Source organism: Mumia sp. Pv4-285 (genome assembly GCF_041320275.1).
GTDB lineage: Bacteria > Actinomycetota > Actinomycetes > Propionibacteriales > Nocardioidaceae > Mumia > Mumia qirimensis.
Genome location: NZ_CP162023.1, coordinates 3,963,607 through 4,021,277, shown reverse-complemented (window position 1 = coordinate 4,021,277; position 57,671 = coordinate 3,963,607). Strand labels below are relative to the sequence as shown.

General features: G+C 72.4%; 45 protein-coding genes (2 of these 45 only partly in view). 29 read left to right on the top strand and 16 right to left on the bottom strand.

Annotation, left to right across the window (positions count from 1 at the left end; all coding sequences use genetic code 11):
* The 6 genes in view from hemL to ccsB are tightly spaced (at most 26 nt apart) and all read left to right on the top strand, a layout consistent with a single transcriptional unit that may run on beyond the window.
* Positions 1-1,281, top strand: partial view of a glutamate-1-semialdehyde 2,1-aminomutase gene (gene hemL / locus AB3M34_RS19350; protein ID WP_370616398.1) — the 3' portion only. 33 nt of this gene lie to the left of the window's left edge; only the last 1,281 of its 1,314 coding nucleotides appear in the window; its start codon lies beyond the left edge, outside the window; its stop codon occupies positions 1,279-1,281.
* A gap of 26 nt (positions 1,282-1,307) precedes the next feature.
* Entirely contained in the window at positions 1,308-1,964 is a 657-nt protein-coding gene (locus AB3M34_RS19345; RefSeq protein WP_370616396.1) for a histidine phosphatase family protein, read from the top strand.
* The gene (locus AB3M34_RS19340; protein WP_370616395.1) at positions 1,961-2,557 is read left to right on the top strand and encodes a TlpA family protein disulfide reductase; all 597 of its coding nucleotides are present in this window, start codon (positions 1,961-1,963) and stop codon (positions 2,555-2,557) included. Before AB3M34_RS19345 ends, AB3M34_RS19340 begins: the two co-directional genes overlap by 4 nt.
* A complete protein-coding gene (locus AB3M34_RS19335; protein WP_370616393.1) occupies positions 2,550-3,311 on the top strand; it encodes a cytochrome c biogenesis CcdA family protein in 762 nt (253 codons plus the stop codon). The genes AB3M34_RS19340 and AB3M34_RS19335 overlap by 8 nt, the downstream gene beginning before the upstream one ends.
* Entirely contained in the window at positions 3,311-4,990 is a 1,680-nt protein-coding gene (gene resB, locus AB3M34_RS19330) for a cytochrome c biogenesis protein ResB (protein ID WP_370616391.1), read from the top strand. The genes AB3M34_RS19335 and resB overlap by 1 nt, the downstream gene beginning before the upstream one ends.
* On the top strand, positions 4,987-5,958 hold the full coding sequence (gene ccsB, locus AB3M34_RS19325) for a c-type cytochrome biogenesis protein CcsB (protein WP_370616390.1): 972 nt from the start codon (positions 4,987-4,989) through the stop codon (positions 5,956-5,958). Before resB ends, ccsB begins: the two co-directional genes overlap by 4 nt.
* A gap of 12 nt (positions 5,959-5,970) precedes the next feature.
* Here ccsB and AB3M34_RS19320 read toward each other — a convergent pair whose 3' ends face one another.
* Positions 5,971-6,228, bottom strand: coding sequence for a PLD nuclease N-terminal domain-containing protein (locus AB3M34_RS19320; RefSeq protein ID WP_370616389.1), 258 nt, complete (start codon positions 6,226-6,228; stop codon positions 5,971-5,973).
* Positions 6,229-6,289: 61 nt separating this feature from the next.
* On the opposite strand from AB3M34_RS19320, the gene AB3M34_RS19315 reads away from it, so the two are divergent.
* The 8 genes from AB3M34_RS19315 (at position 6,290) to AB3M34_RS19280 (ending at position 15,644) form a co-directional block, all read left to right on the top strand.
* Positions 6,290-7,255: a threonine ammonia-lyase gene (locus tag AB3M34_RS19315; RefSeq protein WP_370616388.1), complete on the top strand. Its 966-nt coding sequence runs from the start codon at positions 6,290-6,292 to the stop codon at positions 7,253-7,255.
* A 72-nt stretch (positions 7,256-7,327) separates the two neighbouring features.
* A complete protein-coding gene (locus tag AB3M34_RS19310) occupies positions 7,328-8,557 on the top strand; it encodes a sensor histidine kinase (protein WP_370616387.1) in 1,230 nt (409 codons plus the stop codon).
* Positions 8,554-9,249 carry a response regulator gene (locus tag AB3M34_RS19305; RefSeq protein ID WP_370616385.1) on the top strand — a complete coding sequence of 232 codons (696 nt, stop codon included), beginning with the start codon at positions 8,554-8,556 and terminating at the stop codon, positions 9,247-9,249. Before AB3M34_RS19310 ends, AB3M34_RS19305 begins: the two co-directional genes overlap by 4 nt.
* A gap of 97 nt (positions 9,250-9,346) precedes the next feature.
* A complete protein-coding gene (locus tag AB3M34_RS19300; RefSeq protein ID WP_370616384.1) occupies positions 9,347-10,126 on the top strand; it encodes an ABC transporter ATP-binding protein in 780 nt (259 codons plus the stop codon).
* On the top strand, positions 10,126-12,558 hold the full coding sequence (locus tag AB3M34_RS19295; RefSeq protein WP_370616382.1) for an ABC transporter permease: 2,433 nt from the start codon (positions 10,126-10,128) through the stop codon (positions 12,556-12,558). The genes AB3M34_RS19300 and AB3M34_RS19295 overlap by 1 nt, the downstream gene beginning before the upstream one ends.
* Before the next feature lie 96 nt (positions 12,559-12,654).
* Complete coding sequence (locus AB3M34_RS19290; RefSeq protein WP_370616380.1) at positions 12,655-14,253, top strand: serine/threonine-protein kinase; 1,599 nt, start codon at positions 12,655-12,657, stop codon at positions 14,251-14,253.
* Positions 14,254-14,288: 35 nt separating this feature from the next.
* Positions 14,289-14,555 (top strand): DUF4229 domain-containing protein, encoded by a 267-nt coding sequence (locus tag AB3M34_RS19285; RefSeq protein ID WP_370616378.1) that lies wholly within the window; start codon positions 14,289-14,291, stop codon positions 14,553-14,555.
* A gap of 6 nt (positions 14,556-14,561) precedes the next feature.
* Complete coding sequence (locus AB3M34_RS19280; RefSeq protein ID WP_370616376.1) at positions 14,562-15,644, top strand: PLP-dependent cysteine synthase family protein; 1,083 nt, start codon at positions 14,562-14,564, stop codon at positions 15,642-15,644.
* Here AB3M34_RS19280 and AB3M34_RS19275 read toward each other — a convergent pair.
* The gene (locus AB3M34_RS19275) at positions 15,634-17,163 is read right to left on the bottom strand and encodes a glycerol-3-phosphate dehydrogenase/oxidase (protein ID WP_370616375.1); all 1,530 of its coding nucleotides are present in this window, start codon (positions 17,161-17,163) and stop codon (positions 15,634-15,636) included. The two genes, AB3M34_RS19280 and AB3M34_RS19275, sit on opposite strands and share 11 nt — an antisense overlap.
* A 4-nt stretch (positions 17,164-17,167) precedes the next feature.
* Complete coding sequence (locus AB3M34_RS19270) at positions 17,168-17,833, bottom strand: TetR/AcrR family transcriptional regulator (protein WP_370616373.1); 666 nt, start codon at positions 17,831-17,833, stop codon at positions 17,168-17,170.
* A 48-nt stretch (positions 17,834-17,881) separates the two neighbouring features.
* Between AB3M34_RS19270 and AB3M34_RS19265 the strand changes: the two genes are divergently transcribed.
* The 3 genes from AB3M34_RS19265 to AB3M34_RS19255 are packed head-to-tail and all read left to right on the top strand — an operon-like array spanning position 17,882 to position 21,028.
* On the top strand, positions 17,882-19,486 hold the full coding sequence (locus AB3M34_RS19265) for an FAD-binding oxidoreductase (RefSeq protein WP_370616372.1): 1,605 nt from the start codon (positions 17,882-17,884) through the stop codon (positions 19,484-19,486).
* Positions 19,483-20,367, top strand: a complete 885-nt coding sequence (locus tag AB3M34_RS19260) for a diacylglycerol/lipid kinase family protein (RefSeq protein WP_370616371.1) — start codon at positions 19,483-19,485, stop codon at positions 20,365-20,367. Before AB3M34_RS19265 ends, AB3M34_RS19260 begins: the two co-directional genes overlap by 4 nt.
* 43 nt (positions 20,368-20,410) lie before the next feature.
* A complete protein-coding gene (locus AB3M34_RS19255; protein WP_370616370.1) occupies positions 20,411-21,028 on the top strand; it encodes a TMEM175 family protein in 618 nt (205 codons plus the stop codon).
* Between the two features lie 9 nt (positions 21,029-21,037).
* Here AB3M34_RS19255 and AB3M34_RS19250 read toward each other — a convergent pair whose 3' ends face one another.
* Both AB3M34_RS19250 and AB3M34_RS19245 read right to left on the bottom strand, forming a co-directional pair.
* On the bottom strand, positions 21,038-21,760 hold the full coding sequence (locus AB3M34_RS19250; RefSeq protein WP_370616368.1) for a dienelactone hydrolase family protein: 723 nt from the start codon (positions 21,758-21,760) through the stop codon (positions 21,038-21,040).
* A gap of 16 nt (positions 21,761-21,776) precedes the next feature.
* Positions 21,777-23,369, bottom strand: coding sequence for an alkaline phosphatase D family protein (locus AB3M34_RS19245; protein ID WP_370616367.1), 1,593 nt, complete (start codon positions 23,367-23,369; stop codon positions 21,777-21,779).
* A 106-nt stretch (positions 23,370-23,475) separates the two neighbouring features.
* Between AB3M34_RS19245 and AB3M34_RS19240 the strand changes: the two genes are divergently transcribed.
* Entirely contained in the window at positions 23,476-24,027 is a 552-nt protein-coding gene (locus tag AB3M34_RS19240; protein WP_370616365.1) for a hemerythrin domain-containing protein, read from the top strand.
* 16 nt (positions 24,028-24,043) lie between these two features.
* Here AB3M34_RS19240 and AB3M34_RS19235 read toward each other — a convergent pair whose 3' ends face one another.
* Positions 24,044-24,916 carry a 1,4-dihydroxy-2-naphthoate polyprenyltransferase gene (locus AB3M34_RS19235; protein WP_370616363.1) on the bottom strand — a complete coding sequence of 291 codons (873 nt, stop codon included), beginning with the start codon at positions 24,914-24,916 and terminating at the stop codon, positions 24,044-24,046.
* Positions 24,917-25,079: 163 nt separating this feature from the next.
* Between AB3M34_RS19235 and AB3M34_RS19230 the strand changes: the two genes are divergently transcribed.
* Positions 25,080-26,390 (top strand): HNH endonuclease signature motif containing protein, encoded by a 1,311-nt coding sequence (locus AB3M34_RS19230; protein ID WP_370616362.1) that lies wholly within the window; start codon positions 25,080-25,082, stop codon positions 26,388-26,390.
* Between the two features lie 10 nt (positions 26,391-26,400).
* Positions 26,401-27,471 (top strand): AMP-binding protein, encoded by a 1,071-nt coding sequence (locus AB3M34_RS19225; protein ID WP_370616360.1) that lies wholly within the window; start codon positions 26,401-26,403, stop codon positions 27,469-27,471.
* A gap of 2 nt (positions 27,472-27,473) precedes the next feature.
* Here the strand turns inward: AB3M34_RS19225 and AB3M34_RS19220 are convergent, their stop codons facing one another.
* Positions 27,474-28,370, bottom strand: coding sequence for a formylglycine-generating enzyme family protein (locus tag AB3M34_RS19220; RefSeq protein ID WP_370616358.1), 897 nt, complete (start codon positions 28,368-28,370; stop codon positions 27,474-27,476).
* Between the two features lie 47 nt (positions 28,371-28,417).
* Here AB3M34_RS19220 and AB3M34_RS19215 point away from each other — a divergent pair, with 47 nt between their 5' ends.
* The 5 genes from AB3M34_RS19215 to AB3M34_RS19195 all read left to right on the top strand — a co-directional run bounded on the left by AB3M34_RS19215 (position 28,418) and on the right by AB3M34_RS19195 (position 34,680).
* The gene (locus AB3M34_RS19215) at positions 28,418-29,350 is read left to right on the top strand and encodes an HAD family hydrolase (RefSeq protein WP_370616357.1); all 933 of its coding nucleotides are present in this window, start codon (positions 28,418-28,420) and stop codon (positions 29,348-29,350) included.
* Positions 29,351-29,414: 64 nt separating this feature from the next.
* Entirely contained in the window at positions 29,415-30,341 is a 927-nt protein-coding gene (locus tag AB3M34_RS19210; RefSeq protein WP_370620067.1) for an o-succinylbenzoate synthase, read from the top strand.
* Positions 30,338-32,074 carry a 2-succinyl-5-enolpyruvyl-6-hydroxy-3-cyclohexene-1-carboxylic-acid synthase gene (gene menD / locus AB3M34_RS19205; protein WP_370616355.1) on the top strand — a complete coding sequence of 579 codons (1,737 nt, stop codon included), beginning with the start codon at positions 30,338-30,340 and terminating at the stop codon, positions 32,072-32,074. Before AB3M34_RS19210 ends, menD begins: the two co-directional genes overlap by 4 nt.
* 54 nt (positions 32,075-32,128) lie before the next feature.
* Entirely contained in the window at positions 32,129-33,037 is a 909-nt protein-coding gene (locus tag AB3M34_RS19200) for an AurF N-oxygenase family protein (RefSeq protein WP_370616353.1), read from the top strand.
* 11 nt (positions 33,038-33,048) lie between these two features.
* Entirely contained in the window at positions 33,049-34,680 is a 1,632-nt protein-coding gene (locus AB3M34_RS19195; RefSeq protein WP_370616352.1) for an FAD-dependent oxidoreductase, read from the top strand.
* Here the strand turns inward: AB3M34_RS19195 and AB3M34_RS19190 are convergent.
* The 3 genes from AB3M34_RS19190 to AB3M34_RS19180 all read right to left on the bottom strand — a co-directional run bounded on the left by AB3M34_RS19190 (position 34,677) and on the right by AB3M34_RS19180 (position 37,998).
* Positions 34,677-36,209 carry an AMP-binding protein gene (locus AB3M34_RS19190; protein ID WP_370616351.1) on the bottom strand — a complete coding sequence of 511 codons (1,533 nt, stop codon included), beginning with the start codon at positions 36,207-36,209 and terminating at the stop codon, positions 34,677-34,679. The genes AB3M34_RS19195 and AB3M34_RS19190 overlap by 4 nt on opposite strands.
* 87 nt (positions 36,210-36,296) lie before the next feature.
* Positions 36,297-36,506: a biotin/lipoyl-binding carrier protein gene (locus tag AB3M34_RS19185; protein WP_370616349.1), complete on the bottom strand. Its 210-nt coding sequence runs from the start codon at positions 36,504-36,506 to the stop codon at positions 36,297-36,299.
* Entirely contained in the window at positions 36,493-37,998 is a 1,506-nt protein-coding gene (locus AB3M34_RS19180) for an acyl-CoA carboxylase subunit beta (RefSeq protein WP_370616348.1), read from the bottom strand. The genes AB3M34_RS19185 and AB3M34_RS19180 overlap by 14 nt, the downstream gene beginning before the upstream one ends.
* Before the next feature lie 295 nt (positions 37,999-38,293).
* Between AB3M34_RS19180 and AB3M34_RS19175 the strand changes: the two genes are divergently transcribed.
* Both AB3M34_RS19175 and AB3M34_RS19170 read left to right on the top strand, forming a co-directional pair.
* Entirely contained in the window at positions 38,294-39,745 is a 1,452-nt protein-coding gene (locus AB3M34_RS19175) for a S8 family serine peptidase (protein WP_370616346.1), read from the top strand.
* 128 nt (positions 39,746-39,873) lie between these two features.
* The gene (locus tag AB3M34_RS19170) at positions 39,874-40,497 is read left to right on the top strand and encodes a TetR/AcrR family transcriptional regulator (RefSeq protein ID WP_370616344.1); all 624 of its coding nucleotides are present in this window, start codon (positions 39,874-39,876) and stop codon (positions 40,495-40,497) included.
* Between the two features lie 13 nt (positions 40,498-40,510).
* Here the strand turns inward: AB3M34_RS19170 and AB3M34_RS19165 are convergent, their stop codons facing one another.
* Positions 40,511-40,903 (bottom strand): holo-ACP synthase, encoded by a 393-nt coding sequence (locus AB3M34_RS19165; RefSeq protein ID WP_370616343.1) that lies wholly within the window; start codon positions 40,901-40,903, stop codon positions 40,511-40,513.
* On the bottom strand, positions 40,900-49,947 hold the full coding sequence (locus tag AB3M34_RS19160) for a fatty acid synthase subunit beta domain-containing protein (RefSeq protein ID WP_370616341.1): 9,048 nt from the start codon (positions 49,945-49,947) through the stop codon (positions 40,900-40,902). The genes AB3M34_RS19165 and AB3M34_RS19160 overlap by 4 nt, the downstream gene beginning before the upstream one ends.
* A gap of 192 nt (positions 49,948-50,139) precedes the next feature.
* Between AB3M34_RS19160 and AB3M34_RS19155 the strand changes: the two genes are divergently transcribed.
* Positions 50,140-51,768, top strand: coding sequence for a GMC family oxidoreductase (locus AB3M34_RS19155; protein ID WP_370616339.1), 1,629 nt, complete (start codon positions 50,140-50,142; stop codon positions 51,766-51,768).
* Here the strand turns inward: AB3M34_RS19155 and AB3M34_RS19150 are convergent.
* The gene (locus AB3M34_RS19150; protein WP_370616338.1) at positions 51,765-52,598 is read right to left on the bottom strand and encodes an alpha/beta fold hydrolase; all 834 of its coding nucleotides are present in this window, start codon (positions 52,596-52,598) and stop codon (positions 51,765-51,767) included. The two genes, AB3M34_RS19155 and AB3M34_RS19150, sit on opposite strands and share 4 nt — an antisense overlap.
* 134 nt (positions 52,599-52,732) lie before the next feature.
* On the opposite strand from AB3M34_RS19150, the gene AB3M34_RS19145 reads away from it, so the two are divergent.
* Positions 52,733-54,307, top strand: coding sequence for an aldehyde dehydrogenase family protein (locus AB3M34_RS19145; protein ID WP_370616337.1), 1,575 nt, complete (start codon positions 52,733-52,735; stop codon positions 54,305-54,307).
* Here AB3M34_RS19145 and pta read toward each other — a convergent pair.
* The 3 genes in view from pta to AB3M34_RS19130 are tightly spaced (at most 35 nt apart) and all read right to left on the bottom strand, a layout consistent with a single transcriptional unit that may run on beyond the window.
* Positions 54,291-56,384, bottom strand: a complete 2,094-nt coding sequence (gene pta / locus AB3M34_RS19140; protein ID WP_370616336.1) for a phosphate acetyltransferase — start codon at positions 56,382-56,384, stop codon at positions 54,291-54,293. The two genes, AB3M34_RS19145 and pta, sit on opposite strands and share 17 nt — an antisense overlap.
* Positions 56,385-56,419: 35 nt before the next feature.
* Positions 56,420-56,938, bottom strand: coding sequence for a GNAT family N-acetyltransferase (locus AB3M34_RS19135; protein WP_370616335.1), 519 nt, complete (start codon positions 56,936-56,938; stop codon positions 56,420-56,422).
* Between the two features lie 30 nt (positions 56,939-56,968).
* A protein-coding gene (locus AB3M34_RS19130) for a DEAD/DEAH box helicase (RefSeq protein ID WP_370616333.1) crosses the window boundary here: on the bottom strand, positions 56,969-57,671 show its end. 1,856 nt of this gene lie beyond the right edge of the window; 703 of the gene's 2,559 nt are visible here — the last part of the coding sequence; its start codon lies beyond the right edge, outside the window — the gene reads right to left on this strand; the stop codon is at positions 56,969-56,971.

The following is a 57,671-nucleotide window of genomic DNA, read 5'->3' as shown; positions in this document are numbered from 1 at the left end:
GAGCGTGCTCGTGCGGTGTCGCCCGGTGGCGTGAACTCGCCCGTACGTGCCTTCCGCGCCGTCGGCGGCACGCCGCGGTTCATGCGTGAGGGGTCCGGGTCGACCCTGACCGACGTCGACGGCAACCAGTACGTCGACCTCGTGGCGTCGTGGGGCCCGATGCTGCTCGGCCACGCCCACCCCGAGGTCATCGAGGCCGTCCGTGAGGCCGCGACCCGCGGCACCTCCTTCGGTACGCCGAGCGAGCCCGAGGTCGCGCTCGCGGAGGAGATCGTCTCTCGTACCCCCGTCGACCTGGTCCGCATGGTGTCGTCGGGCACCGAGGCGACGATGTCCGCCATCCGTCTCGCCCGCGGCTGGACGGGCCGCGACCTCGTGGTGAAGTTCGCCGGGTGCTACCACGGGCACGTGGACGCCCTCCTGGTCGAGGCGGGCTCCGGCGTCGTCACGTTCGGGCTCCCCGGCACTCCCGGCATCCCGTCCGCCTCGACGTCGCAGACCCTCGTTCTCCCGTACAACGACCGCGAGGCCGTGGCTGCCGCGTTCGCCGAGCACGGGTCGCAGATCGCCTGCGTGATCACCGAGGCGGCGCCGGGCAACATGGGCGCGGTCCCGCCGCTCCCGGGCTTCAACGCCTTCCTGGCGCAGACCTGCCGCGAGCACGGTGCGCTGTTCGTCTCCGACGAGGTGATGACCGGCTTCCGCGTCAGCCGCAGCGGCCACTGGGGCCTCGACGGTGCGCAGGAGGGCTGGGCTCCAGACCTCATGACGTTCGGCAAGGTCATGGGCGGCGGGTTCCCTGCCGCGGCCTTCGGCGGGCGCGAGGAGATCATGCGCCAGCTCGCGCCGGAGGGGCCGGTCTACCAGGCTGGGACGCTCTCGGGCAACCCCGTCGCCACGACCGCCGGCCTCACCACGCTGCGGCTCGCGACGGACGACGTGTACGCCCACCTCGACTCGTTGGCGGCCACGATCCAGAGCCTCGCTGCGAAGGCGCTGGACGCCGCCGGCGTACCCCACGTCGTGCAGAGTGCCGGCAACCTCTTCAGCGTCTTCCTCGGCCGCACCGAGCCCGTCGTGAGCTTCTCCGACGCCCAGGATCAGAGTCCCGCCGCCTACAAGGCGTTCTTCCACGCGATGCTCGACCACGGTGTCTACCTCCCGCCGAGCGCGTTCGAGGCCTGGTTCGTCTCCGACGCCCTCGACGGCGACGCTCTCGAGACGATCGAGCAGGCCCTCGCTCCGGCTGCGCGGGCTGCCGCGCAGGCCGTGCGGCCCTGATCAGCGCGACCGGAGACAATGAGGACATGACCCACAGCGACCGCACCATCGTCCACCTGATGCGGCACGGCGAGGTGCACAACCCCGCAGGCGTGCTCTACGGGCGGCTTCCCGACTACCACCTCTCGGACCTGGGTCGCCAGATGGCCGAGCGTGGAGCCGAGTTCTTCGCCGAGGCGGACGTCGCGCACCTCGTCGCGTCCCCGCTCGAGCGGGCCCAGGAGACGATGGAGCCGATCGCCAAGACGCTCGGGCTCAGCGTGATGACCGATCCCCGCGTGATCGAGGCCGGCAACCAGTTCGAGGGCAAGACGTTCGGCGTCGGCGACGGCTCGTTGCGGCACCCAGGGGTCTGGTGGAGGCTGCGCAACCCGTCGAAGCCGTCGTGGGGCGAGCCCTACAAGGAGATCGCAGCCCGCATGTTCGCGGCGATGGCCGACGCCCGCGACGCCGCACGGGGGCGCGAGGCCGTGATCGTGTCGCACCAGCTCCCGGTGTGGGTCGCGCGGCTCACCGTCGAGCGGCGCCGCTACCTCCACGACCCCCGCCGGCGCCAGTGCTCGCTGGCGAGCGTGACCTCGGTGACGTACGACGGCGACGTGCCGGTCGCCGTCGCCTACAACGAGCCGGCCGGCGACCTGATCCCCGCGAAGCTCCGCAAGAAGTTCGTCGGCGGCGCATGATCCCCCGCGCCTCCCGTCGTCTCGGCGTGCGTCTGCTCGCCTCCGCTGCCGCGGTGGTGCTGCTCGCCGGCTGCTCGTCGTCGACGCAGGCGGACGAGACGACAGGGGGCTACGTGGCCGGGGACGGGAGCATCACGGTCCCGGAGGTGTCCGAGCGTGAGCCGGCGCCCGAGCTGTCCGGAGAGACGCTCGACGGCGACCAGGTCGCGCTCTCGGACTTCGCGGGCAAGACCGTCGTGGTCAACGTGTGGGGGTCGTGGTGCGCCGACTGCCGCGTCGAGGCCCCGGCGTTCGCCGCGGTCGACGCCGAGTCCGGCGACGACGTGCAGTTCCTCGGCATCAACATCCGAGACTCGCGCGCGGCGGCGCTCGCGTACGACGAGAACTTCGGCATCACCTACCCGTCGATCTACGATCGTACGGGGCAGGCCGTGCTCGGCTTCCGCGACAGCCTCCCGTCGATGGCCGTGCCGACGACGTGGGTCATCGCCCCCGACGGCACGGTCGCCGCGCGCATGCTCGGGTCGATCTCCGAGCCGACCCTGCGGGGTCTGATCGAGGACGCGAGCGGCGGTGGAGCCGGCGATGAATGAGTGGGTCCAGGAGACCGTCCTCTCGGGATCCTTGCTGGTCGCCGCCGCGGTCGCACTCCTCGCGGGGCTCGTCTCCTTCTTCTCTCCGTGCGTCGTGCCGCTGCTGCCCGGCTACCTGTCGTACGTCTCGGGGATGACCGCGGCCGAGGTCGCCGACGACCAGAAGACGGCGCGTCAGCGGGGTCGCCTGCTGGCAGGGGCCCTGCTGTTCGTGCTCGGCTTCAGTGCCGTGTTCGTCTCGTACGGCGTGTTGTTCGGGTCGATCGGCCTGGAGCTGCGCGAGTACGAGCGTCCGATCACGATCGTCATGGGCATCGTCGTGATCCTGCTCGGTCTCGCGTTCATGGGCTTCGTGCCGTGGATGCAGCGCGACGTGCGCATCCACGCCGTCCCGTCGGTCGGGCTCGCGGTCGCGCCGCTGCTCGGCGTGCTCTTCGCGATCGGGTGGACCCCCTGCATCGGCCCCGCGCTCGGTGCCGTCCTGACCCTCGCGTACGGCGAGGGCACGGCGGGGCGAGGCGCATTCCTCACCTTCATCTACTGCCTCGGCCTCGGCATCCCGTTCCTGCTCGCGGCGCTGGCGTTCAGCCGTTTCGCCCGGGCCACGATGTGGGTGCGTCGGCACCAGCGCGCGATCTCGCTGGTCGGCGGCGGCCTGCTCGTCGTCGTCGGCGTGCTCCTGGTGACGGGTCTGTGGAGCGAGCTGATGATCCGGCTCACCTCGTGGGCCGGCACGTTCGAGACGGTGGTGTGATGGCCGACGATCGACGGGCCCCGACCAAGAAGGGCCGTGGCGGCGCGGCGCCGGCGCTCTCGCTGGTGGAGACCGTGCGCTGGGCGTGGCGTCAGCTGACGTCCATGCGCACGGCGCTGTTCCTGCTGCTGCTGCTCGCGCTCGCCGCAGTCCCGGGCTCGATCGTGCCGCAGCGCTCGGTCGACCAGCGGGCGGTCCAGGCGTACTTCGAGCGCCACCCCGACCTCGCGCCCGTCCTCGACAGGCTCGGCGCGTTCCACGTCTACACGTCGGTGTGGTTCAGCGCGATCTACATCCTCCTGATGATCTCGCTGATCGGCTGCATCATCCCGCGGGTCGGCGTCTACGCGCGGGCGCTGCGGGCCCGTCCGCCGAAGGCGCCGCGCAACTTCTCCCGGCTGCCGGCCTCGGCGACGTACGAGACCACCGACGACGTCGGGTCCGTGCTCACCGCCGCCGGCGGCACGATCGGCTGGGCCCGCAAGGACACCGTCACCGAGACCGACGACGCCGGCGCGGTGGTGGCCGGAGAGGTCCGCGCCGAGAAGGGCTACCTGCGCGAGTTCGGCAACCTCGTGTTCCACGTGAGCCTCACGGTGGTGCTCGTCGGCGTCGCCTCGATGAGCCTGCTCGGCTACCGCGGCAGCGCGATCGTGGCCGAGGGCAAGGGCTTCTCCAACACGCTCACCCAGTTCGACGAGTTCACGTCGGGCGGGCTGTTCGACACCGACGACCTGCCGCCGTTCTCGCTGACCCTCGACGACCTCGACGCGACGTTCGAGCTCGACGGCCCGCAACGCGGCGCGCCCCGCAGCTTCGTCGCGACCGGCGCCGTGACCGACGCGCCGGGCGAGGACCCGCGACCCTTCGAGGTGAAGGTCAACCACCCGCTGCGCGTCGACGGCGCCTCCGCGTACCTCGTCGGCTCGGGGTACGCCCCGGTGATCCGCGTCCGCGACGGGCGAGGACGTGTGGTTTTCGAGGATGCTGTGCCGTTCCTGCCGGCGGACGCGACGTACACGTCGAACGGTGTCGTCAAGGTGCCCGAGGCGAGGCCGGAGCAGCTCGGGTTCCAGGGCTTCTTCCTCCCGACGGCGGTCTCGTTCGGTGACGACGAGATCCCGGTTTCGGCCCATCCTGGCGCCGCGAACCCGCTGCTCGGGCTCTTCGCCTACTACGGCGACCTGGGGCTCGACAACGGTGAGTCGCAGTCGGTCTACGTCCTGGACAAGGACGAGCTGACGCAGCTGACGGGCGACGACGGCAAGCCCCTGCGGATCATGCTGACACCCGGTCAGACGGTGTCGCTGCCCGACGGCAAGGGGTCGATCGAGTTCGTGGAGCTGCGGCAGTTCGCGCGGTTCCAGTTCAGCGCGCAGCCGGGCGTGATGATCCCTCTGTGGGGCGTCTCCATCGGTGTGATCGGGCTGGTCCTGTCGCTGACGATCCGCCCACGTCGTACGTGGGTCCGCGCGCGGCGGCGTGAGGACGGGGTGACCGTGGTGGAGATCGCGGCGCTCGACCGAGTGCCACGCAGCGACGTCGCGCAGAGCGTCGACGACCTGGCTGCACGGCTCGCGGAACGCACGGGGCATACTGAAACCGACTACGACACGGCGTCGGAGACACCGACTGAGACCGCGCCGACTAAGACTGCGCCGACTAAGGACCAGGCATGACACTCGAGGACTGGGCGAACTTCTCCAACGATGCCGTCGCAGCGGCGACGGCCGTCCTGGCGCTGGCCTGGCTGGCCTCGGTGGCGCAGTGGGCCTTCGGGTCGAAGGCGGTCCGCGTCGAGCGTGCCGTGGCCGCGGCGGAGCCCGCGCTGGTGGGTGGGGGCTCGAGTGGCGCCACCCCGGCGATCTCGCCCTCGGCAGCCGAGGGTGAGGCCGCCGAGGAGCGCTCCGACCTCTTCGGTCGGATCGCGTTCTCGCTGACCGTGCTCGGGTTCCTCGTCCTGCTCGCGGCCGTGGTGACTCGCGGCCTCGCCGCCGAGCGGGTCCCGTGGGGCAACATGTACGAGTTCTCGATCACCGGGATCTGCGTCGTGCTCGGTGGCTACCTCGTGATGGTCGCACTGCTGAGGGTCCAGTGGCTCGCGCCGATCGTGCTCGGGTTCTCCGTCGTGGTGCTCGGGCTGTCGATGACCGTGTACGTCCCGGCCGGTCCGCTCGTGCCGGCCCTCGACTCGTACTGGCTGGTCATCCACGTCATCTCCGCGATGGTCGCCGGAGCCGGCTTCCTCGTCGGGGCCGGCGCCTCGGTTCTCTACCTGGTCCGGACCCGCGCCGACGCCCGTGGCGGCGCGAAGGGCTACCTGGGGCGGCTGCCGAGCGCGGCGTCGATGGACCAGCTCGCATACCGTGTGACGGCATTCTCGTTCCCGGTCTGGACGTTCGCGGCGCTGATCTCCGGCCCGATCTGGGCCGAGCACGCGTGGGGTCGCCCGTGGGGCTGGGACCCGAAGGAGGTCTGGGCGTTCATCACCTGGGTCGCCTACGCCGGATACCTCCACGCCCGCGCGACCGCCGGCTGGAAGGGGAAGGCTGCGGCCATCCTGTCCCTGGTCGCTTTCGCCACGTTCCTGTTCAACTTCGTCGGCGTCAACCTGTTCTTCCCCGGCCTGCACTCGTACGCGAAGTAGGCCGCGTCCGGCTCAGAGGCCGCGCAGGAAGTCAGGGTCGTCGTCGGGACCCCGGGCGAACGGGCGCTGCGGGCGCGGGGGACCGGCCGGCTTGGTGCGGACCTTGCCGAACACGAGCCAGGCCGCGACGCCGAGCGCCGGGATCAGGACCACCAAGACCCACAGCGGCTTCGGCAGGTAGCGGACGCGGTCGCGCGGCGTGGCGATGACGTCGAAGAGGGCGTACACCGCGAGCGCGATGACGATGATGATCGGTATCGCCTTCCCCATGACTTCACCCTACCTGCGCGCACGAAGCGGCGGGGCCCGTCAGCGGACCTAGGGTGGGTGCATGAGCGACTCCCGTGCCCTCGTCTCCCTCGACGACGTCCGCGCCGCCGCCGAGCGCATCGCGTCGAGCTGCCTGCGCACCCCCGTGGTGCCGCTCGTGGCCGCCGACGGGTCGGTGCCGTTCCTGCTGAAGGCCGAGGGGCTCCAGCCGACGGGCGCGTTCAAGCTCAGGGGCGCGACCAACGCGATCGCGCTCCTCGACGACGAGCAGCGGCGTGCCGGTGTGGTGACCCACTCGTCCGGCAACCATGCACAGGCCGTCGCCTACGCGGCCAGGGCCGCCGGCGTCCAGGCCATCATCGTCATCCCCGACTCCGCGCCGGACATCAAGGTCGCGGCGACCGCGCGGTGGGGCGCCGAGATCGTCCGGGTCCCGGCCGCGGAGCGTCTCCAGCGGGCCGAGCAGATCGCCTCCGACACCGGCGCCGAGCTGATCCCGCCGTACGACGACGCCCGGGTGATCGCCGGCCAGGGGACGGTCGGGCTGGAGGTCGTCGAGCAGGTACCCGACCTCGACGTGGTCGTGGTCCCGGTCAGCGGCGGCGGCCTCGTCAGCGGCATCGCGGCAGCGGTGAAGGCCCTGCGACCCGACGTGCGCGTCGTGGCGGTCGAGCCGGAGCTCGCCGGCGACCTCGCCGAGGGCTGGGCGGCCGGTGAGCGGCGGGTGTGGCCGGTCGCCGACACGCAGCGGACGGTGGCCGACGGACTCCGGACGGACTCGGTCGGCCTGCTCAACTGGGACCACATCACCGCCTTCGTCGACGACGTGGTCACGGTGTCCGACGACGACATCCTGACCGCTGTCGGGACGGTCGTCCGCGGCTCGCGGCTCGTCGTGGAGGCGAGCGGAGCGGTGGCTGCGGCAGCGCTCCTCCACGACCGGGTCGACGTGGGGGACGGGACCGCCGTGGCGATCGCCTCGGGAGCCAACATCGACCCCGACGTGCTCGCCCGGCTGATCGGCTGACCCGTCCACCACGGGTCGCAGATCCGACCGTGGTCTGATGGGCGGCACCGGATCGGCGCATACCCTGGCGGGGTGAGGACCCTGACGGCGTGGACGCGCGCGCACCCGTTCGCGATGGACGTGGTTCTCGCCTGTGCGCTGGCACTCCCGCTGGTCCCGTTCGCGCTGTTCGACGGCTCCATGCGCAGCGACGCCGCGTACCAGATCGTCATCTTCGTCCCGTTGGCCTGGCGGCGTACGGCGCCGGTCGCCTCGTTCGCCGCGGTCGCCGTCCTGCTGGCGGGGCAGCTGGTCCTCACCGATGTGCCGCTCTACGGCGACGTGGCGCTGCTGTTCTCGCTGTACGCGATCGCGGCGTACGGCCCGGTGTGGGCCCGTCGGGCGGGTCTCGGTGTCGGCCTCCTGGGGGCCGTGCTCTCGACGATCGACTGGTACCGCGTCTCGCCCGACGTCAACGAGATCGCCACCGTCGTGATGATGAGCCTGGTCGTGCTCGCTCCGTGGGCGTTCGGGGCCTACCTGCGCACCCGGCGCGACTACGTCGCAGGGCTCGAGGAGCGGGCCCGTCAGCTCGAGCGCGACGCCGCCCAGCAGGCACAGATCGCGGCTGCCGCCGAGCGTGCCCGCATCGCGCGCGAGATGCACGACGTCGTCGCGCACAGCCTGTCCGTGATCGTCGTGCAGGCCGACGGTGCCCTGTACGCGTCGCGCACCCGCCCCGAGGTGGCGACCGAGACGCTGGAGACGATCTCGCGGACCTCTCGCCAGTCGCTGGCGGAGATGCGGAGACTTCTCGGGCTGCTCCGCGACGAGGACGACTCCGGCGACGGTGCGACGTCGCGGGCGCCGATGCCGACCGCTGCGGACGTCCCGACGCTGATCGAGCAGGTCCGCGAGAGCGGGCTCGACGTCCGCATCGAGGCCCACGGGGATCCGAGACGCGTCGACACGGCGTCGGGTCTCACGGTGTACCGCGTCGTGCAGGAGGCGCTCACCAACACGCTGAAGCACGCGGGTCCGGACGTCCGGGCACGGGTCCAGCTGACCGTGGCAGGCGACCACGTCCTCGTCCGGGTCGAGGACGACGGGGGGTCCCGCGGTCTTCCGGCCGGCCCGGCCGGAGCGAGCGCCGGAGCGAGCGCCGTCCCCGCCGTCGCGACGACCGTGCCGCCGGGCGGGCACGGCATCCGAGGCATCCGCGAGCGCATCGCGATCCACGACGGCACCGTTGAGGCGGGCCCGCTCAGCGGTGGCGGGTTCCGGGTGGAGGCCCACATCCCGTACGGCCCGGAGGCGAAGTGACCACACCGCACGACGACGTGGTGAGGACCCGCCCCCTCAGGGTGTTCCTCGTCGACGACCAGCAGCTCGTACGCGCCGGGTTCCGGATGCTCGTGGACTCGCAGCCGGACATGGAGGTGGTCGGCGAGGCTGCCGACGGTCTCGAAGCGGTGGAGCGGCTCTCGGTGACGACCGCCGACGTCGTGCTCATGGACGTACGCATGCCCCGGCTCGACGGCGTCGCCGCGACACGGGCGCTCACCCGACGCGGCATCACCGCGCGCATCGTGGTCCTGACGACGTTCGACCTCGACGAGTACGTCCACAACGGCCTGCGCGCAGGTGCGTCGGCGTTCCTGCTCAAGGACACGCCGCCCGAGGTGCTGCTCGCCGCGATCCGTGACGTCCACCGCGGCGAGGCGGTGGTGGCCCCGAGTGCGACCCGGCGGCTGCTCGAGCGGTTCGCCGACCAGCTCCCGGGTGCCACGCCGCCGGCCGAGCCGAGGCTGGCGGCGCTCACGGACCGGGAACGGGAGGTGCTGCTCCTCGTGGCGCAGGGCCTGACCAACCCGGAGATCGCCGCGCGCCTCGTGGTGGCCGAGCCGACCGTGAAGACCCACGTGGGGAGGCTGCTCTCGAAGACCGGCAGCCGCGACCGGGTCCAGCTCGTCGTCCTCGCGTACGACGCCGGGCTCGTGCGGCCCGCGAGCTGACCGGTCCCGCGACGTCCGACCACGGTATGACCTCGCGGCCGCGAGACCGGCCCGCAGGTCGACGCCCGCGGTGCCTCCTCGTTCCTAGCGTGGTGGCATGGCAACGATCCCTGCACCCTCGCTCGGCGGAGCAGCCGCCGCGACACCCACCTCGACGGTCGCCGCCCGCACCCGCGACCTGACCAAGACGTACGGCCGCGGGCACGCGGAGGTCCGCGCGCTCAACGGCGTCGACCTCGATGTCGAACGGGCGCGGCTCACGGCGATCATGGGGCCGTCGGGCTCCGGCAAGTCGACGCTCATGCACTGCCTCGCGGGCCTCGACACCCCCACCTCGGGAGCGGTCGAGGTCGCGGGGGTCGCGCTCGCCGACCTCGACGACACCGCGCTCACGCGATTCCGGCGCGAGCACGTCGGCTTCGTCTTCCAGGCCTTCAACCTGCTCCCGACCCTCACCGCGCGGCAGAACATCGTGCTGCCGCTCGACCTCGCCGGCCGCGACCCCGACTGGGACCGTCTCGACACGCTCGTCGACGTCCTGGGTCTCGCCGACCGGCTCTCCCACCGCCCGTCGGAGCTGTCCGGAGGGCAGCAGCAGCGGGTCGCGATCGCGCGCGCGCTCCTCTCGTCGCCGGACGTGGTGTTCGCCGACGAGCCGACCGGCAACCTCGACAGCCGCTCGAGCGGGGAGGTGCTCGGGTTCCTGCGGCGCTCGGTCGACGAGCTCGGTCAGACGGTCGTGATGGTCACGCACGAGCCGACGGCTGCCGCGTACGCGGACCGCGTGGTGCTCCTGCGCGACGGGCGGCTGGCGGGGACCCTCGACCGGCCGAGCCCTGAGGACGTCGTCGCTGCGATCGCCGGGCTGGGTGGCTGATGCGTACCGTCCTGTGGGGCTCGCTGCGGGCCCATTCCCGCCGGTACGTGACGGCGGCCGCCGCGATCGTGATGGCGGTGGCGTTCATGGTCGCGGTCAACGCGCTGAGCGGCGCGGCGCGTGACGGTCTGCGGGCCGACGTCGTGGCGCAGTACGCCGGTACCGACCTCGTCGTCGACGTGTCGTCGGACGACCGCGGAGAAGCCGACCGGTTCGGGCAAGCGGTCCGGGAGGTCGACGGAGTGGACGCCGCCGTCGTGAACGCGACGGGGTACGTCGACGTGGCGGCCGGGTCCGGCGCCCGCATGATGAGCGTCGGCACGCTCGCAGCGGACGCGGACCTGCGGTGGCAGGAGGTCGTCGAGGGCACGGCGCCGCGGCGACCGGACGAGGCGATGATGGCGCGGTCGAGCGCCGAGCGGTACGGCGTCGCGATCGGCGACGTCGCGGAGCTGGAGGGCGAGCGGGTCGTCGTGACCGGATTCTCGGGGAGCCCCAGTGGCGCGCTAGGTGCGTCGGTCTACGTGTCGGAGGCGGTCGCGTCCCGGCTCGGCGACGCGCTGCTGCCGGTCGACGTGTCGGTACGCACGGACGCCGACGCCTCCATGGACACGGTCACGGCATCCCTCGACACCGCCCTGGGATCTGGCGGGACGCACACGGTCGTCGACCGTGACTCCTGGGTGGACACCACGATCCTGGAGGCGACCAAGGACGTGGACGTCCTGCAGCGCCTCGTCCTCGTGTTCGCCGCCATCGCGGCGTTCGTCGGCACCCTGGTGATCGCCAACACCATCACGATCGTCCTGGCTCAACGCCGCCGCGAGCTCGCGCTGCTGCGCTGCGTGGGAGCCACACGCCGCCAGATCGTGCGGGCGCTCCGGTTCGAGTCGGTGGTGCTCGGGGCAGGAGCGGCGGCGACCGGCGTCCTGCTCGGGTGGATGCTCGGGCTCGGTGCGGTGGCCGCGTTGAAGGCGTCGGGGTCCGGGCTGGCGCTCGGGGCGGTGTCGGTGACTCCGGCGGGGGTCGTCGTGCCGTTCGTCATCGGCGTCCTCGCCGCGGTCGGCGCGACCGTGCTGCCGGTGCGACGCATCGCGCGCGTCGCCCCGCTCGAAGCGCTCCGGCCCCACGAGACGACGGGGCTGACCGGTCGACCCGGCCGTGTCCGCGTCGTGCTCGGCACCGTACTGCTCGCGCTGGGCGCGGCAGGTCTCGTGGTCGGGACGGGTGACCTCCTCGTCGTCGGGCTCGCCGGGGGCATGGCGGCGTTCCTCGGCGTCGTGGTCCTGGCACCGCTCGTGGTGCCGGCCCTGCTCCGGCTCGCCGGTCCGGTCGTCGCATCGACCGGCGTCGCGGGGCGGCTCGCCTCCGCGAACGTCGTCCGAAACCCGCGACGTACGGCGTCGACGGCGACCGCGCTCCTGGTGGGCGTCACCCTCATCACGATGGTGGTCGTCGGTACGGCGTCGCTGCGCACGACGGTCGACGGCGAGCTCGACCGCGACTACGCCCTCGACGCGGCGGTCGTCGCGACCGAGGCACCGCTCGCTCCCGAGGTCGAGGACCGCGTCGCCGACGTCGAGGGGGTCGACGCGGTCGCGACGCTGCCGGGAGCCGACGTCGACCTGGACGGCCGTCGTGTCCTGGTCCTCGAGGTCGGTCCGGAGGCTGCCGCGGTCCTGCACGGCGGGCAGGCCCTGCCGCGCAGCGGTCAGCTGGTCGTGGGCGGCGAGCTCGCCGACGCGGCGGACCTCTCGTTCGGGGCGTCGTCGCGCCTGCGGACTCCCTCCGGCGAGGTCGACGTACGACCGCGGTGGGGTGGATCGCTCGGCGAGGTCGCCCTGGTGGGGCCGGGCGTCCTGGCCGAGCTCGGCGCCACCGTCGCCCCGCGCGCGGTGTGGGCGCGCGGAGCGGACGGGGCGTCCGGCGAGCAGGTCCTCGCGGACGTGGCCGCGATCGCCGACCCGGTCGGGGCCACCGTCGCAGGGAGCCTGGCGCAGCGGTCCTGGATCACGCTCCAGATGGACGTGATGCTGGCCGTCACAGTCGGTCTGCTGGCCGTCGCGGTCCTGATCGCGGTGGTCGGCATGGCGGGGACGCTCAGCCTCTCCGTGCTGGAGCGGTCCCGCGAGAACGCCCTGCTCCGGGCGCTCGGCCTCACCCGGCGCGGGCTCCGCGGCACGATGGCAGCCGAGGCGCTGCTCATGGCGGGGGTGGCGGCGGTGATCGGGACCGCCCTCGGCGGGACGTTCGCCTGGCTCGGGGTGCGGTCGCTGACGGAAGGCCTGATCGACGACCTCGCGTTCACGGTGCCGTGGCTTCAGGTGGCCGTGGTGCTCGTCGCCGCGACCGCGACGGGGCTGCTCGCATCGGTCCTGCCGGCCCGCCGGGCGGCGCGTGTCGCGCCTGCCGAGGGGATCGCGATGCTCTGACGCCGCCCACCAGGAGTCATGTTCGCCTCGTACCCATCGACCCTTCACAATGGAGGAGGCCATCGTCGTGCGACGGTGGCCTCCTGACGAGGAGAGGTGGGTCCGCGCTCGATGTCGGAGTCGGCGAACGACCGGGTCGGCGAGCTCGTCGACGGGCGCTACCGTCTGTTGGCACTCGTCGGGCGAGGGGGCATGGCCGACGTCTACCGGGCCAGGGACGAGGTCCTCGGGCGCACGGTCGCGGTGAAGATGATGCGGGCCGAGGCGGGCGTCGAGGTCGAGGACGCGCTGCGCCGGCACGAGATGGAGGCCAAGATCGGGGCCGGCGTGTCGCACCCCGGCGTCGTGACGGTCTTCGACGTCCAGCCGAGCTCGGACAACCCGTACCTCGTCATGGAGTTCGTCCCCGGCAAGACGCTGAGCCGCGTGCTGGTGGACGGCGCGATGGCGCCGGTGGTGGTGGCCGACATCGGTGCACAGCTCGGTGATGCGCTCGCCGCCATCCACGAGGCGGGAGTCGTCCACCGCGACATCAAGCCGTCCAACGCGATGCTCGTCGAGCAGGGAGACGGTTCGTACCAGGTCAAGCTCACCGACTTCGGCGTCTCCCGCTACCTCGAGGGCACCCGGCTCACCTCGCCGGACCTCCTCGTCGGCACGGCGCGCTACCTGAGCCCGGAGCAGGCCGTCCTGGACGAGGTCGGTCCGCGGGCCGACGTCTACGCGCTGGGGCTCGTGCTGCTCGAGGCGCTGACGGGGGAGGAGGCCTTCCCGGGCAGCCGGGTCGAGACGTTGTCCGCCCGTCTCCACCGTCCGCCGCGCATCCCGGCCGAGCTCGGCGACGGGTGGGCGCTCGCGCTCGGGGCGATGACGCGCCGCGACCCCGACGAGCGCCCGGACGCCGCGGGTGCGGCCGCCGCGCTGCGGGCGGTGCGTGACGGTCGCGACGTCGCGGCCGTCCTGACGGCTGCGGGTGTCACCGTGCCCGACCCTGAAGGCGACGCCACGGTCGTCGGTGCTCCTGCGGTCGAGGACGACCCCACGATCGCGGCGGCAGTCGGCGGTGCAGGGGTCGCCGCAGCCGCGGGCGCAGCCGCCGGGCTCGCCGGTGCGGGCGCGGCGCAGGCCGCAGAGCCCGGCACAGCCCCGCTGGACGCCGTCGGTCCCGAGACCGAGACTGCCGACGCCGCCGCGGACCCCGCAACCGACCCCGGGGACGCAGCCGGCGCCGGGGACGCGACTGAGGGCGCCGGAGCCGCAGCCGCGGCCGAGCCGTCGCCGTGGGCGAAGAGGGCCCCGTGGATCGTGGTCGCCCTGGTGGTCGTGGCTGCCGTCGCCGCGGTCTGGCTGGTGCTGGCCAGCGTCGACGATCCCGAGCGGCCCACCGACGACCCGACGCCGACGCCGACGCCGACACCGTCCGAGGTGACGCCGTCAGCGACGACCGAGCCGACCACGACGGCGACGTCGGAACCGACGGAGACGACACCGCCGACCACGGACCCGACGACGGCTCCGACGACCACGCCGCCGACGACCGAGCCGACGACGGCTCCGACGACCACGCCGCCGACGACCGAGCCGACGACGGCTCCGACGACCACGCCGCCGCCGACGACGCAGACGCCTGAGCCCACCGACGACGGCAACGCGCTGCCCCCACCGCCGTCGGACGACCCGACCGACGGTCCGTAGGCGTCGCGTGTGCCGCCTCCGGGTACCCTCGGAGCGTGAGTGCGTTCCTCCGTTACACCCTCGCCCGGCTCGGATTCTTCCTCGTGGCGTTCGTCGTCGTCGGCCTGGTGTCGTCGATCTGGCTCGAGTGGAACTCGGTGACGGGGCTGTGGGTGGCGCTCATCGCGCTGGCGATCTCCGCGGTCGCGTCGTTGTTCCTGCTGCGCCACATGCGCGACGAGGTGGCGCTGTCGATGAAGGCGCGCGCCGACAAGATGCACGAGCGGTACGAGGCGGCCCGCAGCGCCGAGGACGTGGACTGACCCCTCGTGCCCCGATCGGATCCGCAGCGTCGCTCCTGGGTCGATGAGGCGATCCGACGTGTCGACGCCGACGCCAACCGGAGCGCGGACACGCACCTGCACGTCTTCCCGCTGCCGGGTGGCCCCGGCATCGAGCTGTACCTGAAGGACGAGTCCATCCACCCGACCGGCTCGCTGAAGCACCGGCTCGCCCGCTCGCTCTTCCTCTACGCGCTCTGCAACGGCTGGGTCGGGCCCGGCACGACGATCGTCGAGGCGTCGAGCGGCTCGACCGCGATCAGCGAGGCGTACTTCGCACGTCTCATCGGCGTCCCGTTCGTCGCGGTGATGCCGCGGAGCACCAGCGCGCGCAAGATCGCGCTCATCGAGTGGTACGGAGGGCGGTGCCACTTCGTGGACGAGGCCCCCGACATGTACGCCGAGGCTGCGCGGCTCGCGCGCGAGTGCGGCGGCCACTACATGGACCAGTTCACCTTCGCCGAACGCGCGACCGACTGGCGCGGCAACAACAACATCGCCGAGTCGATCTTCGCGCAGCTCGAGAAGGAGCGGCACCCCGTCCCCGCGTGGGTCGTGGTCAGCGCCGGCACCGGTGGGACGTCGGCCACGATCGGGCGCTACGTCCGCTACCGCCGGCACGTGACGAGGGTGATGGTCGCCGATCCGGAGAACTCGGCCTTCCTCGACGGGTGGGACCTCGACACGTCCGACTACACGACGGGTGCGGCCTCGCGGATCGAGGGCATCGGCCGCCCGCGCGTGGAGCCGTCGTTCGTCGGCGGCGTCATCGACGACATGGTGCGCGTTCCCGACGCCGCGTCGATCGCCGCGATGCGCTGGTGCAGCCGACGCCTCGGGCGCAGCGTCGGCGGCTCCACGGGCACGAACATGTGGGGTGCGCTGACCGTGATCGAGCGCATGCGGGCGGCGGGCGAGACCGGGAGCGTGGTGACGCTGCTGTGCGACTCGGGCGACCGCTACGTCTCGACGTACTACGACGACGCGTGGGTCGCCGAGCACGGTCTCGACCTCACGCCGTACGAGGCCGTGCTCGCCGAGCTCGAGGAGACCGGCCGCTTCACCGGCTGAGGGCGGCCTCGGCGAAGGGGAGCGCGAGCTCACGGTCGGCGGCGACCAGGCCGACGCGCGTACGGCGGTCGAGCAGGTCGTCGACGTCGAGCGCGCCCTCGTGGCGTACGGCCCAGCGCAGCTCCGCGGGCACGGTCGGGACGTGCGGTGCGAGGGGCTCGAGCAGCGACCGGTCGCCGCCCGCCTCGGCGACGACGTCGGTGGCCTCGGTGCCGTACCGGGCGACGAGTCGGGCTGGTGCGACGATCCCGCCGAGGGTCGCCCGGTCCGCGGAGCCGACGAGCGGCAGGTTCGTCGTACGGCAGGGCCCTGCGCTGCGGCCGGACGCGGTCAGCGCGGCGTCCACGGCGTCCTCGGCCATCCGTCGGTACGTCGTGAGCTTGCCGCCGACCACGCTGACCAGGCCGTCGTCGCCGGTGAGCACCACGTGCTTGCGGGAGAGGTCGGACGTCTCGCCCTCGCCGGCGTCGAGCAGCGGGCGCAGCCCTGAGAACGTGCCGATGACGTCGTCGCGGGTGAGCGGGCGTTGGAGCGACAGCGAGACCGTCTCCAGGAGGAAGGTGATCTCGTCCTCGCTCGCCGTCGGGACGTCGGGGATCTCGCCGTGCACCTCCTCGTCGGTCAGCCCGATGTAGACGCGGCCGTCGCCGGCGGGGAGGACGAGGATGAAACGGGAGGAGGTGCCCGGGACCGGCAGGTTGAGCGCCCCCGTCAGACCGCCGAGCGTCTCGTCGCGCACGACGAGGTGGGTGCCGCGGCTGGGGCGCATGGTGATGCCGTCGGCGAGCGTGCCCGCCCACACGCCTGCGGCGTTGACGACCATCCGGGCGTCGACCTGCAGGGTCGACCCGGTCAGCTCGTCGCGCAGCAGGGCGCCGGTGCCGCTGACCTCGACCGCCGCCGTACGGGTCAGGACCCGTGCGCCGAGCGAGGCGGCGGTGCGGGCGAGGGCGACCACGAGGCGGACGTCGTCGACGAGCTGGCCGTCCCAGAAGACGAGCCCACCGCGGAGTCCTTCCGCCCGAACGGTCGGCGCGTAGCGGCGCACCTCCATGCCCGACACGCGTCGGGAGCGCGGGAGGATCGCGTTGGACGTCCCGGCCGCGCGGCGCAGGGTGTCCCCGGCGAGCTGCCCGGCGCGGATCATCGCTGCCGTCCGGTGGCTGACCGACTCCGTGAGCGGGAAGACGTTGGGGAGCGCCCGTACGAGGTGGGGAGCCGTGCGCTCGATGAGGATCGCGCGTTCGTGGGCGCTCTCGTACGCGATGCCGACGTGGCCTGTCGCGAGGTAGCGCAGGCCGCCGTGGACGAGCTTGGAGCTCCAGCGGCTCGTGCCGAAGGCCAGGTCGTGCTTGTCCACCAGGACCACGGAGAGCCCGCGCGACGCCGCGTCGAGCGCGACCCCGGCGCCGGTGACGCCTCCGCCGACGACGAGCAGGTCGACGACGCCACCACCGGCGAGGTCGTCGAGGTCACGCTCGCGTCGCGTGGCGTTCAGGGACGAGGAGGCTGAGGGCATCGAGTCAGTCCTGGGAGAGGTCGGGAGCGAGGTAGCGGTCGAGGGCGACGGCGAGCTGGCCGTCGAGCTCGGCGAGGACGGGCCCGGGGCCACCGGTCGAGCCCGTCACCATGGGTGCGGTGATGACGAACGACCAGGCGAGCAGCAGGACCGTACGGGCCTGCAGCGCGACGTCGAGAGGGCGGATCGAACCGTCCGCGTGCCCCTCGCGGATGCCGTTCTCGAGCACCTGGACGACGTGCGTGCTCGTGCGGCCCATGCGCTGGAAGACGTAGGGGACGAGGAACTCCGGGTCGGACTCGATGATCGCCTGCTGCACCGGGTGGACGCGGATCATCGCGACGGTGCGGACGACGGCGTCGACGAGGCGGTCGCGGCCGACCGTGATCTCCTCACGGTTGGCCTCGGCGATGACGGCGACCCACTCGCGGGTGAGCAGCGCGGCGACGGCGGAGCGTACGTTCTCCCAGCGCCGGTAGAGGGTCGCTCGGGCGACGCCCGCGCGGGTCGCGATCTCGGCCATCGTCAGCCGGTCGAGTCCGTGCTCGAGGAGCCCGCCGGCGACCGCGTCGAGGATGCGGTCCTCGGGGATGGCGTTGCCGGCGTCGGCCGGGCGGGCGCGGAGGCGCTCGAGGTCCGAGCCGGCACCACCATTGAAACGTTTGGACATGATGTGTTCAACTGTACACGACAACGCAGGTCGAGAACGGAGCGGCGAATGTCTGAGACGGACGTCCCGGTGGTGGACTTCGCACCGGACCGGTGGGGCAATCCGGAGCACGCGATCACGCTCCCCGCAGCGACCCAGGCAGCCCTCGACGCGCTCGGCATCCGGCCGGGCCGGGCGCCGGTCGACCTGCAGGACGTCGCGCTCCCCGACGTCGTCGTACCGGACGAGGCGCGTACGGCGCTGGCCGCCGCGGTCGGGCCGGCCCACGTCAGCGACGCGGCGCACGACCGCCTGCGCCACACCCGCGGGTGGTCGACGCCCGACATCCTCAAGATGCGTGCGGGCGACGCGGGCGACGCGCCCGACCTCGTCGTCCGCCCGGGCTCGCACGACGAGGTGGTCGCCGTGCTGCAGGTCTGCGCCGACGCGCACGTCGCCGTCGTGCCGTACTCGGGTGGCACGTCGGTCGTGGGCGGGCTCGCCCCCGACCGCGCCGGGTTCGCCGGCGTCGTCGCGCTCGACCTCGCCCGCCTGGACGCCCTGGTCGTGCTCGACGTGGTCTCACGCACCGCGACGCTGCAGGCGGGGATGCGCGGTCCGCGCGCCGAGGAGCTGCTGCAGGCCGAGGGATACACGCTCGGACACTTCCCGCAGTCGTACGAGGGTGCCTCGATCGGCGGTTACGCGGCGGCGCGCTCGGCCGGTCAGTCGTCGGCCGGCTACGGGCGCTTCGACGACATGGTCGTCGGTCTCGTCGTCGCGACACCGCGCGGCACCCTCGAGATCGGCACCGCGCCGCAGTCCGCGGCGGGTCCCGACCTGCGTCAGCTCGTGCTCGGTTCGGAAGGAGCGTTCGGCGTGATCACGTCCGTCACCGTCCGGCTGCGCCGCGTGCCGCGCGAGCGCGTCTTCGAGGGGTGGCGGTTCCCGTCGTTCGAGTCCGGCGCCGAGGCCCTCCGGCGGCTCGCGCAGGACGGCCCGCTGCCGACCGTGCTGCGTCTGTCCGACGAGGCGGAGACCGCGATCAACCTCTCCGACCCGTCGGGCGGGCCGACCGGGGAGGCGTCCGGCTGCCTCGCGATCACCGGGTACGAGGGCGAGCCCGACGACGTCGCGTCCCGGCGCGCCGCCGCCAGCGCCGTCATCGAGGAGTGCGGCGGCGTCGCCGTCGGGACCGACGCGGGCGAGAGGTGGCGGACCGGGCGTTTCCACGGGCCGTACCTGCGCGACCCGCTGCTCGACGCGGGCGCGTTCGTCGAGACGCTCGAGACCGTCACGTGGTGGTCGAACGTCGCACGCCTCAAGGCCGCCGTGACCGAGGCGGTCCAGGCATCGCTGGGAGCGCAGGGGACGCCCGCGATCGTGCTCTGCCACGTCTCGCACGTGTACGAGACCGGCGCGTCGCTGTACTTCACGGTCGCGTGCGCCCAGGGCGAGGACGCGCTCGGCCAGTGGGCCGAGGCCAAGGCGGCCGCGAACGCCGCGATCCGACGCGCCGGTGCTGCGATCAGCCACCACCACGGCGTCGGCACCGACCACCGCGACACGTACGACGAGGAGATCGGACCGCTCGGGAGGGATATCCTGCGCGCTGTGAAGGCAACGCTCGATCCGACCGGTGTGCTGAACCCGGGCGTCCTGGTGGCGCGGTGACCGCGGCCGCGTTCACCGCGCTCGTGAACCCGATCTCCGGCCAGCGGCATGCGCCTGACGCCTGGGAGGCGGTCTCCCAGCGGCTGCGTGACGCCGGTGCCGAGGTCGCGACGGTCGTCACGGAGAGTGCGCAGCACGCCGCCGCCGCGGCGGCCGACCTGGCGCGTTCGGGCCGCGTGGTGGTGGCGGTCGGCGGAGACGGCATGGTGCGCGACGTGGCCGGTGGCGTCGTCGCGGGCGAGGGCACCATGGCGATCGTCCCCGCAGGGCGCGGCAACGACTTCGCCCACAAGGTCGGCATCCCGGACGACCCCGCGAGCGTCGCGGCGGTGCTGCTCGGCGGCCACGTCCGCGCCGTCGACGTGATGGACGCCGACGGCGTCGTGATCCCGGGCAACGTCTACGTCGGCGTCGACTCGCGGGCGACGCAGCTGATCAACCGGATGCGCCGGTTCCCACCGGTCTTCGCCTACCGCGCCGCCGGTCCGGTCGCGATGATCACCTGGCGGGCGCCGACCTTCACCCTCACGACCGACCACGGCACCCGCACCGTACGCGCGCACAGCGTGATCGCGGCCAACTCGGGGGGGTACGGGCACGGGCTCAAGATCGTGCCGTCCGCCGAGGTCGACGACGGTCTCATCGACCTGCTGATCGCCCGCACCGACGGGCTCGGCCGACGCAACATGGCGGCGTACATGAACGAGGCCAAGACCGGCCGTCACGTCGAGCGCGACGCCGTCGAGGTGCTCCGGACGACGAGCGTCACGATCGAGACCGACCGACCGGTCCCGCTCGGCCTCGACGGGGACGAGCTCGGGGTGCTGCCGGTCACGGTCCGCATCCTGCCGAAGGCGCTCCGACTGGTCGTACCCGCCTGATCGGTGCGGGCGCGCCTGCCGCGGCGCTGCGACACTGGTCGCCATGCGGTCCGAACACGGCCTCGACCGACTTCTCGCGTTCAGCGACGCCGTGGTGGCGATCGCGCTGACCCTTCTCGTCCTGCCGCTGGTCGAGATCGTGTCGGACACGGACGACGCGTCGAGCGTCGCCGGCCTCGTCCGCGACCACGACGACGCGTTCGTCGGGTTCGCGATCAGCTTCGTCGTCATCTGGGTCCTCTGGCGTGACCACCACGCGCTGATGGAGCACTTCGCGACGTACGACCGCACGCTCGTCTCGACCCACTTCGTGTGGCTCCTGACGATCGTCCTGCTGCCCTTCACGACGCAGCTGATCGCGGCCAGGGAGGACCTCGACGGCGCCGTCGCCGCCTACGTCGCGTCACTGCTCGTCGCTGTCCTGGCTCTCGTGGCCACGGGGTTGTGGGGACGCCGCCATCCGGAGCTCTTGCACGACACCGACGAGAACCGGACCTGGCGAGAGAGCACACCCTCGGGGATCGTGACCGTCGTCCTGCTCGTGGTCGTGCTGGCACTGGCGCTGGCCTTCCCTGACCAGGGGGCGTACCCGCTCCTCATCCTCCTGCTGCAGGCACCGATCGAACGCGTGCGGGCATCACGCCGGCGTGCGGCTGTCTGACCCGGACGATCAGCCGAGGTGCTTGTCGAAGAACGCGCCGATGCGCTCCCACGCCTGCGGGGTCGCCTCGGGGTCGGGGCCGATGCCCGCGACGCGCATCACCGGGCGAAGGACGCGTGGACCGGCGTCCTCGTCGTTGAGGAAGGCGTGGCCGGCGCCGGCGTACACGGTGACGTCGTGGTCCACATCCGCACGGGTCAGCGCCTCCTCGAGCCGCTCGGCTCCGTGGCGCACGACGCGGTCCTTGGTCCCGTACGTCGCGACCACCGGGCACGAGCCGACGACCGCCTCGTCGAGGTCCTTCGGGATCACGCCGTAGTTGACCGCCGCCGCGTCGTACCCGCCGCGACCGGCCACGAGGATCGCGAAGCCGCCGCCGAGGCAGAAGCCGATCACGCCGATCTTGCCGTTGGTGATCTCGCGGTCGATCAACCACCCGCGCGCCGCGTCGATGTCGGCGAACGCGCGGCCATTGCCGGTGGAGAACGCGCGGGCGGTCGAGACGAGACACCGTCGCGCGCCGCCGTCGCTGTAGAGGTCGACGGCGAGGGTCGCGTAGCCCATCTCGGCGAGCTTGTCCGCATGCCGACGCATGGTGGGGACGAGGCCGAACGCCTCGTGGATGAGCACCACCCCCGGCCATGGACCGGGGGTGGTGGGCTCGGCCAGGTAGCCGCGCAGGGCGCGGGACGTGTCGCGGGCGCCGCTGCGGCTCAGGTCGACGTCGGGCATGGCGACACGTTAGGGCCTAGCGTCGGTGGGGCACCAGGGTCTTGGTGAACAGTGCCGCCCCGTCGACGTCGCGCAGCGTGACGGTCAGCTCCTCGGACCGGCCGTCGATCTCGACCTCGCCGAAGAACTGGAACCCCTCGGCCGGCGAGGTGTTGGCCCGCGGCGGTGCCGCCACGAACTCGGCCCTCGGTCCGAAGGTGGCGTCGAGCGCGTTGGGGCCGAACGCGCCCGCGTTGAGCGGGCCGGAGACGAACTCCCAGAACGGGTCGAACTCCTGGTACGCCGCACGGTCCGGCGAGTAGTGGTGCGCGGCGGTGTAGTGGACGTCGGCGGTCAGCCAGACGTGGTTGCGGATCCCGGCCCGCTTCAGCGCGGTGAGGACCGGTGCGATGTCGAGCTCGCGACCCAGCGGTGCACCCGGATCGCCTTGTGCGAGGCCCTCCTGCAGGCCGCCGTCCGGGACGACGAGCCCGATCGGGAGATCGGCGGCGATCACCTTCCAGGTGGCCCGCGACCGCTCGAGCTCACGGATGAGCCACCGCGTCTGCGTCTGCCCGAGGACCCCGCCGTCGCGCTGCGTCTCGGTGTCGACGGTGTTGGCGTCCTTGTGCGTGCGCATGTCCAGGACGAACACGTCGAGCAGGGGCCCGAGGTGCAGCACGCGGTAGAGGCGACCGTCCGGGTCGGGTGAGAGCGGTGCGACCGGCATGTACTCGTGGAAGGCCTGCTGCCCGCGCGCGGCGAGCACGTCGACGCGCTTCTCGGTGTAGCGGGCGTCGGTCAGGATCTCGCCCGGGTACCAGTTGTTCGTGACCTCGTGGTCGTCCCACTGCGTCACGATCGGCGTGCTGGCAAGGTACCGGCGCCAGTTGTCGGCGAGCAGGTTGTACTTGAACTGGCCGCGGAACTCGTCGAGCGTCTCGGCGACCTTCGTCTTCTCCTCGATCACGACGTTGCGCCACAGCGTGCCGTCGGGCAGCGTCACCGTCTCGGCGACCGGACCGTCGGCGTACACGTTGTCGCCGCTGGACAGGAAGAAGTCGGGGTTGCGACGTTGCATCGCGTCGACGATGCGGAAGCCCCCGTACGCCGGGTTCACGCCCCAGCCCTGTCCGGCGATGTCGCCGGACCACTGGAAGCGGATGTCGTCGCCGCGCTGCGACGCCGTGCGCAGACGCCCCGTCTCGGGTGCGCTGCTGCGGCGCGGGTCGCGGAGGTCGACGGCGCGGACGCGGTAGTGGAGGTCGGCCCCGGACGGGAGTCCTCGTACGGTGAACCGGCCGGTGAAGTCCGTCTCGGGCGTGACGACCGGTCCTCGTACGGTGACGGCTCGGCGGAACGAGCGGTCGCGCGAGATCTCGGCGACCAGGCGCGACGGGCGGTCGGCGCGCGACCAGAGCGTCGCCTCCCGCGTGAGGACGTCGCCGGCCTGGACGCCGTGGGTGAGGGTCGGTCGCCCGCTGCGGACGAGCGCCGGGGCGGAGGTCGTACGGGCAGTGGCGGAGGAGGCGGCGCCGGAGCCGAGGACGACGGCACCGGCGCCGACGACGGCAGCGCCGCGGAGCAGGGTGCGGCGGCCGACGCGGGGATCGGGTGAGGTCTCAGTCATGCCCCCACGCTGTCGAGCCGGGGCGAACGGACGGTGACGGCGAGGTGAGAGTCAGACGACGTCCTCGCGATCCGCAGATCGGGCGGCGGGCTCGTAGGTTGGGCCTATGCCTACCTCAGCCATCGATCTCGGACGTCCGGTCTCCGGGGACGTCATCGACCTCATCCTCGACGACCACCGTCGGTTCGAGGACCTGCTGCGGCAGCTGCGTGACGCCAGCTCCGACCGCGACGCCGTGCGCCGGGCGTTCGCCGCGCTGCACGTCGCGCACGCGGAGGCGGAGGAGAAGGAGGTCTATCCGACGCTGCGCCGTCGGGACGCCATCGGCGCGCACGAGGAGGAGCACGGCGAGGAGGAGCACGCCGAGGGCAACGAGGCGCTGCTGACCGTGCTCGAGCTGAAGGGCACCGACACCCCGACGTTCGACGACGCGGTCGAAGAGCTGGCGCGGGTGGTCAACCACCACCTGACCGAGGAAGAGCTCACGATCCTCAACCCGGCCCGTGAGGGTGTCGCGGAACGGTCCCGGCTCGCGCTCGGGGAGGCCTTCGCGCGGGAGCGCAACGCTCAGATCGACGCGGACTGCGGTCGGATCGAGAACGTGCGTGCCATCGTCGCGCGTGCCGAGAAGGCCGGACTGCTCGACGACGACGAGTGAGCCGTGAGGCGGCGGCTCAGGCGCCGACGGCGAGGCCTACCGCGATGCCCACGGCGTAGACCAGCTCGGCAAGACCGGTGTCGCGGAGCGTCGGGAGCAGGGCCAGCCCCTTGTCGCCGCGGGCGACCGGAGTCGCCGCGCGCAGTGCCCACGGGAACGCCAGCAGGCCGAACAGCGCCGACGGCGTGTAGGACGCCAGCCACCAGACCGTGAGCAGGGCGACGACCATGAGCGCGACGAAGAAGATCCGCGACCGCCGGTCGCCGAGCACCACGGCCAGCGTGCGCTTGCCGCTGACCGTGTCGGTCGGGATGTCGCGGAGGTTGTTGGCGACGAGGATCGCGCACGCCAGCGAGCCGACGCCGATCGCCGCGGCGAGGCTCGGCCACGTGAACGCGCCGACCTGCACGTAGGTCGTCCCGAGCACGGCCACCAGCCCGAAGAACACGAAGACGCTGACCTCGCCCAGCGCTCGGTAGCCGTACGGCGTCGAGCCGCCGGTGTAGAACCAGGCGGCCGCGATCGCGGCGACGCCGACGACCATCAGCCACCAGCCCGAGGTCGCCGCGAGCACGAGGCCGAGCGCGGCACCGACGCCGAAGCAGACGAACGCGGCGCGCTTCACTGCGCCGGCGCTCGCAGCGCCCGAGCCGACGAGCCGCATCGGACCGACCCGGTCGTCGTCGGTCCCCTTGACGCCGTCGGAGTAGTCGTTGGCGTAGTTCACGCCGATCTGCAGTGCGAGCGACAGGAACAGGCAGACGACCGCCTTCCACCACACGGCGCCGTCGGCGAAGACGGCCGCGCCCGTGCCTGCGACCACCGGTGCGACGGCGGCGGGGAGCGTACGGGGGCGTGCTCCTGCGATCCACTGCGATGCTGTTGCCACGACCGCCCATCCTGTCACCCGCACGCTTTCGCCCGTCGTCGCCTCCCACCCGCCGGTTCCCCGCTGGTCGAGGCGCGAAGCGATCGAGACCCCTCCCTCCGCCGAGAAACCACCCCTGTCACGCCGCCCCGCCGGTGTCAGTGGGAGTCCCTAGCGTGGTGGCATGACGTCGATCGGCGGGTACGACCCGGGCCACCTCACCGAGGTGGCCCGGCGTCGTGCTGCCGCCGAGGCGGAGGAGCTGGCGGCGCTGCTGGCTGCCGACGACGCCGCACACCGTGAAGCGGCCACGCTGGGCTCCGCCCTCCAGCGGCAGCTGCATGTGCGTGCGGCCCGGATGGAGATCGCCGTCGCCACCCGGCTCTCCGAGGGTCAGCTGCGGTCGCGGCTGAGCGAGGCGCGCGACGTCCGCGACCGTCTGCCGACGGTGTGGGCGGCGCACGGCGAGGGGCGGCTCGACGGCTACCGCGTGCATCTCGTCGCCGAGGCGCTCGCGCGACTGGAGCGCGAGGCGTCGGTCGTGCGGCTCGATGCTTCGGTCGTCGCCTACGCGTCGTCGCACACCGCATCCGAGCTGCGCGCGTGGCTGCGGCGGTTCGTGGCACGGGCGGAGCCCGACGTTCTCGCCGACCGTGCCGCGCGCGGCCGTGAGGACCGGCAGGTGCGGGTGCAGCACGGCGACGACGGCATGTCCGAGCTGTGGGCGCTGCTTCCGACGCTGCAGGCCGCGACCATCGACGCGCGACTGAGGCGAGAGGCCGGCCGCCTGGCCGACGCCCAGGACCCCGCAGCCGACCCCGCCCCTCGTACGCTCGCGCAGAAGCGCGCCGATCTTCTCGTGGCGTGGACGACAGGCCTCCACGCGACGGCCGACGAGACTCCCGCCGTACGCCCGTCGGTCGACGTCGCCGTGGTGATGACGGCCGAGGCGTTGGCGGGTGAGTCCGACGAGCCTGTGGTGTCGTCGGACGGGGCGTGGGTGGTCCCCGCGCAGGAGCTGCGTGATCTCCTGGCCGGCTTCGCGAGCGCCAACCTGTTCTGGCACCGCCTGCTCAACGACCGGGCGGGTCGGACGCTGGACCACACCTACCTCGGGCGGTTCGCCCCCGACCTGCTGGCCCGCGCCGTCCGGCTGCGCGACGGGGTCTGCCAGGCTCCCGGCTGCACGGTCCCCGCCGAGCGGTGCGACCTCGACCACCGCGTCCCGTGGCCACGGGGTGACACCTCCGGCGGCAACATCTGGCCGCTGTGCCGACGCCATCACCAGCTCAAGTCACACGGCTATCTCGTCCCGACCACCCGGGACGGGCCCGATCACCCCTGGCGTCTTCCGTCAGGTCGCGTCGTCGCCACCGAGCGCGTGTCAGCAGATCCGGCGGAGCCGACGGCGCCTGTCACAGCCGACTCTCCCGCATCACGCCTCGAGGGTCACCTCAAGCGACTCGTCGATCTGCACGCGGCCGCGCCCGGTTAGCGTGGAGGGCGTGACGGACGATGTGGAGACCAGCGCGCAGTCGACGGCGGCCGCGTTGCGACCGGTGAGCGGGACGCCGCCCGAGGTGGAGGCGGCGTTGCGCGGCTGGCTCGCGGCGGACGCCGATCCCGCGCCGCTGGTCATCCGGACGTCAGGATCCACCGGGCGCCCGAAGGACGTGCTGCTCTCGCGGCGGGCGATCACGTCCAGCGCGCACGCCACCCACGCGCGGCTGGGCGGGCCAGGGCAGTGGCTCCTGGACCTCCCGCCGCAGTACGTGGCCGGAGTGCAGGTGATCGCACGGTCGATCCTCTCCGGATCCGCCCCGGTGGTGACCGCGGAGCACGTCGGGCTCGAGGAGGCGGTCGCCGCGATGACAGGGGAGCGGACGTACGCCTCGCTCGTCCCGACCCAGCTGCACCGGCTCGCCGAGTCCGGCCGACTCGACGTCCTTGCCACGCTCGACGCCGTTCTCGTCGGCGGCGCTGCGCTCGACCCGGCGTTGCGCGCTCGCGCCGCCGACGCCGGCGTTCGGGTCGTCCGGACCTACGGGATGAGCGAGACCTCGGGTGGCTGCGTGTACGACGGCGTGCCGCTCGACGGAGTCGGCCTCCGTATCGACGTCGAGCATCGAGTGTGGCTCACCGGGCCGGTGCTGTTCGACGGGTACGACGGCGACCGTGAGGCGACCGACGAAGCGTTGCGCGACGGGTGGCTACGGACCCACGACCTCGGACGCCTCGACGCCGACGGGAGGCTCCAGGTGCTCGGCCGCACTGACGACGTCGTGATCTCCGGCGGCGTCAACGTCGTGCTCCCGCGGGTCGCTGCGGCACTGCGCGGTGCCGACGGCGTCGTGGACGCCGTGGTCGTCGGCGTGCCCGACCCGGAGTGGGGGCAGCTGGTCGTCGCCGTGGTCGCCGGCACCCCGGCGGGCGTGGCGGCGCTGCGGGACGCGGTCGAGGCTGCGGGCCTGCCGCGCAGCTGGGCGCCCCGTCGCGTCGTCATCGTCGACGCGATCCCGCTGCTGGACCACGGCAAGATCGACCGCCAGGCCGTACGCGCGCTGGCCGAGGCCTGACCTCAGGCGTCGGCGACGCAGCGGAAGCCGAGGTGGCCGGTCGTGCTGTGGACCTCCTGGCCCTGACGCGCTGCGGGACGGTAGCGGTGGCAGTACGACGGTGCACACAGGTGCGACCCGCCCTTCGAGACGAACCGCGTCCCTTCAGCGGCGGGCGCGGACGGCGCGACCGGCGCACAGCAGCTCGCCACCGGCAGCTCGGCGTGCGAGGTGGACCACGGCGAGCTCGTCCACTCCCACACGTTGCCGGCCATGTCGAAGAGCCCGTAGCCGTTCGGGGCATAGCTCCCCACCGGGGTGGTCATGCCGTGCTTCTTGGGGATGTCGTTGCGCCAGGGGAACTCGCCGTGCCAGGTGTTGGCCATGACGCGGCCCTTCGGCATGAACTCCTCGCCCCAGGTGTATCGGGCTCCCACCAGGCCACCACGGGCCGCCCACTCCCACTCCGCCTCGGTGGGCAGCCGCATCCCTGCCCACGCGGCGTACGCGAGCGCGTCCTCGTGCGCCACGTGGATCACGGGGTGCTTGTCGCGGCCGTCGAGGTTGCTGCCGGGCCCCTCGGGGTGCCGCCAGTCGGCTCCGGGCTGCCAGCGCCACCAGCGCTGCCAGTCGTCGAGCGGCACGGGGCCGGCGGTGGGGGTGAACACGAGCGACCCCGGCACGAGATCGGCGGGATCGGCGTCGGGGAAGTCGGCCGGATCGGGCGACTTCTCCGCCACGGTGACGTGGCCGGTGTCCTTGACGAACCGCCGGAACTGCGTCGTGGTCACCGTGTGCCGCATCACCCGCAGCGGGCCGACCTCGACCTGGCGTACGGGCTGCTCCTCCGGGTAGAAGTCGGTGCTTCCCTGCAGGAGCGAACCGCCCGGAACCAGCTCCGTGTCATGCCTGGCTGCCATGGCCGTCAGCGTATCGTCGTGGACACATCGACGAGGCTGGGAGCGAGATGACGCCACGAGAGGTGCTGCCGTCCTGGCGCGAGGGGTCACCGCGTTCCGCGATCACCCAGTTCGTCGCGGCCGTCACCACCGGGCCCGGCGCGGTGCCCGAGGAGGACCGGGTCGCGGTCTTCGACAACGACGGCACGCTGTGGACCGAGAAGCCGATGCCGACGCAGCTGCACTACATCGTGATGCAGTGGGCGGCGGCCGCGAACGCGGACCCGGCGCTCGCCGAGCGGCAGCCGTACGCCGCTGCCGTCAGCGGGGACCTGGCATGGCTGGGAGGTGCGGTCGACAAGCACTACGCCGGCGACGACACGGACCTCAAGACGATGATCGGGGCGATCCTCCAGTCGACGGCGCACCAGAGCGTCGAGGCGTACGAGGAGTCCGTTGCTGCGTTCTACCGCGACGCCGAGCACCTGACCCTCCACCGTCCGTACCGGCTGGCCGTCTACCAACCGATGGTCGAGCTGCTGCGCTACCTGGAGTCGCACGGGTTCACCTGCTACGTCGTCTCCGGCGGTGAGCGCGACTTCATGCGTCCGATGACGGTCGACTACTACGGCATCCCTCCCGAGCACGTGATCGGGTCGGCCTTCGGGCTGACCTACGACGCCGACACGAACGAGGTGCGGTTCGGGTCGGCGCTCGACTTCATGGACGACGGCCCGCAGAAGCCGATCCGGATCTGGTCACGCACCGGCCGTCGCCCGCTCCTGGCCGTCGGCAACTCCAACGGCGACGTCGACATGCTGCGGTTCGTCCAGAAGCATCCGTGCAGCCTCAGCCTGCTCGTGCACCACGACGACGACTCGGGCCGCGGCGACGAGCCGTACGACGCCGGTGCCGAGGATGCGCTCGCCGCGGCCGGCTCCCACGGGTTCACCGTGGTGAGCGTGAAGAGGGACTGGGCCACGGTGTTCCCGGAGGGCTGAGCGGTCTCGGGATACCGTTGCGGACGTGAACGAATCCCTCGCCTGGCTCCCGTACTCGACGCCGATGCGGACCCGCTTCCGCGGGATCACCGTGCGTGAGGGCCTGCTGGCGCAGGGGGAGACGGGCTGGGTCGAGCTCAGCCCGTTCTGGGACTACGACGAGGTCGCATCACGCCCCTGGTACGACGCAGCGGTCGCCGACGCCGTACGCCCGTGGCCGACGCCGCTGCGCGACACGGTTCCGGTGAACTGCACCGTGCCCGCGGTCGGACCCGAGGCGGCGCAAGCGATCGTGCGCGGGGGACACGGCTGCCGTACGGCGAAGGTCAAGGTCGCCGAGCCCGGTCAGACCCTCACCGACGACGAGGCGAGGGTCGCGGCCGTCCGTGACGCGCTCGGCCCCGGCGGCGCCGTGCGGGTCGACGCCAACGGGGCCTGGTCGGTCGACGAGGCGTACGCCGCGCTCGCCGTCCTCGACCGTGCGGCGGGAGGCCTGGAGTACGCCGAGCAGCCGTGCCCCACCGTCGAGGAGCTGGCCGCGCTCCGGCGGCGCACCCACGTGCCGATCGCTGCCGACGAGTCGATCCGCCGCTCCGAGGACCCGTACCGGGTCGCCGAGCTCGAGGCTGCCGACGTGGCCGTCCTCAAGGTGCAGCCGCTCGGCGGTGTCGCGGCCTGTCTGGAGATCGCGGAGCGCATCGGACTTCCGGTCGTGGTGTCCAGCGCCCTCGAGACGTCGGTCGGCATCGCTGCGGGCGTCGCGCTCGCCGCGGCCCTGCCCGACCTGCCGTACGCCTGCGGGCTCGGGACGGTGTCCCTGCTCGAGCGTGACGTGGTCGACGAGCCGCTCCTCCCTCGCGGCGGAGCGCTCCCGGTCGTACGCCCGGGGCCGTCTGCCGCCTTCCTCGCGACGGAGCCGGATCCCGACCTGGCGGCCCGCTGGGCCGTCCGGCTGGACGAGCTGCGCGCGGTCCCGGCGGTGGGGCGATGAACCCCTCGACGGCGCTCGGCCGGGTCCTCGTCGACGAGCTCGTCCGCTCGGGCGTCCGCGAGGTCGTGCTCTCGCCGGGTTCGCGCTCGGCGGCGCTGGCGCTGGCGCTGCATGCCGCCGACGCCCGCGGCGAGCTTCGTCTCCACGTGCGGATCGACGAACGCAGCGCGGCCTTCCTGGCTCTCGGGCTCGCGAAGGGGTCGCACCGGCCCGTCCCCGTGGTGACCACCTCGGGCACCGCGGCGGCCAACCTGCATCCCGCGATCCTCGAGGCCTCGCATGCGCGTGTCCCCTTGATCGCGATCACCGCCGACCGCCCGACGGAGCTGCGCGGCACCGAGGCGAACCAGACGACCGACCAGGTGAAGCTGTACGGCGACGCGGTCCGGGCGTACGTCGAGGTGGCGGCACCCGAGGTCGTGCCGGCGAGCGCGGCGGCCTGGCGCGCGGTCGTCGCGCGGGTCGTGGGGGCGGCGGTCGGTCGTACGGGTGAAGGCCCGATCGCCCGCCCCGCTGGTGGGCCGGTCCACCTGAATGTGGCGTTCCGAGAGCCCCTCGTACCCGACGCCGAGGACGTCGACGGTCCACTCCCCGCAGCGCTGGCGGGGCGGCCGGACGGTGCCCCGTGGCGGCGCCCGGCTCCGGTGACTCCCGAGCCGGCTTCCACCCTGCCGCTCGGCCCGCGTACGGTCGTGGTCGCCGGCGACGACGCAGGTCCGGCAGCGCGGATGCTGGCCGAGGAGGCGGCGTGGCCGTTGCTCGCCGAGCCGTCCTCGGGAGCGCGCAACGGCACCTCCCCCATCGCGACGTACCGGCTGCTGCTGGGGCTTCCCGAGCTTGCCGACCGGATCGAGCGGGTCGTCGTCTTCGGCCATCCGACGCTCTCGAGGCCGATCTCACGGCTGCTCTCGCGCGACGACGTCGACGTGGTTGCCGTCGGCTCAGCGCCGTACACCGATCCTGGGAACCGCGTGTCTGCTGTGTATGCCGCCGTGCGGGCCGAGGCGCGCGACGAGTCCGCGTGGTTCGACCAGTGGAAGCGTGCTGACGCGGCGACGCTGGCGGCGGTCGAGGAGATCGTGCTGGCCCCCGCACCGGGGCTGACGTCCGCGATGGGCTTCCCGGTGTTCACGCCGCCGTTGAACGGCTGGCAGGTCGCCCGCATCGTCTCGCAGGACGTCCCGCCAGGCGGCCAGCTCGTGGTCGGGTCCTCAAGCCCCATCCGTGACCTCGACCTGATGGCCGTGCCGTACCCGGTGGGACAGCGGCGGATGATCACCGCCAACCGCGGGCTCGCCGGCATCGACGGGATGGTGTCAACCGCCGTCGGAGCGGCCCTCGGGCGCCGCTCGGACGAAGGGACACTGGCGCTGATGGGAGACCTGACATTCCTGCACGACAGCAACGGCCTCGTGACGGGGCGGTCGGAGCCCGAGCCGGAGCTCACGGTCGTGGTGGTCTCCGACAACGGCGGGAGTATCTTCGCGACCCTGGAGCAGGGCGACGCCCCGTACGCTGCCGCGTTCGAGAGGGTCTTTGCCACGCCGACCGCCGTCAGCATCGGCAAGCTCTGCCGCGCGATGGGCGTGGTGCACCGCCTGGTCACCACGTCGGACGAGCTGGAGGAAGCGCTCGCAGCAGCCGACGGGCTGCGTGTCGTCGAGGCCCGTGTCGACCGTGCTGACCGCCGGGAGATCGACCTTCAGATTCGTAGGGCAGCGCGGTTGCATTAAGACATCGACGATGTAACATGGCATCCGTCACGTCAGCGGAGACCTGGAGGGGCCATGACCGTCGCAGCCGTAGCGTTCCGTGAGACCGCCACGATCGACGACATCACCGCACGTCTGCTCGAGTCGTCCGCCGAGCTGTCGTACGACCCGAACGTCGAGGTGCGGTGGGACGAGCCGATCCCGGACGATCACTACGGTCTGAACCCCGAGTGGAGCACCCTCTACGGCACCCGCCTGTGGGACGAGATGAGCGAGGAGCAGCGCGTCGCCCTCACGCGCCACGAGGTCGGCTCGATCATGCAGACCGGCATCTGGTTCGAGATGATGCTGCAGCAGCTCATCCTCCGCGACCAGTACGCCAAGAACCCGGCCAACACCGAGTTCCGTTTCGCCCTCACCGAGATTGCCGACGAGTGCCGCCACTCGTTGATGTTCGCGCGGACGTGCGACGTCCTCGGCGTCCCGCAGTACCTCCCGCCCCGCGCGACCGTCGAGGCCGCGCGCCTGCTGAAGTCGATCGGCCGCGCCGAGCAGGCGTACGGCCCGATCCTCATCGCCGAGGAGATCCTCGACGTCATGCAGCGCGACTGGATGCGAGGCGAGAACGTCGTCCACATCGTCCGCAGCACGAGCAAGATCCACGTGGTCGAGGAGTCTCGCCACATGAAGTTCGCGCGCGCCGAGATCAGGCACAGCCTGCAGCATGCCGGCAGGTTCCGGCGCGAGTCGTCTGCGTACCTCTTCGCGGTCGCGGCGTGGGTCATCGCCAGCGCGATGGTCAGCCCCGAGGTGTACGCGAACGCCGGCCTCGACAAGCAGCGAGCCGTCGACGAGGCCAAGAACAACCAGCACCGCAAGGCCATGATGCGCCTGTCGTGCGTGCACCTGATGGACTTCCTCGCCGACTGCGGTCTGCTCACCAAGCGCGTGATGCCGATCTACCAGTCCGTCGACATGATCTGAGGCTCGACCCCATGGCCTACGCCGTCACGCAGAGCTGCTGCAACGACGCCACCTGCGTCTCGGTCTGCCCCGTCAACTGCATCCACCCGACGCCGGAGGAGCGCGAGGCCGGGTCGGTCGAGATGGTGTTCATCGACCCCGACACGTGCATCGACTGCGGAGCCTGCGCCGACGCCTGCCCGGTGGGCGCGATCGCGCCTGTCGACCTCCTTCGCGGACCCGACACCGTCTTCGCCGACCTCAATCGCGAGTACTACGAGACGCACCCCGAGTCGGTCACGTGGGACGCGCTGACGTTCCCGAGGACCGTCCCGCAAGGGTTCGGCGAGCTGCGTGTCGCCGTCGTCGGCACCGGCCCGTCGGCCGCGTACGCCGCGCGGTCGCTGCTCATGAGCTCGCCCGCCCGCCTCACGATGATCGACCGGCTTCCCGTCGCCGGCGGGCTCCTGCGCTCCGGTGTCGCTCCCGACCACCCGGAGACCAAGCGCATCGAGGACACGTTCGCCTGGACGTACGACCACCTGCGGGTCTCCGTGCAGCTCAACGTCGAGGTCGGCAAGGACGTCACGCACCAGGAGCTCCTCGACCACCACCATGCCGTCGTGTACGCGGTCGGTGCCGCGCAGGACAAGGTGCTCGGCATCCCCGGTGAGGATCTCGCCGGGAGCGTGTCGGCGACGGACGTCGTCGCCTGGTACAACGCACAGCCGGACCGTGACCACGACGACGTCGACCTCTCCTCGGAGCGGGTCGTCGTGGTGGGCAACGGCAACGTGGCGCTCGACGTCGCGCGGGTCCTCCTCACCGATCCCGACGAGCTCGCGCGCACCGACATCGCCGACCACGCGCTCGACGTGCTCCGCCGCAGCGCCGTGCGCGAGGTCGTCGTCCTCGGGCGCCGGGGACCCGAGGACGCGGCGTACTCACGCTCGGAGCTCGTCGGCATGCGGTCGATCCCGGGCGTCGACCTCCTCGTCGAGGAGGACCCTCGTACGACCGAGGTCGTCGACGGCGCCCAGACGGGCACGAAGGCGGCGATGCTGCGCGACGTCCCGCGCGTCGCCGTCGACTGGTCCGCCCAGCCCGCGCCGGGCAAGCGGGTCGTGCTCGCCTTCTGGACCGCTCCCGTCTCCCTCGAGGGCGACGTCGCCGTGACCGGCGTCCGCACGACGGGTGGCGAGATCGCGACCGGGCTGGTCGTGCGGGCGATCGGCTACCGAGGGGCACCAGTCCCCGGCCTGCCGTTCGACCCGACGACGCACACGGTGCCGAACGACCGCGGCCGCGTCCTCGACGCGTCGGGCGATCCGATCCCCGGGACGTACGTCGTCGGGTGGATCAAGCGAGGCTCCCGCGGCGGGATCGGCGCCAACCGCGCCTGCGCCCAGGAGACCGTCGAGGCCCTGATCGAGGACGCGTCGGCCGACCGTCTGCCGGTCCCGTCCAGCTCGGCGCGCGACTTCACGGCGCTGCTGCGCTGGCACCGCAAGGACGTGGTCGGACTGCGACGGATGCGCGCCATCGACCGGGCCGAGCGGGTCGCTGGTGCGGCGGTCGGTCGTCCCCGTCGCAAGCTCGCGACGGTGCCCGAGCTGCTCGCCGTGGCGGCGCCGACCGGGCGGTGGCTGGGCCGCCGACGCTAGTTGACCTGGCGCTCGTGGCCCTCCCAGTACGGTGCGCGCAGCTTGAACTTCTGCAGCTTGCCCGTCGCCGTACGTGCCAGCTCGTCGCGGAACTCGATGCGCTTGGGGCACTTGTAGCCCGCCAGGTGCTGGCGCGTGTGCGTGATGAGGTCCTCCGCCGACACCTCGCCGGCCTCGGGGTCCACGACGACGAGGGCCGTCACGAGCTCGCCCCACTTCTCGTCGGGGATGCCGATGACGGCGACCTCGCGTACGGCAGGGTGCAGCATGAGCGCGTCCTCGACCTCGATCGACGTCACGTTCTCGCCGCCGGAGATGATGACGTCCTTCTTGCGGTCGGCGATCGTGAGGTGGCCGTCCTCGAACGTGCCGCCGTCGCCGGTGTGGAACCAGCCGCCCTCCAGCGACGCGGCGGTCGCCTCCGGGTTCTCCCAGTAGGCCTCGAGGTTGTGGTTGGACTGCGCGAGGACCTCACCGCCGTCGTCCACCATGATGCGTACGCCGACGGCCGGCGCGCCGGCGCGACCCAGCAGCCGAGCCTGCTCCAGCGGCTCCAGGCCCTCCCACTCCTCGCGCATCCGGCTCATCGTGAGGAGCGGGGCGGTCTCGGTGAGGCCGTAGATCTGGATGAACTCCCAGCCGAGCTCGCCGCGGACACGCTCGATCGTCCGGGTCGGTGGCGGTGCGCCGGCGACGATGATCCGGACGCGGTCACGCCCGGGAACCTCGCCGTCCCAGGTCTTCGCCGCGTCGAGAACGGCCTGGACGACGGCAGGCGCCGCGCACATGAAGGTGACGCCGTGCTGCTCGACCCGTCGCAGGATCTCCGTGCCGTCGATCTTGCGGATCACGACGTGCCGGCCGCCCATGCCGGTGACGGCGTACGGCATGCCCCAGCCGTTCGCGTGGAACATCGGCAGCGTGTGGAGATAGACGTCGCGGTCGCTCACGCCGGCCTGCCAGCCGAAGATGCTCGCGTTGGTCCACAGGTTGCGGTGGGTGAGCTGGACGCCCTTCGGTCGCGCGGTCGTACCGGAGGTGTAGTTGATCGTCGCGGTCGCACTCTCGTCGCCGTCCCAGGGCTGCGGTTCCGCAGTGGTCGTCCACATCGGTTCGTCGTCCTCGCCGACGACGAAGGTGTGCTTCGCGGTGACCGTGTCGAGCAGCGACCGCACCTCCGGGTCGACCAGCAGGACCTCGGCGCCGCTGTGCTCGACGATGTACTTCACCTCGGCCGCCGCGAGCCGGAAGTTCACCGGGACCAGGATGCGCCCCCACCCGGAGACCCCGAAGAACGACGTCAGCAGGCGTGCGGCGTTCTGCGAGACGATCGCGACCCGCGCGCCCTGCGCCACCCCGAGCGTGTCGAGGTAGGCAGCCTGTGAACGGGCCCGGCGGCCCAGCTCGGCGTACGTGACCTCGCCCCACGACGGCGCCGGCTGGTCGGGCTCGTCCACCACCGCGACGCGGTCGGGATAGACCGTGACGGCACGGTCGAGGAAGTCGCGGACGGTGAGCGGGAAGAACATCGAGCACCTCGTACGATCGGGGCCGGGACGCAGGGAGAGTGACCCTGATCACGTCCTATCACGAGACGCCTCGGATGCCGAGGGACGTCAGCCGATCTCGGCGATGACGTCGCCCTCCTGCACGATCTGGCCCTCGCGGACGTGCAGGCGGACCGTGCCGCCCTCGCCCGCGAGCACCGGGATCTCCATCTTCATGGTCTCCAGCACCGCCACGACGTCTCCCGCCGCGACGTGGTCGCCCTCCTGCGCGTTCAGCCGCCAGACGTTCCCGACGATCTCGGCCCTAGCGGCGTACATCGGCCCCACTCTCGAAGCCCAGCGTCGCGAGCGCGTCGACGAGCCGGTCGCGCGTCTCCTCGGGGAGGATCACGTCGTCGAGGATGCCTGCCTCGGCGGCGACGTACGGGCGAGCGACGTTCTCGCGGTAGTCGGCGGCGAGCTCGTCACGGAGCGCCTCCGGGTCGTCTGCGTCGCGCAGGGCGCGGCGGTGCAGCAGCGCGACGGCGCCGCCGGGGCCCATCACCGCGATCTCCGCGCCCGACCAGGCCCAGGAGTAGTCCGCGCCGAGCGACGCCGAGCCCATGGCGATGTACGCGCCGCCGTACGCCTTGCGGACCACGACCGTCAGCACGGGCGCAGTCGTCTCGACGTACGCCTTGAGCAGCTTGGCGCCGTGCGTGATGACTCCGCGGGACTCCTCGACGGTGCCGGGGAGGAAGCCGGGCACGTCCACGAACGTCACCACGGGCAGTCCGAAGCGGCCGCAGAACTCGATGAAGCGGGCGGCCTTGACCGACGACTTCGCGTCGAGGACTCCGCCGCGCGACGCCGGCTGGTTGGCCAGCACGCCGACGGGGCGACCGTCGATGTGACCGAACAGCGTGAGCACGCTGGGGGCGTGCGCCGGCATGAGCTCCAGACGAGGCCCGGCATCCAGCACGCCGTCGATCACGGCGTGCATGTCGAAGACGACGCTGGCCTTGTCCGGGACGACGTACGGGAGACGCTCGGCAGCCACCGCGTCGGGTCGCCGCGGTGCGACGAGCGGCATCGGGCCGCCGACGTGGGACGGGAGGTACGAGAGGAGCAGGCGGGTCGCGTGGAACGCCTCGGACTCGTTGGTGACCTCGAGGTGCGCGACACCGCTGACCTCGGTGTGCATGACCGAGCCGCCGATCTCCTCGGCGCTCGCGTCCTCGCCCGTGGTCGCCTTGACGATGTCGGGACCGGTGAGGAACATCTGGCCCTGCTCGCGGACCATGATCGTCCAGTCGGTGAGCGCGGGGGAGTACGCGGCGGCGCCGGCGCACGGGCCGAGGATCAGGGAGATCTGGGGGACGCGCTTCTGAGCCTCGACGTTCAGCGCGAAGATGCCGCCGCAGCCGTGCAGCGCGTAGATGCCGTCGTGGATGCGGGCGCCGCCGGAGTCGTTGATGTAGACGATCGGGTAGCCCTTGTCGATGGCGAACCGCTGCGCCTTCTGCACGGTCTCGGCGAACACGGCGCCGATGGCCCCGGACGCGACGGCGGCGTCGTGGCTGGCGATGACGACTCCGCGGCCGTCGACGCGGCCCCAGCCGATGACCACGCCGGCGCCGTTGCCGTTGCTGTCGACGCGCATCGGGCTCATCTCGACGAAGGAGCCGGCGTCGACGAGCATCTCGGCACGCTCGCGAGCGGTGTACTCGCGGCGTCCGCGCGGCTCGACCCGACGGAACCGCTCCTGGCGGCGGTGGGCGAGACGTGCGCGGTGGTCGGAGGTTGCGGTCTCCGTGTTGATCGTGGTCAACTCGGTCTCCTAAAACATGAGGGAAGCCTCAGGACTCCTTCAAAGATGAGGGGTGCCTCATGTTTTGTCAAGCCGGGGCGGGACGTGTTCTGGGTCTCAGCCGCGACCAGCGCATCGGCGGTGTGCGGTCTACGGTTGCCGAACACAATCAGTTCCCCCGGACGCCCGCTCTCGCTCACAGGCGCAGCGCGGTCTGCCGCGGGCCGACAGCAGTGGAGGTCAACACCCCATGGTCAGTTCGGCAGCATTCCCCCCAGGCCCCCGGCGCCGATCTCGGCGGCCCCTCGCAGCGACAGTGCTGAGCGGCATCGGGCTCGTCGCCGCAGCGCTCACGACGGGCGCGGTCGCACCCGCCGCCTCCGCTGCGCCCGCTCCCACGGCCCCCGCCGTGGCAGCCGCGACCCCGGTCGCCGACGGCGTCCTCATGAGCTACGTCGTCAACACCAAGGCGAACCCCGGCCAGACCCGCCTCGCCGAGCGTGCGGTGCGCGACGCCGGCGGCACGGTCGTCCAGTCCTGGCCCGAGATCGGCGTGGTCGTCGCGCACTCCACGTCCGGCTCGTTCCGTCAGGACGTCGCGGAGGTCGCGAAGGGCGGCGCCGTCCAGTCCGTCGGCGCGACGCGCACGGCAGCCGTCAAGACACCGGAGGCCGCCGCCGCGCCGCAGCGACGCTCGCTGGCGCGCGACGCCGAGAGCCGCTCGGCCTTCGAGATCCGGCAGGGCGTCTCGGCGACCGAGGTCGCCCCCGACCCGCTCGAGTCGCAGCAGTGGGACATGACCCAGATCAAGGCAGACGTCGCCAGCGACGGCAGCCGCGACGTCACCGTCGGCGTGCTCGACAGCGGCATCGACGACACGCACCCCGACCTCGCGCCCAACCTGGACGCGCAGAACTCGGTCGGCTGCACCTCGTACGGGGTGCCGGACACCAGCCGCGCCGCCTGGATCCCGACGACCAGCGACCACGGGACGCACGTGGCCGGGACGATCGCCGCGGCCAAGAACGGCGTCGGCATCGTCGGAGTCGCTCCGAACGTCCGGATGAGCTCGATCAAGGTCGTCGACGACGACGGGTTCATCTACCCCGAGTACGCGATCTGCGGGTTCGTGTGGGCCGCCCAGCACGGCGTCGACGTGACGAACAACAGCTACTACGTCGATCCGTGGATGTTCTGGTGCAGCAACGACCCGGACCAGGCCGCGGCCAAGGAAGCCGTCCGCCGGGCCGTCTCGTACTCCGAGCGCAAGGGCGTCGTGAGCGCTGCCGCAGCCGGCAACTCGAACTACGACCTCGCCAACAAGACGACGGACGCGACCAGCCCGAACGACACCACTCCGGTGACGCGTCCGATCGACGCGGGCTGCGAGGACATCCCGGCCGAGCTCCCGGGTGTCGTGACGGTCGCCTCGACCGACCAGGCGGGAGCCAAGTCGAGCTTCTCCAACTACGGCGACGGCGTGATCGACGTGGCAGCACCGGGGAGCCGGATCCTGTCGACCGTCCTCAACGGCGGCTACGGGCTCAAGTCCGGCACGTCCATGGCCTCGCCGCATGTCGCGGGCGTGCTGGCGCTCCTCGCGTCGTCGCACCCTGACGCGTCGCCGGCCGAGCTCGTCGCGATGGTGCGCGCGCAGGCCGACGACAAGCCGTGCCCGAGCGACGTCCGTTGCACCGGCGACGCCGCGTACAACGGCTTCTTCGGCGACGGTCTCGTCGACGCCCTGGACGCCACCCAGGGTCGCTGATCCCATTCGAGGACGGCGCGGCACGGCTCTCCACGAGCCGTGCCGCGCCGGTCCACGGCCCGCAACTCGCGGTGTCAACCGGACGAATGTGCCAGCGAACACAACCTACGCATCGGTAGGGTTGAGGTGTGACGACCGTGGAGATCCTCGAACCTCGGCGCCGCCCGACGCAGGAGCGGAGCCAGAAGAAGTTCGACCTGATCCTGCAGACGTCCCGTGACCTGCTGCTCGACGTGGGCTTCGAGTCGTTCACGCTCGAGGAGGTCGCCAGCCGCGCAGGCATCCCGATCGGCACCATCTACCAGTTCTTCCAGAACAAGTACGTCGTCGTCTGCGAGCTCGACCGCCAGGACGTCGTGGCCGTCCGCGCCGAGCTCGCGAGACTGGCCGCCGCGCTGCCGACGCTCGACTGGCTGCGGCTCCTCGACCAGCTCGTGGACCACATCGCCGCCCTCTGGGTGACAGACCCGTCGCGCCGTGCCGTGTGGCACGCGGTCCAGTCCACCCCGGCGACGCGTGCGACGGCCGCCGTCACCGAGCGCGAGCTGGCGGTCGACGTGGCGGGCGTTCTCGCGCCCCTGACGCCCCGTACGCCGCGGGGTCGCCGCAAGATCGTCGCCGAGGTCCTCGTCCACGTCGCGTACTCGATGCTCAACTTCTCGATCCGCGACGGCCAGGAGCACGCCGAGGCCGTGATCGAGCTCAAGCGACTCCTCGGCTCCTACCTGCTGGCGGCCGAGCAGGCCGGCTGACGCGCGATCGCGCTCAGGCGGTGAGGACGACGTACGCGATCGCGTAGTCGCCGTCGTGCGACAGCGAGACGTGCAGCCGCCCCGCGTCGAGGTGCGTCGACACCGGCGAGTGCAGCGCGATCCGCGGACGGCCCCAGAGGTCCTTGACGACCTCGATCGCCGCCAGGGCCTTCGACTCCTCGACCACCGGTGGCGAGCCGTGCAGGGACGCCGACCAGGCCTTCACGACGGCCTCCTTGGCCGCCCACCGGGCGGCGAGGTGACGCGTACGGTCGGCAGGACCGTCCGCTGCGTCACCTCGCTCGCCGGGGGTGAACATCTCCTCGAACCGGGTGCCCGGCTGAGCCAGCTGTTCAGCGAACGACGGGACGTGGACCAGGTCCACGCCCACGCCGATCACGCTCACGAGTAGATGCCGTCCTTGCCCAGCCGCGCCTGCGGGTCGAGGAGGATCGACGCCTCCCGCTCGCGGACGCCGGAGTCACCGAGGCGGCGTCCGACCGGGCGCTGGTACGGCGCAGGACCGCCGTACATCGCCCGGACGAGGCGCAGCCGGCCCGAGACCTCACGGGCGCGTGCCGCCCGCTCGTACTCCTCGCGCTGCGTCGCGTCGAGCGTCGCCAGGAACGCCTCCGGGTGGGCGATCGCGACGAGCGCGGCGACGTGGCCGAACCCGAGGCTCGTGACCAGCCCGGCGCGCATCGGGGCGGGAGCCTCGAGCGCCTCGCGCAGCCACACCAGGTGCGGGTTCTCGTCGAGGACGTCGTCGACGCAGTCGAGGCTGCGGTTGGGCGGCAGCACCTGCGCCCCGAGGACCTGGCAGAGCCCGATCATCTGGAACGCGGCCGCCCCGCCCTTCGAGTGCCCCGTGAGCGTCTTCTGCGAGACCACGAACAGCGGGTTGCCGTCCGATCGGCCCAGCGACGCCGCGATCCGCTCGTGCAGCTCGGACTCGTTGGGGTCGTTCGCCGCGGTCGAGGTGTCGTGCTTCGACACCACCGCGACGTCGTCCGCGCCGAGGCCGAGAGCGGCGAGCCCGCGGGCCAGCGGCGACTGGGCGCCGCCGCGAGCCGCTGCCAGAGCGCCGAGTCCCGGAGCGGGGATCGACGTGTGGACGCCGTCGGCGAAGGACCCGGCGTACGCGACCACACCCAGGACGGGGAGGCCCATCCGGAGCGCGACGTCGCCGCGTGCGAGGAGGATCGTGCCGCCTCCCTGGCTCTCGACGAAGCCGCCACGGCGACGGTCGTTGGCGCGGCTGACGAAGCGCGGGTCGATGCCCTTGGCGAGCATCGTGCCCGAGTCGGCCGTCGCGGACATGTCGGCGAAGCCCACGATGCCCTCCGTCGACAGGTCGTCGAACCCGCCGGCGACCACGAAGTCGGCCTTGCCGAGGCGGATCTTGTCCGCACCCTCCTCGACCGACACCGCGCTCGTCGCGCAGGCGGCGACCGGGTGGATCATCGCGCCGTAGCCACCGACGTACGACTGCATGACGTGCGCCGCGATGACGTTCGGCAGCGCCTCCTGGAGGATGTCGTTCTGCTTCGCCTCGCCGAGGAGCGTGTCGATGTAGAGCGAGCGCATCGACGTCATGCCGCCCATGCCGGTGCCCTGCGTGCTGGCGACCGCGGCCGGGTGGACCCAGCGCATGAGCTCCGCCGGGCTGAAGCCGCTGGAGAGGAACGCGTCCACGGTGCAGACGAGGTTCCAGACCGCGACACGGTCGAGCGACTCGAGCATCTCGGCGGGCACGCCCCACACCGCGGGGTCGAAGCCGGTCGGGATCTGGCCGCCGATCGTACGGGTCAGCGCGAGGCGCCGCGGGACGCGGATCTCGGTGCCGGCCTTGCGGGTCACGGTCCAGTCGCCGTCGCCGCCCGGTGCGATGACCGTACGGTCGGGGTCGGCGTCGTACATCGCCCTGGCCGCAGCCTCGGAGCCGACGGAGAACGTGATGTCGTCGTCGAGGTAGGCACGGGCGAGCAGCGGCGTCGAGGTGTCGACCAGCGCGCCGTCGTCGGCGTAGCGCCGGATGCCGCACCGCTCGACGACCACGTCGTGGTAGCGCTCGTGGATCTCGGCCTCGGAGACCGCGTCGCCGGCCTCGACGTCGTACCAGCCGCCGTTGTCGTCCCAGGCGATCAGCCCGGTCGACCAGGCGAGCTCGAGCACGCCCGCGGCCGAGAGCTCCTCGGATACCTCGTACTCGAAGCGGGTGCGTGCCGAGCCGAACGGACCGAGCTCACCGGCACCGACGATGACCACGAGGTCCTCGGGGCGGGCGGTGGTGCTGGGCCACGAGACCTTCGGCCGCTTGGGCAGCTGGGCCGGCGACGGCGCGAGAGCGGCGATCGCCGCTTCCTCACCCGCTGGGCGAGGCGCGGAGCGATCGAGACCCTCCGAAGCCTCACGGGCCAGCGCGGCGAGATCGAGGTCGGTCTCGCCGAGCCCGCCGGTCAGGTCAGCAGTGAGGGGAGCCGTTCGTGCCTCAGCCCGAGCTTCGACCGACGCCAGCCCGAGGAGCTCCTCTGCCATCTCGTCGGTGGACCACGTGCGGACACCGACGCGCTCGACGGCTTCGACCAGCGGGTCGTTGCCGCCCATCAGCCCGGTCCCGCGGACCCAGCCGATGATCGCGTGCACGAGCGTGACGCGCTCGCTCCAGGTCGCCTCGGCAGACCACCGCGCGACCATCGCGTCGAGCGAGGCCTTGGCCTCGCCGTACGCCCCGTCGCCGCCGAACATGCCGCGGTTGGGGGAGCCCGGCAGGACGACGTGCAGCGTGGAGGCGAGGTCGTGTGCGCGTCCGGTGGTGCCGAGGGTCGCGACGAGGCGCTCCACCGACCACACCAGGATCCGCATGTCGACCTCGGAGCGGGCACCGACCTCGGTCATGTCGCCCGCGACCCGGCCGGCCGCGAACGGGAACAGGAGGGTCGGCGTCAGCGCCGGCTTGGTCACCGTGGTGGTGCCGCCTGCGGTGCTGGTCTGCTCCTCGGTCACCCACGACGCGAGCGCGTCGACGTCGGCGAACGACGCGAGGTTGGCGGGCAGGACCCACAGGCGCGCACCGGCGCGGGCGTGGGTGCGGTAGAGCTCCTTGTACGCCCGCAGCTTGGGCTGGTCGAGCCGCGAGGTGGTCGCGACGACCGTCGCGCCACCCGACAGCAGGCGCCCGACGACGGCGGACGCGATCGAGCCGGCGCTCGCACCGGTGACGACGGCGACCTCGTCGGTCCAGGCGCCCGCGGCGGTGTCGGTCGCCGCGTCGGCGATCGCGGTGAGGCGGTCGGCGAGTGCAGCGTCCTCCGTGCGCGCGGCCCACCAGCGGGCCTGTGCCGCGACGTCCTCGCCGGTGCCGGTGAACGACTCCGGCGTGGCCGCCACGGTGCCGCCGGCGGCGATGCGGGCGACGTCCTCGCGGGCGCTGGCCCACCGGTCGTCGAGCAGCAGTGCACGGCGTGCGTCGAACGCGGGCGCGGTGAGGCGCCCCCAGTCGGTCCCGAGCTCCGCCTCGACCTGGGCGAGGGCCGCGGCGTCTGCGGTGTCGGTGGTCGAGACGGCCGAGGTCTCGGCGAGGCCCAGCGTCTTGAGGAGGTGGCGCGCCGTGGAGGCGAGCACCCCGTCGGGGCCGGTGATGCCGGCGGTGATCTCGCCCAGGGCCGCGGCGTCGACGGTGACGTCGGCTCCGCCCGCGCTGGGGAGCGCCACGGCGATGCCGCGGCGTGCGGCCACCGACTGGACACCGGCGTCGACGGCGGCGTCGAAGTCGGCGGCGCTGGACGGAGCGTCCAGGTCGCCGAAGCTGCCACCACGCACGCTGCTGCCATCACGCGTCGCCAGCGCCAGCTCGGCGGTGACGTGGCTCGCCCAGCCGGGGCCGAGCTGCCAGACGCCGGTGACGCGGTCTGCGATCGCCGCCTGCCGCTTGCCCGTCGGGCCGAGCACCTTCGTGAGGTGGTCGCCGAGCGCGCTCGAGAGCACGGGGCCGAACGGCTTGTACGAGCGGGCGAGGCCCTTGACCTGTCCGGAGAGCGTCGGGATGTCGGCGTCGGCGGCGCCGTCGATCGCGCCGAGCGACAGCTCGCCGCCGAGATCGACGAGCAGCTGGTTGCGCCGCGACGACGCGCCGTCGCACAGCGACTCGATCGAGTCGGCCGTGCCGATCTGGTCGAGGCGCATCTTGGTCCACCACGCGAGCAGCACCGTGGTCGCGTCCGCCGCGTCGAACGTGAGGTCGGCGGGGCGGTCGGCGCTGGGTGCGGCGCTGGGTGCCGGTGCGGCGGCGGCGGAGGGTGCCGCCGCTGCACCGGCGGTCTGTGCGGGAGCGGGCTCCTCCGTCGCTGCCGGCTCCGGGTCGGTGTCGGTCGCGAACACCGAGCCGGACTCGCGCTCGATGTTGAGGACCTCGATGGTCCGCTCGGGGGCGGTCGGCAGCTTGAGGGTCGACGACGCGAGGTTCGCGACGGTCGGTGCGTTGGCGACACCGATCTCCACGAAGCGCTCAACGCCCAGGTCGCCGAACATCAGGTCCTGGGTCTCGATCCAGCGGACCGGGCTCGCGAACTGCCACGCGAGCAGCTCGACGAGCAGTCGGCGCGCGAGACGGCCGGGCGTCGCCGCCCAGGCGTCGTAGTCGGCGAGGACCTCTTCGAGCGGTGCGGACGGCACCGTCGAGGCGATCTCCGCGACGAACGCACGGTCGAGGGTGAACGGCCACGGGACGAGGTTCGGGACGTAGCGTCCGAGCAGGATCGAGGGATCGATCGTCTCGGGCAGCAGCTCCTCGAGACGGGCCCGGAAGTCCGGCACGCCGCCGCGGAGGACGCTGGAGTGGAACGGCACGTCGATGCCGGGGACCAGGATGAAGGCGGCCTTGCCGCCGAACTCGGCCCGTCGGCGCGCGATCTCGGCCTCGAGGATCTCCAGGCCCTTGACGGAGCCGGCGATCGCGTACTGCGAGCCGCGCAGGTTGTAGTTCACGATCTCGAGGAACTCGCCGGACTCCTGCGCGATCCGGTCGACGAACGGCGTGACCTCAGCGTCGTCGAGGCCGATCTGGCTCGGGCGGATCGCCGCGAGCCGGTAGTCGCTGCGGCCCTCGGCGTCGCGGGGCACGAGCGTGTGCATGACCGAGCCGCGCTGGAACACGACCTCGATCACGGCCTCCAGGCTGATCACGCCGGAGACGGCCGAGAGTGCGTTGTACTCGCCGACCGAGTGGCCTGCCAGCACCGCGTCGTCGACGAACGCGCCGGCCTCGCGGAGCTCGGCGATCTGCGCCGACCCGAGGACGGCCATCGCGACCTGCGTGAACTGCGTGAGGAACAGGACGCCGTCCGGGTGCTTGTGCGTGACGCCGTCGGCGACGATGACCGTCGGGTTCTCCTGCACGACGGTCAGGATGGAGAAGCCGAGCGCTTCGCGGGTGTGGGCGTCGGCCCGGTCCCAGATCTCGCGCGCGGCCTTGCTGCGGCGGTAGCCCGCCATGCCCATCCCGGCGTGCTGGATGCCCTGTCCCGGGAACGCGTACGCGGTGCGCGGGGGTGCGATGCGGGCGGTGGCGGCGAGCACGAGCTCGCCCTCGCTGCGACCGGTGACCTCGACGATCTCGGCACCGGCGTCGAGGCCGGTCCGGACGGCGGCAAGGTCGACGGTCGCTCCTGGCCGCACGGGTGCGAGGAACCGGGTGGTCCAGCCGTCGATGTGGCGACCGACGAGCATCTGCTGAGCCGCGGCCGAGAGCCACATGCCGTGCACGATCGGGTCGCCGAGGCCGGCGAGGCGTGCTGCGGCGACGCTGGTGTGGATCGGGTTGTGGTCGCCGGTGACCGCGGCGAACGCGGACAGGTCGGTCGGGGCGACGACGGACACCGAGGCGCGGGTACGGCGCGAGGTGTCGGTCACCGGCCCGCGTGCCGCGCCGCCGGCGACGGCGGGGTCGGTGAGGTCGGCGGCACCGTTGCGGCCGCGGATCGCGAACCGCTCGCGCAGCGTCGCGACGGCGTCGCCGGACTCCGTCGTGATGGTGACGTCGATGGTGACGACACGGCCGACTCCGGCATCCTCGACGCCGGCGAGGCGTGCCTCGACGGCGAGCGCGGTCTTCGCGGTCGGCAGCTCGCCGACGAGCTGGATCGCGTGGTCGAGGTGGACCAGGTCGAGCATGCCCTCGACGACGGAGAGGTCGCTCCCGGGGACGTGGGTGTCGGCGAGGACGGCGAACACCGACGACCAGGCCAGACCGACGAGCGCGTCGGGCGCCGGGCGGCTGCCGCGGGCGGCGGGACCGCCCGTGACGGCGGAGTGGTCGGCACCGAGGTCGCCGGACCAGGTCGCGGTCGTACGGGCGATTCCGTCGGCGGCCTGCGGAAGGTTGCCGCCGGCCGCGACACCGACGAGGCTGCGCATCGCCGTGACGGCGCTCTCGGCGGTCACGATCGGTGCGCCGCCCGATGCAGCGTCCGCGATCTCGATCCGGACCGACAGCGACCGGCTGCCGCCGAGCGGCACCTCGAGCACGGCGTCGTCGCCGTCGGTGAACAGGACGGCGCCGGTCTCGGCGTGCTCGGCGCGGCTCGGGTCGACGATGACCCAGTCCACGCCGAGGCGGTGGACGGGGTTGCGGACCGTGCGGCCCGCCCAGCTCACGTCGGGTGCGGCGAGCACGAGACCGAGGAGGTCGTCGGCGGCGTCGACCCGGCGGCGGCCGGCGACGCGCGAGGCGAGGGCGCCCGCGGTGAGGACGTCGTCCACGGTCTCGTCCTCGAAGCGGCGCAGGAGGTCCGCGACCGGCTCGTCGACGCGGGTGATGCCGCCGACGGCGACAGGCCCCGGGATGATGCAGACGGCGTCGGCGGGGTAGCGGGCGTCGTGGGCCTGCCAGAGGGAGTCGGAGCGGTACCAGCGGCGTACGTCGCCGTCGAGCACCGGCACGAACGGCACGGGCTTGCCGGGACGGCGGCAGACCTCGACGAAGTATGCGACGTCGGCCGGGTGGAGGGTCACCTCGGTGGCGTGCGGGTACGCGGCCAGGAGGGCCCCGATCGCGGCGTACGGGTCGTCGGCGGCGTCGGCATCGGGGTACAGCGTCGTGATCTCGCCGTGGTCCTCGGCTGCGAGGCGGGCCTCGGCGCGCTGGAGCATCGCGTGGAAGCGGTCGCGCAGCGTCACGTCGAGCCAGTTCTCGGCTCCGGCGCCGGTGATCTCGTTCTCGCCCGGCTCGGCACCGGCGAGGTCGGCGTAGCGCGCCAGCCAGCCGGCGTACGTCATGTCCTCGACGTCGCCGAAGTACGGCTTGGCGGTCGGTGCGATCGCGGCGACGATCTCGTCGCGGCGCTTCGCGACGGCCTCGGCGTCGCCGGCCACCTCGTCGAGGATGCGTCCGGCGCGCGAGGCGGCGTTGTCGATCTCGTGGATGTCCGCGCCGAGCTGGCTGCGGCCCGACGCCATGCCGGCGTCGGCACGGCCCGCTCCGACCCAGTCGGGAGTCCCGGGGGTGTCGACGAGCATCTGCTTGACCTGCGGCGAGGTGGTCGCCTCGCGCGTCGCCATCGCGGCGGTGCCGACGAGGATGCCGTCGAGCGGCATCGCCGGGTAGCCGTGGCGGCGGGCCCAGGCGCCGGTCAGGTAGGCCGACGCGGCCTCCGGCGTCCCGATGCCTCCGCCGACGCAGACGACGACGTTGTCCTGGGCGCGCAGCTGGGCGTACGTGGTGAGGAGGAGGTCGTCCAGGTCCTCCCACGAGTGGTGCCCGCCAGCCTTGCCGCCCTCGACGTGCACGACGATCGGGATCGGCGCGGCCTCGCGGGCGATCGCGAGCACCTCGCGGATCTGCTTCACCGTGCCGGGCTTGAAGACGACGTACGAGATGCCCGCGTCGCGGAGCTCCTCGACGAGAGCGACGGCGTCCGGGAGCTCCGGGATGCCGGCGCTGACCACGACCGCGTCCACCGCGGCGCCGTTGGCCCGCGCGCGCTGGACGAGGCGCTGCTGCCCGAGCTGCATCTTCCACAGGTACGGGTCGAGGTAGAGCGCGTTGAACGCGAACGTACGGCCCGGCTCGAGGAGTCCCGTGAGCTCCTCGATCCGGTCGGCGAAGATGCCCTCGGTGACCTGTCCGCCGCCGGCGAGCTCGGACCAGAAGCCGGCGTTGGCCGCAGCCGCGACGATGGGAGCGTCGACCGTGGTGGGCGTCATGCCGGCCAGGAGGATGGGGGAGCGGCCGGTGAGGCGGGTGAAGCTCGTCTCCAGGACCGTGCGTCCGTCCGGGAGGGTGACGGGCTTGGGGGCGTACGAGGACCACGCAGCGGCACGGCGGGGCGCGGCGCCGGGCGTGGTCAGGATCCGCTGGCCCTGGCGCGTGGCCGGGGCGACGAGCCCGACACCGCGGGCGGTGGCCTCGTACTCGGCGAGCAGGGACGCGAGGTTGCCCGGACCGAGGTCGAGGATCCACTCGGCACCGCTGTCGAGGGCGCCTTCGAGGTCGCGGACCCAGTCTCCGGGCGCGATCACGGCGCGGGTCGCGACGTCGCGTGCCCACTCCGGGTCGAGGCCGCACACGGCCGCCCAGTCCGCGACGAGGTCGCCGGCTTCGCTGAGCCCGTGGTGGTGGAACGCGGCGCGCGGCTCGAGCACCTCGAACACCGGGGAGAACGGCGTACCGCCGGTGGCCTTGCGCTCGCGACGGGCGGCTTGGGCCTCGGCCTCGCGCTCGAGGTGACGGCGGACCGTGGCGAGGTCCTCGGCCGGGCCGCTGAGGACGACCGTACGGCGCCCGTTGCGAAGAGCGACGTCCACGTCGACGCCGTCCACCTCGGCGAGGAGGACGGTGACCTCGGCCGGGTCGACGCGGCGGACCGCGAGCATCGTGTCGCCGAGCAGGCCACGGCGCTGAGCGGTGAGCTGGATCGCCGCACCCACGAGGCGCGCGACGGCGAGGACGTCCGAGGCCGAGCGGCCGGCGAGCGTCTCAGCCGCCAGGACGCCCTGCGAGTGGCTGACGACCGCGGTCGGAGCGTGGTTCGCGAGGTCGAGACCCTGCAGCCGCACGGCCTCGATGCCGGCGAGCTGGGCGAGGAGGATGCCGGGCACCGACACGGCGGGCTGCGTGAGCACGTCCGTGTCGGGTGCCGTCGACTCCTCGTCGGCGGCTGCCGACTCGGCTACTGCGAGGGCGTCCGCCCAGGCGAGCGGCTGGAACGGCAGCGGGATCCGGGCGAGTTCCGCCTGGACCGGCGCGAGCCGTGTCTCGGCCGCGGCGCAGACCGCGTGGAGCTGGGGACCTAGCGCATAGGTCCGAAGCAGGTCGCTGAGCGGCTCGAGCCATGGACTGCCCTGGCCGCCGAACGCGATCGCGTACGGAGTCGCGTCGTTGAGTGCATCGACCAGCCGGGTGCGGTGGTCGTGCGTCGTCGTCCGGGTGGTCGGGGTGTCGATGATCGTCACGAGTCCCTCGAGCTTCCTGGTGGTGCGCGGTCGTGGCCGCACTCATCATGACTCAAACATGAGGGATGCCTCAACATTTTCGTGAGGCATGCCTCATGTTTTGCGTCACTGGGAGCGCTACCAGGCCCGCCTTGCTCGCGCGATCCCAGGAGATCGGGGCCTCTTGTTATGAGGTGTGTCACACTTCCGCGCATGACGTCCTACGACTACGTGGTGGTGGGCGCGGGAAGCGCCGGAGCGGTGGTCGCGTCGCGGCTCACCGAGGACCCGTCCGTGACCGTCCTCCTCCTGGAGGCAGGGCCAGAGGCCGATGCCGACGAGATCACGATCCCCGCCGCCTTCTCGAGCCTGTTCAAGACCCGCTGGGACTGGAACTACTCGACCACGGAGCAGAAGCAGCTGCACGGTCGCCGGGCGTACTGGCCCCGCATGAAGGCGCTCGGTGGCTGCTCGTCGATGAACGCGATGATCTACATCCGCGGCAACGCCTACGACTACGACACCTGGCGCGACGCGTACGGCGCCGCGGGGTGGGGCTACGAGGACGTCCTTCCGTACTTCGTCCGCGCCGAGGGCAACACTCGTCTCGCCGGGCCGTACCACGGCACCGACGGCCCGCTGCGGGTCGAGGACCGTGTCTTCACCCACGAGCTGAGCCAGGCCTGGGTCGACTCGGCGGTGGGCTCGGGCTTCGACCGCACCGACGACTTCAACGGGGCCGCGCAGGAAGGTGCGGGGCTCTACCAGGTGACGTGCCGCAAGGGTCGGCGCTGGTCGGTCGCCGACGCGTACCTCCGGCCCGCGCTCGACCGCCCCAACCTCACCGTGGTCACCGGGGCGCTGGCGACCCGTGTCGTCGTCGAGGGCGGCCGCGCCGCTGGGGTCGCGTACGCCGTGGCCGGGGCCGAGCAGGTCGCGCGGGCCGAGCGTGAGGTCGTGCTGTCCGGCGGAGCGGTCAACAGCCCGCAGCTGCTGATGCTGTCGGGGATCGGTCCCGCCGCCCATCTGCGGGAGCACGGCATCGACGTGGTCACCGACCTGCCCGGCGTCGGCGCGAACCTCCACGACCACCCTGCGCTGCCGCTGATCTGGACCACGCGCGGTACGACCGACCTCGCGCAGGCGAGCAACCTCGGCAACCTGATGCGGTGGAAGGCGACCGGCAAGGGTCCGCTGGCCTCCAACATCGGTGAGGCCGGCGGATTCTTCACCAGCCGTGACGGACTCCCGGCGCCGGACCTCCAGGTCCACGTGGCGCCGGCGGGGTTCTACGACAACGGGCTTCGAGAGGCGAAGGCGCAGATGTTCACCGCGGCGCCCACCCTGGTCAACGTCGCGAGCCGCGGGTCGCTGCGCCTGCGCTCGGCCGATCCGACGTGGCACCCGGCGATCGACGCCGCGTACTACGACGACCAGACCGACCTGGACGCGATGCTGGCCGGCGCACGCCGGGTCCTCGACACGGTGTCGTCCGGGCCGCTCGCGCGGTTCCTCGTCGACCTGTGGATGCCGAGGACCCGCGGTGCCGTCCCCACCGACGCCGAGCTCGTCGAGCACATCCGGGCGCAGACCCAGACGCTGTACCACCCGGTCGGCACGTGCGCGATGGGGTCCGGCGAGGCGTCGGTGGTCGACCCGGAGCTGCGCGTGCGCGGGGTCGAAGGGCTGCGCGTCGTCGACGCGTCGGTCATGCCGATGGTTCCGCGAGGCAACACGAACGCGCCCACGATCATGGTCGGCGAGAAGGCCGTCGACCTCATGCTCGGCCGTACGCTGCCGCCGGCGGTGGCCGCGGGAGCGGTGGCGTCCGCGTCGTCCTAGGTCACAGGCCCCCCCGCGAACCAGTCCGTGAGCACCGGTGCCAGCACCGCCGGGTCCACGTCGTGGGTCTGGTCGCGGAGCGAGCGATACTCCGCGGCGCGGACGACGCACGCCACGATCCGCGACGGACGACGCAGCAGCTCGGGACTCGCCGCTCCGTCGAGGACCAGCGTCGGCACGTCGATCGCCTCGAACCGCTGTCGCGGCACGATGCCGTCACCGAGCAGCGCGAGGTCGTACGCGATGGTGGGCGCGAGCGCCTCGTACTCCTGCCACACCGGCGTCCGTCGCGCGAGGGTGACCATCTCCTTGGGCATCCCCGCGAGCGTCATCAGCATCGCGACGGCGTCGCCGTACCGGCACGGCCCGCGGTCGTCGTCGGCGAGGGTCGCCTCCAGCCCGTTGCGGGAGCGCCTGATGTCCGCGGACCCCAGGAACTCTCCGGTGTAGGGAGGTTCGTACGTGGCAAGTCGGCGCACCGGCATCCCCGACGCGGCCGCCTCCAAGGCCAGTGCGGCCCCCGCGGACTGCCCGAACACGCATGCACCGGGCCCTGCCGCAGCAACGACGGCGGCCAGGTCCTCGACCTCGCGGCGCGGGGCGTACGGCGGGGTGTCGGTGCTCTCGCCGCGCCCGCGACGGTCGTAGTCGTACACCGTGAACGACGCCGCGAGTGCCACGGCGAGGTCTCGTCCGGGGTCGGTGCGCGAGCAGGCCAGGGCACCGTCGACGAGGACGACCGGTGGCCCCGAGCCGCGGCGTGTGCAGGCGATCCTGGTGCCGTCGGAGGACGTGACGACGGAATGGGCTGCTCCGGGATCGGCGCTCATGCCTGTACGACCGCGGGTGCGGGTCGAATTCATCGCGTCATGCCGGGCAGGAGGATCTGTCGTCGCTGGCTACCGAGCAGTAGGCTTCCCCGGAAAGGCTTTGTGCCCCGCATCACAGACCCCCGGAGGACGAGATGGCGACGACGAGCCCGATGCCGAAGACCAGCCGCTCGCGCAAGAGGGCGGCGCAGTCCGACGACAACGCGGCAGCCCCGACGACGTTCGACTCGCTGAGCCCCGCGACGGGCGACGTCGTCGGCACGTACCCGCTGACCACCCCGGACGAGGTCGACGCCGCCGTCGAGCGGGCGCGCATCGCGTCGCAGTGGTGGTCCGAGATCGGCTACGACGGTCGCAAGGAGGTCCTCGGCCGCTGGAAGGGCGTCATCACGCGTCGCATCCACCAGCTCGCGGACGTCGTCCACGCCGAGACCGGCAAGCCGCACAGCGACGCCGTGCTCGAGATCGGTCTGGCGATTGACCACATCGCCTGGGCCGCCGGGCACGCCAAGAAGCTGCTCGGCCGTCGGACGGTCTCGCCAGGCCTGCTCATGGTCAACCAGAAGGCCACGATCGAGTACAAGGCGCTCGGCGTCGTCGGTGTGATCGGACCGTGGAACTACCCCGTGTTCACGCCGATGGGCTCCATCGCGTACGCCCTCGCGGCCGGCAACGCGGTCGTGTTCAAGCCGTCGGAGTACACGCCGGGCGTCGGCAAGTGGCTCGTCGACGCGTTCGCGGAGGTCGTCTCGGACTACCCCGTGCTCCAGCTGGTCACCGGGCTCGGCGAGACCGGTGCGGCCCTCGCGTCCTCCAAGGTCGACAAGGTGGCGTTCACGGGTTCGCCGGCCACCGGCCGCAAGGTCATGGAGGCTGCCGCCAAGAACCTCACCCCCGTCGTCATCGAGGCCGGCGGCAAGGACGCCCTGATCGTCGACGAGGACGCCGACATCGAAGCGGCGGCGGATGCGGCGCTGTGGGGCGGCATGAGCAACGCCGGGCAGACCTGCATCGGCACCGAGCGCGTCTACGTCCACGAGAAGGTGTTCGACGCGTTCGTCGCCGAGATCACCGCCAAGGCCGCCGTCGTGCGAGCAGGGTCCGACTCCGAGGCCAAGATCGGCCCGATCACGATGCCCGGCCAGCTTCCGATCATCAAGCGTCACGTCGAGGACGCGGTCGCGCGGGGCGGCACGGCGGTCGTCGGCGGTCCCGACGCGGTCGGCGAGCGGTTCGTGCAGCCGACCATCCTCACCGGCGTCCCCGAGGACGCCCCAGCGGTGACCGAGGAGACGTTCGGGCCGACGCTCGTCGTGAACTCGGTGCCGTCGATGGACGAGGCCGTACGCCGTACCAACGCCACCGCGTACGGCCTGGGCGGCGCCGTCTTCGGCAAGAAGCAGGCGGCCGAGATCGCGCACCGCATCCGCAGCGGCATGACGTCGGTCAACTCGGTGACGTCGTTCGCCGGTGTGCCGTCGCTGCCGTTCGGCGGCGTGGGGGAGTCGGGCTTCGGACGCATCCACGGCGAGGACGGGCTCAAGGAGTTCACGTACGCCCACGCCGTGACGGTGCCGCGCTTCAAGCCCGCGATGGTGCTCACGAGCTTCGGCCGTACGGCGAAGCAGGACAAGTCGTTCACCCAGCTGCTCACCGTGCTCCACGGCGGCAAGGCGCTCGACGTGAAGAAGCTCAAGCCGAAGAGCTGACCTGTCCCAGCTGCTGGGCCTGGATCGCGGTGATCGCGACCGTGTTGACGATGTCGCGCACGGTCGCGCCGCGAGACAGGTCGTTGACGGGCTTGCGCAGGCCCTGGAGCACGGGGCCGACCGCGACCGCCGCGGCCGAGCGTTGCACCGCCTTGTACGTGTTGTTCCCGGTGTTGAGGTCCGGAAAGACGAAGACCGTGGCCCGTCCGGCGACGTCCGACTCGGGCAGCTTCGTCCGGGCGACGGCGAGGTCGATCGCGGCGTCGTACTGGATCGGGCCCTCGATCGGCAGGTCGGGCGCCCGCTCCTGCGCGAGGCCCGTCGCGTTGAGGACCTTCTCGACGTCGGAGCCGGTGCCGGAGGTGCCGGTCGAGTACGACAGCATCGCGACGCGCGGGTCGATGCCGAAGGCGGCGGCCGTACGCGCCGACGAGATCGCGATGTCGGCCAGCTGCTCGGCATCAGGATCGACGACGACGGCGCAGTCGCCGTACACGAGGACCTGGTTCTCGAGGCACATGAAGAACACCGACGAGACGGTCGAGACCCCCGGGACCGTCTTCACGACCTCGAGCGCGGGCCGGATCGTGTGGGCGGTCGTGTGGACGGCGCCCGACACCATGCCGTCAGCGTGTCCGAGCTCGACCATCATCGTGCCGAAGTACGACACGTCCGCGACCGTCGTACGCGCCTCCTCGAGGTCGACCCCGCGGTGCCGGCGGCGCCGCTCGTACTCCTGGGCGAAGTGCTCGCGGTCGTCGGAGGTCCGCGGGTCGACGACCCGGGCGCCCGACACGTCCACACCGAGTCGCGCCGCGCGGGCCGTGATCGTGACGGGGTCGCCGAGGAGGGTGAGCTCCGCGACACCGCGGCGCAGGAGGATGTCGGCGGCCCGGAGGATCCGGTCCTCGCCGCCTTCGGGCAGCACGATGTGCTTCCGTTCGGCGGTGGCTCGGTCCAGCAGCTCGTGCTCGAACATCAGTGGTGTCACAGCCGTCGTCCGCGCGACCTCGAGCCGGTCGAGCAGCGCCTCTCCGTCGACGTGCTCCGCGAACGCGGCGAGTGCGGTGGCGAGCTTGCGCGGCGACTCCCTGGTCAGGCGGCCTCGTCGACCGGTCAGTGCGGCGGCGGTGTCGTACGTCCCCAGGTCGGTCGCCACGATCGGCATCGTGGAGCCGACCCCGAGGAGCAGCCGCTCGACCTGCTCGGGGAGGGCGATCCCGCCGTTGAGGACGATGCCGGCGACCTGCGGGAACTCGGTCGACGCGTGCGCGGTGAGGACACCGAGCACGATCTCGGGGCGGTCTCCCGGTGTGACGACGACGGCGCTCTCGAAGAGTCGGTCGAGGACGTTCGGCAACGTCATGGCGGCCACCACGAAACCGCTCGCCTCGCGCCCGAGGAGCGACTCGTCGCCCATCACGAGCCGACCGTCGCAGGCCGACATCAGGTCGGAGACGGTCGGCGCCGACAGCAGCGGATCGTCGGGGATCGCGTACACGAGGACGTCGCGGTCCACCACCTCTGCCGGGTCGGCCGCGACCTCCGCATCCGTGACGCGGTTGACGACGACCGCGAACAGCTCGGCGTGGTTCGCCTCGAGCTCGCCCACGGCGACGTCGGAGACGGCCGTCACCTCGGCACGCGTACGGTCGGCGCCGTTGAGCACCAGCAGGACCGGTGAGGCGAGGTTCGCGGCGATCCGGGCGTTGTAGGAGAACTCGGTCGGCGTGGCCACGTCGGTGTAGTCGGTGCCGACGACGACCACGACGTCGCAGCCGTCAGCCACCGCGTGGTGCCGCTCGATGATGCGTTCGATCGCGGCGACGGGATCGGCGTGGACCGCGTCGTACGTGGTGCCCACCGCGTCGTCGTACGTCGTGACGACCGCGTCGTGGGCGAGCAGCATGTCGAGCACGTAGTCGCGTCCGCCGGTCGTGGCGGCGTCCCCACGCACGATCGGCCGGAACACCCCGACCCGGCGCACCCGGCGCGAGAGCTGCTCGACGACACCGAGCGCCACGGTGGACTTGCCGGTGAACCCCTCGACCGAGGCGATGTAGACGCTGTTTCCCACGACGTCGAGCCTAGGGCGGTGCGCGCCGCGGCGCCCTACAACGGAAGCAGCATCGTGATGTCGTCGCGCTCGTCCCCGGGGCCGACCCTGATCGCACCGGGGACGCGGCCGACCTCCTTGTAGCCGCACCGTGCGTAGAAGTCCTCGAGGCCCAGCCCGCCGCGGCAGGTGAGCCGGACCGCCTCGATGCCGGGCATGCTGCGGGCTTGGGCCGCCAGCGCCAGCATCAGCGCGAAGCCGGCGCCGCGCCCCTGCGCCTCGGGGTGCACCATCACCGTCTTCACCCAGACCCAGTGCTGCATGAGCCGGTGCGTGTTGCGCTCGATGAAGCCGGCGGCACGCACCTCGTCCCCGTCGAGGCCGACGACGAGCAGCATGCGCCCCTGGTCGACTGCGCTCAGCTGCTCGTCCAGCAGAGGCTCGACGTCACGCGGCGAGATCGGCGGGACGAAACCGATCGCGCCGCCCGCGTTCGACGCGTCGGTCCAGGTCTCGAGCAGGCCTGCGCGGAGCGAACGCGTGACCGGCGGGTCGGCGACGAAGAAGAGAGCCACGGAGGAACGGTACGGAGTGCCGCGAACCCGTCAGCGATCGGCGTCCGAGAACGGGCCGACGTCGGTGATCTGCACCACGGCCTCGCCCGCCTCGTCCGACGCGTCGAGGTGGACGGTGGCGAAGATGCACCAGTCGCGGTCACCCTCGGGGTCCTCCAGGATCTGGCGCACGTGCCAGACCCTCGACTCCGCGCCCTCGGGATCGGCGTCCACGACGAGCATCGCCGGCCCGCGGGCGTCGGGGCCGGTGCCGAGCGAGTCGTACTCGGCGAAGTAGTCGTCGATCGCCTCGTGCCACAGGTCCGCGGTCCACCCGGCGGCGGCATCGAGGGCGCCGAGGTCGTTCCAGCGGCGCAGCGCCATCAGCTCGACCCGGCGGAACAGGACGTTGCGGACCAGCACCCGGAACGCCCGCTCGTTCGCGGTCACCGGAGGTGGACCGGTGTCGAGCGCGTCGTGCTGGGCGATCACCACGTCGACCGAGCCACCCTCACCGGCCGCGAGCGCCTCCCACTCGTCGAGGAGGCTCGAGTCGGTCTGGCGGACGACCTCGCCGAGCCAGTCGGTGATGTCGTCGATCTCGTCGGTGGCGTAGCTGTCGGGCACGGTGTGGCGCAGCGTGCGGTAGACGTCGGAGAGATAGCGCAGGACGAGTCCCTCGGAACGCGCGAGCTGGTACATGCTGACGTACTCGGCGAACGTCATCGACCGCTCCCACATCTCGCGGGCGACC

Excerpts from the sequence above, each read along its gene's own strand:
- AB3M34_RS19150 (WP_370616338.1), bottom strand. The coding sequence starts at position 52,598 with ATGAGCGCCGATCCCGGAGCAGCCCATTCCGTCGTCACGTCCTCCGAC.
- AB3M34_RS19245 (WP_370616367.1), bottom strand. The coding sequence starts at position 23,369 with ATGACTGAGACCTCACCCGATCCCCGCGTCGGCCGCCGCACCCTGCTC.
- AB3M34_RS19210 (WP_370620067.1), top strand. The coding sequence starts at position 29,415 with ATGCGGACCCGCTTCCGCGGGATCACCGTGCGTGAGGGCCTGCTGGCG.
- AB3M34_RS19340 (WP_370616395.1), top strand. The coding sequence starts at position 1,961 with ATGATCCCCCGCGCCTCCCGTCGTCTCGGCGTGCGTCTGCTCGCCTCC.
- AB3M34_RS19255 (WP_370616370.1), top strand. The coding sequence starts at position 20,411 with ATGCGGTCCGAACACGGCCTCGACCGACTTCTCGCGTTCAGCGACGCC.
- AB3M34_RS19275 (WP_370616375.1), bottom strand. The coding sequence starts at position 17,163 with ATGCCCTCAGCCTCCTCGTCCCTGAACGCCACGCGACGCGAGCGTGAC.
- AB3M34_RS19230 (WP_370616362.1), top strand. The coding sequence starts at position 25,080 with ATGACGTCGATCGGCGGGTACGACCCGGGCCACCTCACCGAGGTGGCC.
- ccsB (WP_370616390.1), top strand. The coding sequence starts at position 4,987 with ATGACACTCGAGGACTGGGCGAACTTCTCCAACGATGCCGTCGCAGCG.
- AB3M34_RS19145 (WP_370616337.1), top strand. The coding sequence starts at position 52,733 with ATGGCGACGACGAGCCCGATGCCGAAGACCAGCCGCTCGCGCAAGAGG.
- AB3M34_RS19320 (WP_370616389.1), bottom strand. The coding sequence starts at position 6,228 with ATGGGGAAGGCGATACCGATCATCATCGTCATCGCGCTCGCGGTGTAC.
- AB3M34_RS19295 (WP_370616382.1), top strand. The coding sequence starts at position 10,126 with ATGCGTACCGTCCTGTGGGGCTCGCTGCGGGCCCATTCCCGCCGGTAC.
- AB3M34_RS19185 (WP_370616349.1), bottom strand. The coding sequence starts at position 36,506 with ATGTACGCCGCTAGGGCCGAGATCGTCGGGAACGTCTGGCGGCTGAAC.
- resB (WP_370616391.1), top strand. The coding sequence starts at position 3,311 with ATGGCCGACGATCGACGGGCCCCGACCAAGAAGGGCCGTGGCGGCGCG.
- AB3M34_RS19315 (WP_370616388.1), top strand. The coding sequence starts at position 6,290 with ATGAGCGACTCCCGTGCCCTCGTCTCCCTCGACGACGTCCGCGCCGCC.
- AB3M34_RS19200 (WP_370616353.1), top strand. The coding sequence starts at position 32,129 with ATGACCGTCGCAGCCGTAGCGTTCCGTGAGACCGCCACGATCGACGAC.
- AB3M34_RS19270 (WP_370616373.1), bottom strand. The coding sequence starts at position 17,833 with ATGTCCAAACGTTTCAATGGTGGTGCCGGCTCGGACCTCGAGCGCCTC.
- AB3M34_RS19345 (WP_370616396.1), top strand. The coding sequence starts at position 1,308 with ATGACCCACAGCGACCGCACCATCGTCCACCTGATGCGGCACGGCGAG.
- AB3M34_RS19335 (WP_370616393.1), top strand. The coding sequence starts at position 2,550 with ATGAATGAGTGGGTCCAGGAGACCGTCCTCTCGGGATCCTTGCTGGTC.
- AB3M34_RS19190 (WP_370616351.1), bottom strand. The coding sequence starts at position 36,209 with ATGTTCTTCCCGCTCACCGTCCGCGACTTCCTCGACCGTGCCGTCACG.
- AB3M34_RS19250 (WP_370616368.1), bottom strand. The coding sequence starts at position 21,760 with ATGCCCGACGTCGACCTGAGCCGCAGCGGCGCCCGCGACACGTCCCGC.
- AB3M34_RS19155 (WP_370616339.1), top strand. The coding sequence starts at position 50,140 with ATGACGTCCTACGACTACGTGGTGGTGGGCGCGGGAAGCGCCGGAGCG.
- AB3M34_RS19240 (WP_370616365.1), top strand. The coding sequence starts at position 23,476 with ATGCCTACCTCAGCCATCGATCTCGGACGTCCGGTCTCCGGGGACGTC.
- AB3M34_RS19265 (WP_370616372.1), top strand. The coding sequence starts at position 17,882 with ATGTCTGAGACGGACGTCCCGGTGGTGGACTTCGCACCGGACCGGTGG.
- AB3M34_RS19220 (WP_370616358.1), bottom strand. The coding sequence starts at position 28,370 with ATGGCAGCCAGGCATGACACGGAGCTGGTTCCGGGCGGTTCGCTCCTG.
- AB3M34_RS19215 (WP_370616357.1), top strand. The coding sequence starts at position 28,418 with ATGACGCCACGAGAGGTGCTGCCGTCCTGGCGCGAGGGGTCACCGCGT.
- menD (WP_370616355.1), top strand. The coding sequence starts at position 30,338 with ATGAACCCCTCGACGGCGCTCGGCCGGGTCCTCGTCGACGAGCTCGTC.
- AB3M34_RS19300 (WP_370616384.1), top strand. The coding sequence starts at position 9,347 with ATGGCAACGATCCCTGCACCCTCGCTCGGCGGAGCAGCCGCCGCGACA.
- AB3M34_RS19195 (WP_370616352.1), top strand. The coding sequence starts at position 33,049 with ATGGCCTACGCCGTCACGCAGAGCTGCTGCAACGACGCCACCTGCGTC.